We start from the raw sequence: 56,497 nt of genomic DNA on the forward strand, positions 1-56,497 counted from the left end.
TCCGAGCCTAAGCCGTATGCGCGCAGAGTTCCATAGACGGGACTGGCAGTAGGGGCCAGCCTCCGGGGACTCTTGAGGGGGCTCACATGCTTAACCGGCGGAGCATTGGCGTACCGCAACTCAAGGCGCGGCGGGCCCCGGAGCCTCCGCCCAACCCCCCGCCCGCGTTCGGCTGGACTCAGGTCGGCACCTTCTCCCCGGTGGTGATCCCCTGCCCGTCCACCAGGGATGACAGTGACCAGCGGTGAGCACCCCGCAGGGGGCCCGTTGATCACTGAGGGGGACGTGTTGACCCTCAAACCCCGGGACTACTGCTACGGGTCGGAGCCAGTTACCTTCAAGGTCACCTTTGTTCCGAAGGGCGCTAACCTGCCGGGCCTGGAATGGGTGCAGTTGCATGGCATGATGTTGCACCCTGACGGTTCACCCTGGCAGGAGAAAGCGTTTCTGGTGCGGGTGCAAGCCGTACGAGAGAACCCCGGTATCCGGCTTGAGCCGGACGTGAGAGAAACAGGAATGCTTGATGGCTGATCTTCCCCGGGCAGGTGACGTATTCCGCATAACCAAAGCCTGCTCTGTTCAGTTCCTCCAACCATTCCGGTTCCGGGTCATCCGTGTGCTCGATTGGCACACCTATGATGGGTGGATGTGGCTTGACGGGTATCAGTTGAACCCCGCTGGTGACGCAGTCAACCGGCGCTCAATCTTCGTCATGACTCGCGGCCTGGTGAAGGTCACCCCACCCGTAGTCGTCCAAGCCACCAAGCCCCGCCGACCGGTGCAGCGTTCGCCGCAGCGCGTCCCCTGAGCGCACGCCCCCCGGGTGCGGAGCTGTCCCCCCGTGCAGCTTCCGCCCGGGACGGGCCCGTTTAAACGCAGCAACGCATAGCGCCGTTGGCCCGAGACAACGGGGCAGGGTTGTCTACCGTCAACCCATGGAGCGGGCAGGGCATGAACCGGAGCTAGTCGGCGCGGCGGAAATCCGCGCCATGCTCGGTGGCGTGTCCCGGCAGCGCGTAAGCGTGGTCACCAACTCCCGGAGCTTCCCAGAGCCGTACCAATCTTTGGTCATGGGGAAGGTGTGGAGGCGAACCGATGTGGACGCCTGGATTGCTCAGAACCGCCCGGGGCTAGCCAGGGAATAGCAAAGGGGCCCCGGAGGGCCCCTGATTGCTTCTCAGCCGGCTACGCGGCCACTCCCCCACCCGAGGGCCGGCGCACGGCCCGGAACACGAAATCTTTCGTGCAACCCAACCGGAGGGCGATAGCCGCGAGGGTCATTCCCTCCGCCCGTAGGGCGGCAATCTGCCTGTCCAGTTCGGTGGCATCCACGTTCATCCGCTTAGCCACCACATCCCACCGGATGCGGCTAGCCGCAGCTACACCCGCAACCGTCGTGATGCCCCGCTCCGCACACAGCTCGACCACCAGGGCGAAAGCCTGGTCACGGCCGGAGGTGTTCGGGGTGGCCCGAGAGAACCGGCGGGCGGCCCGCTCAATGGGGGTGCTACCGCCCCACACTCCGTACTCTTCATCCTCACTGCGGGCAACACAGCTGACCGCGAGCGGGCAACCGGCGCACGCCTCCACGGCCTCACCCTCCCGCGCTGGATCAAAGAACAGCTCAGGGTCCGTGTAGCACGTCATGTCCGTTTCCCCCTCTTAACCTTCCCTGCTGACTTACAGACCTTAGCATGAAGAGTTTTCGCAGGTCAACGCGCTGTGTTTGTCCGGTATCACGCTCCGCGGCCCCGTTTACACGGTCTGTCAGGCGCCGGCGGCAGGGGACACAGCAAAGGGGCCCCCGCAGGGGCCCCCGGTCTAGCTGCCGTTGCCGTACTTCGCTCGATACTCGTCTAGTAGGGCTTGCAGAAGGTTCGCCATAATCTTGCCCGCAAACGGGACGCGGCCCGCCTCCACGTCTTCGGCAACCTCCGCCCGGTACGCGTCAATCTTCTGTTGAGTGAATTCCTCAAGCGTCACCGGCTCAACCGATCTTCTGCCACACGCCGCACCGGGCAGTCTGGAAGTCCTGACCCTTCTTGAGGGTCACCCGGGGCAGCCCACCCGTGGGGGTGGCGTTCTGGATGATGTCCGCCCCGTTGGTGCCGCTCTTGAGAATCGCCCAGTAGCACAGGGCATCCCCGGCAACCTTCTCAACGGTCCGGTAGGTGCCGGCGGGCACGTCCGCACCAACCGTCCAGGTCCCGTCCTCAATCGTCGGGATGGTCGGCTTAGCCGGCTTGGCGGGCGCGGCCGGGCTCGCGGGGGCGGCGGCGGAGCTGGTCGACGCGGCCGGCTTCCCGTCGAGGTTCGTCACGGCAACAGCGGGGGCTTTCTGCTCCGCCTCCGTCTTGGCAGTGCTGCCAGCGCCACAGGCAAGCGCGGACAGGGCGGCAACAGCGGCAGTAACGGCAATCAGGGTGCGACGCACTGAAACTCCTAACAGAGGGGTTCGCCCGTTGTCCCGGGCCGTTGCAGACTAGCATTGTCTCCTGCCAACCCTGCAACCCTGCCAAAACCGTTTAAACGCAACGGGATAGGGCCCGCCATCGGGCACCAAAAAGGGGGCCCCCTCCGGGGCCCCCTGGTCTATCTGGTCAACGGTCAGATTTCATGCGCCATCATCTGCCGGGCGTACTCATCCCCGTTGTACACGGTGGCAGCCCTCCATTCGACGGGCTCCCCCACGGCGTCACAGGCCGCTAGGACAATCGCGTTAGCCTGCCCGAGGGCAGCCACCGGGCCCTGATCCTGCACCGTCACCGTGACCCACACACGGGGGCCGTCAACCCGCATAGCAACTTCATGGGTCGCAAGCCTGCCGCCCACGGCGTCAAGCTTCACCGTGTCGGCATCCTGCCCGTCAAGGGTCGCAGCCTGCACCGTTACCACAAACTCAACAGCCATCCCGTTACCTCCATGTCGTTTACACGCGCTCAGGTCCCCCAAGGGGAACGGGGCCCCCGGAGGGGCCCCGTAATTCCTACCACCTTACCCCGATCCGCTTTGCGTCAGCCAAGTTGTTGGAGAGGCAATGCCCGTGCGTGTTCCGGGTAATCCAAGCCTTCCGGCTACTGCCGTCCAGGGCCCAAATCCACCACCCATGGTTAATCTCCTGCACCCGGAAACCCTGGACTTCGGCCAGCTTCACAATTTCGGCCGGGCTCTTTGGTGCCTTCACCTTTGCCACTGTTTCCCCCTGCTGACTCGTTCCCTGCTGACAGGATCAATTCAAACACGGGGAAGGTTAGAGCACAAGTACAGACCCAACCATGGTGACGGAAAAAGGGGGCCCGGTTCCCCGGGCCCCCTCCCCCCCCTCTGGTTACTTCTTAGCGGCAGCCTTTCGGCCGGCAGCCTTGGCAGCCGGCGGCGCGGCCGGCGGGGCCTGGTCCCGGTTGCGGTACGCCTCCACCACCTCAACGGGGATGCGGCCACGCTCCGACACCTTGTGACCGTTCTTCGTCGCCCAATCCCGGATGGCCTGGTTTTCCTCGCGGGTGTTCCGGTTGGCCGCACCAGCAGCACCCCGGATAGCCCGGGTAACCCCGCCATGCCCACCGACGCGGCCGGTACGGGTGCCAGCGGCCACGTACGCCCGGAGGGCTTCCCGGAGGCTACCGGCGTTCTCGTCGGAAAGGTCGATGCTGTAAGCCACACCGTCAAGGGCGAATTCAACCGTCTGGTTGGCCGCTCCGCCGTCCAGGTCGTCAATAAGGGTGGTGATTACCTGACGCGCCATGTCTCTACTCTCCTAGTTTCCGGCCGCTACGTCGGCCATCCGCAACCACTGGGCCCGCTTCTCGTCCGTCTTCGCGTCCCTAGCAAGCTGCAAGTACGTTTCCCGGCTAGCCAGGCTCGTACGCACCTTGCGGGTACGGGTCACCTTGACAGGCTGACCATCCGGCACAGTCTCAATCACCGGCGTCTGACCCTCAGGGGCCGGGGACACGGGGGCGTTGTCGTCCGGGGCAAAATCCTCCGGGGTGGCCTCATCAAAGAAACCGAATCCCTCGGACGCCTCGTCCGCTTCCGCTTCCGCCTCCATGGCCTTCATCTCCGCCGCCCGTTGCGCCATCTGGTCGACTAGGCCAGCGATGATGATGAACATGTGAACGGACAACGGGATGCACATTACAGGGATAGCGCGGACAACTTCAACCGGGACGCTCTCAGGAACGGCATTCGCCCACAGGCTGTAGGAGAATCCCGCGAGTCCGACAAGCCACGGGTACCACGCCCCGCGCTGGCCGTGCCGGAGGAACGCCGCGAGAGTGCAGAGGGTCACAAACCCTTCAACGATGCTCGGGTAAATCCAGGACTTGTCCCCGTACCCGGCAATCTCCCCGATGGTGTGGAGCTTCCCGAAACTCAACGTGAACGCTCCGGCTGCAATCAGCAGCGTTCCCAGTCCAACAATCCACCTAAGAGCCTTCACGGCCGTTCCCCTTCGTCGTTCCCTGCTGACTACCCAACCATACAGACCCAACCTTGAAAGCGCAAATTTAGCGACCGTTGGCCCGGGAAATTTGCTGCCGAATCTTGCGGGTGGTCTGCTCCGCCTTGCGGGCCCGCTTAATCGCGGCCTGGTCGGTGCCCTTAAAGGTGTGCGCCATGGGTGATGAACCTCCGTTGTTCCGTGCGGTTGGTGTGTACAGACCTTATCTTGACCCAACAGGACGGGGGCCCCGAAGGGCCCCCGTTTAAACCGTCAGGATAGGCCGGCAGTGTGGCGCGCGTAGCTGCGGGCGAACGCCGCTTTCCACTCGTCGTACTCCATCAGGGGGCCAATCCCCCACCGGAGGTAATCCCGGTAAAGCTGCCAGAGGCGTTCCTCCGTGAACGCGGCTTCAACCGGGGCCAGGTCCACGGGCCCGCTCATCGGGCGGCAGCCAGGTTGCGAACCATGTCAGCAACCAGCTCCGCGCCAACGGTGGCGACGGTGGTCCCGAGGAACGTCGCAAGCACCGGGGCCCACCCCTCGGACATGGCCTGACGGCGCGCGTCCTCAGCGGCCCGGTGGACGGCTTCCATTACGTCCGCCCCGTCAAGGATGTTGCCGTAAATGGCAGCGGTAATCCGCGCCCGCAGGTCGGGAGTCATGTCCTGCGTAAAGGTCGCCATTTCAAGCCCTTTCGTTGCCGTTCCTTGCTGACCCCTAAAGCATACAGACCAAACCTTGTTGTGTATAGCTCGGGATAGGGCGCCAGATGTGACCCACGCCACAGGCCGCGGTGACCATTGTTCGGGCAGCACAAAGGGGGCCCCGAAGGGCCCCCCGTCTGATCCGGCTACTAGCTGCGGTGCGGGTCGGGAATGTCAATGACCTGGTAATCGAGCACCCACGCCGCCCCATAGTTCGGGTCCTGAATGACGGAAGACAGGGCGGACGAGCCAGCGTGAGCGCGGAACGCGTCGTCAGTGTTGTACGCGTCAGCGGGCAGGTTCCGCGTGTAGCGGTCGAACGTCACGGAGGCCGTGCGGCCATCCTTGCCGGTGAAAGCGATCTTTACGCCCCGGAGAGTCAACATCTTGTTTTCCCTTTCGCTGCCCCGTCTTGCTGACAGGATCAGATTAACAGACCAAACCTTGAAGCACAAAAGGGGGCCCCCGTAGGGGCCCCCTCGTTGCCTAGTTGGGCAAAACCGAACAGCGCAACACCCGCCCGGAAGAATTTAGCTCCCAATAGGTGTGACCGCGTACCTCGGTGCCGCACCGATGACACATGTCTTGCTGCCCCATCGTGACCAGCCGGTCAAGCATCGTGGGGTTGATCGTAGAAACGTAGATGCCGTCACCGTCAGGGCCGACTCCGGCCGCGTATGTACCGCTCTCCATCGCTTCCCCTCCGGGCAACCGGTCGCTAGACACGCTCACAGCCTCTCAGACGAACCAGCAAACAGGGAGGGGCCCCCGGAGGGGCCCCCTGGTCAATCAGCCTTCCGTCATCTGCGTTCCCGCCGGGCAGTACGGCAGCCCCTTGGCAATCCACTTAGCCGACGTGCGGACCGCGTACCCCTCACAGGTGCACCCCTCAGCCTTGCAGGACAGCCGCAGCATCCGAGTCGTCTGCGTAGCCGGCCCCGAGGAAATCCGGCCCCGAGGGGCCGCAGGCACGCCGGGGTCAGCGGCGGGCACCTCCGGCTCAGGCTCCCCGGTCCGCATCCGCGTAGCGGCCGACAGGGCCCCGTGCGGGTAGTCCCCGAGGGTTTCCGCCAGGGCCACCATTTCCGCCGCGAGAGTTTCGGACGGGTTGAGGGTCAAAAGGCTTCCCTCAAACCCGAACTTCGTAGCCACGTCGGCAAACTTGTCTTTGTGGCCGGACACGCAATCGTCGGCAGCGTGAATCAGCTCATGCAACAGGACGGCCAACACCTTGGAGGTTTCGGCAACCTCCGGCGAAATGAAGAGGTGGTTTACGCCGTCATCCGACGCACGCCCCGCCCAACACTGCCCGAGGATGTTCTTAGACTCGGCTTTGGTGCCGAACCCGAACCCAACCGAAACGTGCAACTTCTCCGGGAGGGGCATTCCGACCTCAACGAACCGGGGGCGGAACACGTCAACCGCCCGACGCAACCAGGCTTCGCGGGTCATCTCCGGGGCGGTGTTCTCAGTCATTGTCGTTCCCTTTCCGTGGGGCCGTTGTTCCTTGCTGACAGGAACCATTCTGCCTCACGTTTAAACGCTACGTCAAACCATACAGACTAAATCTTGTGTGACCGGGGCCACACTATGCAAGGTTGGGTCTGTACGGTAGGTTCATCCACGGTGGAGAAGGTTTCCGGCCCACAGCTTGCGGCGGGGAATGTTTGACCCCAAAACGAAGGTGGGGCCCCCGGAAAACCGGGGACCCCGTGGAACCTTCCAGGTGTCAGCAAGGAACGTAGCCAGCAAGGGAAAAACTGGCTGCGTGCGGTTCCGACGCCAGATTAGCACGTCAGTTGACCGATCGGTCAGACCACACTACGCGTGAGATTCCTGCCGCTCTGATCAGCTTTGTGCACCCTTCGCAGGGTTCATCGGTGACGTACAGCGTTGACCCTAGGCAACCATCCCGGCCCGCGTACAAGATCGCATTGCCCTCAGCGTGTACCGCTACGCAGGAACCGGGCCCCGTGTCGTACGAGCTTCCCGGCTCGACGCTGGACAGTCCCCGGGGGCACTCCCCCCGGAGGCAGCTCGGGCCACCAGGGGGAGCACCGTTGTAGCCGGTGGACACGATCCGGTTGTCACGGACGACTACCGCGCCAACCTGGCGGCGGGAGCAATCCGCCCTCAGGGCGACCGTGCCAGCGATAGCTAGGAAATAGTCATCCCAGCCAAGCCGGATCAGGGGATCAACTCGGCAACCATGCTGAACTGGAAACCGAGGATGGCCCCGCTGGCGTTGTCGTAACGGCCCTGGCTGCCGTCATACGCACTCTTGACGATTCGGTACGGCAGCTCACCGTAGAACCGCACACACTCGGCGTGGCACTTCTCCATAATGTCCGCGTAACTGTCACCAGTGATAATCAGGTTGAGTTTCATGCAACCACCTCCCTATAGATCCATGTTTGAATTCCTGCCCGTCGTGCCATGTCGGCTGTCATGGAGGCACCACGGGAGCCATTGCGGATGAACGCAAGGCACAGATCAGCGCCAAGGTTCACCATGCGTGCGTTCCGTATGTAGCCGGCCCGTTTGCCGTGGGCTTTCCAGTCGGCAGGGTGGCGCTCGATAGTCCAGCGGAGGTCTAGCGCGAATAGCTCCGCCATGTAGTCCGCCCCGGTGGGGCAGACCCCGGATACCAGCGTCACGGCCTGGCCGTCATGCCCGGTCCAATCCAGGGAGTCCCGAACATCCAGCAACGCATTCCCAATGACCCGAGAGTCTTGCCAGTCACGGGAACCCGTAATGAGAACCCGCCTCAATCGCAATCCCCGTTGTCATCGTCGTAATCGACCGGGATCGGGATCAGTACCGGAACGTTGTTGCGGTACTCAGTGCGGTACACAGTCGGCTTACTCACCGGCTGCCGGGGGGTCTGCACCCGAGGGGCCGCAGGGGCGGGCCGGGGAACCGACACACGCGGCGCGGCAGGGGCCGGGCGGGGGGCCGGCGGAGCGGCACAAGCCGGAGTCTCGTCACAGGCCGCAATCCCAACGGAAACCGCAACCAGCAGGGCCATAGCGGCTGTCAAGCCAAGTACGCCTTTGGGATCACGCAAAGGGCACCCCCGGGATGTCCTGGACGGACAGCGGGGCAATGCGCCGGAGGTGGGTCAACACCTCGGTTGCAAACTCCCTGATCTCTGCGTCCGCCTGGACGTGGTACCGCTTGCCGAGAACATCCCGCCAGCACCGAAGGTTGCCGGTGACCACAAAGTCAACCGGGGTGGCGTTCGGCAGGAACGCCCGCGCGGCTTCCCGGGATTCCTTCCGGTTGTAGCCCCGGGCCATCAGATACGACACGGCGTCTTCGTAGTAGGTTAGCGAATCCGCGTAGTGCATCATCAGGGCCGAATACGGCCCGGAAGCCGGAACGGCTGCCAGCGCCGGAGGGATAACCGGGTTGGGGTGACTCTTCACCTGATCCACGTAGCGCTGAGACTCAACGGAGAAGCTGAGGAATCGGTGCCGCTCCAACTCCAACAGTAGGGCCCGAGAAACATCGGTCACGTAGAACGTGACGGAGGCGTGTTCTAGGACGCTGAAATGTCCCTCATCCAAAATGTGGGCGAGGTAGCCGGCGGTAGTGGCCGTGTCGGGGTTCTTCCGCTCCCACGCTTTGTAGCAGGCTCGCCCGCAGAATTCCCCCAAGTGGTCCATGTCTTCGACGTCAAACTCTGCGCTTGCTTCCGTGAAGAATCGGGTATCGGGGATGACTTCGCTAATCGCATTCCAGTCAATCAGGGTGTGAGCAATAGGGGTTACGCGCATGCAAAAACCTCCCGGGTTTGGGATGGGGAGAAAGGGGCGGCAGAACGGGGGCCGGGCCACTCAGGGAACGTCCGACCCCCGCCGCTCTAACCGTACAGACCTTAACATCGACCAACAGGGCCGCGGGCTACCAGGCGCCTACGGTTAGTTACTTAATGGGGCATGCGCCGGTAGCGCATTCCTCGTCCACGCTGTCAGCGACAGAGGTAGGGGCGGTGATCTCCGCCCACTGATCCTCAGTAAGCCGCTCGTACGGGGCCTGAGGGCGGCTGCCATCGATCATCAGGGTTGTTCCCTTGATACGGGGCAGCCAACGGGCCAACTCTGCGGCCACCTCGTTTACACGCTCCGGCGTAGGGGCCGGAGGGGTGAAGCCACCCGCAGCTAGCGCGGCGGCCTGGTGGGGCTCCGCCGCAACGTTGACCGTGAACGACACGGCGTTATCCGCGTAGTGCTCCTGGTAGAACGCCTGGAAAGCCAGCATGTCCCGGAGTCCGATCTCATCCGCCGACTGCACCAGCTCGTCAGGGTCCATGCCCAACGCGTCGACCTCAGCGACCAGGCTCTCAATCGTCGGGAACTCAACAACCCAAGTGTTCGCGGCGGCCTGGTCCCGCTCGACGACATGGCCGGCGGCAGCAAGCCGCATCACGGTTGCCCACTGGTCTGCGTCGACCTCGGAGAAGCGAACCCGGCGGATGAACCTACGGGCGTACACGGGGTGGATGCCCTCCGTACGTCCAGCAAGCTTGGCGATCGTGCCCGTGGGTGCCACCGTTGTAACCTTCACCGGCTCAGGGATGCGCAGAGCAAACGCATACTCGCGGGCTTCCGCCCGGACAGTGCGGTACAGCTTCCGCAACAGGTCGGCAGTCCAGACCTTTTCGGGGACCTCGGTAAAGGGGACACCCATCTTGGCGAAAAAGCCCTGTACGCCAAAATGCCCCACGCCGATACGCCGCTCACTCTCCATCACTTCGCGCTGTCGCGGGTCGTTCATGTCCCCGTAGGTGGCCCGAATCAAAAAGCGGGTCATGAGCTTATGGGCCGTCATCATGGCGTCCCAATCCGCCTCATGCGGGCCCGTGTTGAACGCGTCCAGGTTCACATGCCCCAACACACACGCGCCCCGATCGGGCAGGGCGATTTCCCCGCAAGGATTCGTAGCGACTACCCGGTTAACCTCCCCTTCGTTGCTCAGGGAGCTATTCCAGTAGCCAGGCTCCCCGTTGGTGAGCATGCCGGTAACAACGGCTTGGTGTACCCGGTTGGCGTGCGCCCTCTTCCCGGTAGCCGGCGCACCGTGGGCAATCTGGTTGAGGTGGCTTACGAAATGCTTGTCAATCTCGACAGACACGTTCGTAGTCCAGTGCTTACTAGGGTCGCTCTTGGCGTCAATGAACTTCATAACGTACGGGTCAGCCCAATGAACCATAGACATTCGGGCGGAACGCCGGTTGCCACCGGCAACAACGCACGCCCCGATTTCGTGGTCAATCTCCATAGCCTCAAGCGGGGTGAGGTGACCGACCCCCCTGTCAACGCCGTTGAGGATTCGGCAGATGTTTTCCATCATTCGGGCGAACGGCAGGGGGCCGGAAGCGGTGCCCCCAAACGTGCGGAGGGGTGCACCCTCGGGACGCACCCGGGACACGTCATAGACCCTGTTGGCGTGCCGTACCGCCTCGTCCGTCATGGCAGTGTCCAGCAAGTCCACCAGGGCGGCAGCCCAACCCTCCCGGGAGTCTTCTACCGGGTAGGCACCCGCCCACTCATGCGAATACTCCGAAGACAGCAAGCCGGCGGCTTGCATCTTGGCGTAATCCTGGTGCGCCGGGTCGCACACAATGTGGGTGCGGAGCTGCCGACGAGGGGCCCCGTAGCCGGTCAGGTAGTGGGTGCTGTAGTTGCTGCCCACTCCCCCGCCCTCCATGAGGCGAGAGAATGAAAAATGGTAGTGGTCGGACAGCTTTTCCGACCAGCCGACAACATGGCAGTTGTAAAGGTACTGCCGACCAGGAACGCCACTGGCCCACAGGTGCCGACCAGCGGGCAGAATGCGGAAGTTGTAAATAACGTCCCGCAACTCTGCCGACTCGGCGTGAACCTCGGGGGTCCACTTCTCGGGCGGACCGTAGACAAGCCCTAGGTTGCCCTCAACGACGCGGTTAACCGTGTCCGCCCACGTTTCCCTACTGCCGTCCGGCTTAGTCCGGCTGTAGGTTCTGGCAAAAACAGTCTCGCCCGTGGGGCCCCAATTCGGCTCAGTCAACAAGTGCTCCTTTCATGGGCGGGCCCACCCCCGGAGGGGTGGACCCGACACCGTTTAAACACGCTCGGGATGGGGTGGGGGTTAGTTGGCGAGCCAGCCGAGAACGACCAGCACCAGCCAGGTAACGGCCCACACCTTAAGGAATGCCAGCCCGAAGACGAACGCGATAACGGCAGCGATCACAGCGGCAAGCGCCAGGTTGAGGAACAGGGCGAACAGGACAACGGCAACGATGGTCAGGTAAGAAACGCCGGTGAAGTCGATACGCATTAAAAGAACCTCCAAGGGGTGCTAAACCATACAGACTAAACTTACTTGCCAGCAGAAATGACGGCTGCCGCCCGCGCGTTACTGAATGCCTTGCGGCCACCGGGCCCGTTGTGGTTCCGGTCCCGTCGTTCCCGTGCGGTGTTCATCTCGACAGTCAACTCACGGGTTGCGGAACTGTATGCCTCACGGGCACTCTTGCCGTTCTTTCGGCCCACGGCGTCAGCGATTGCATCCCAATCAACCCCGCCGTCCGCGTTCGGCTGCCCTAGGTGCCGCTCACAGATGATCCGCGCTTGCCAATCCTTGAGGCGTTCCCATGCGCCCTTAATGTCAAGGGCCGTGTCCAGGGCTTCCGCCGTCCGGTATTCGGCTTGACTGTCGTCGTTCGTCGGACCAGCCGGCCAATCCTCGTAGGAGAAGAAGAACGGCAGGAACAGCCGCACATACTCGGGATCGTAGTAATACTGGTCGTTTTCGTGGATGCGGATTACCCGATCAGCTCGGGCATGCACAGCGGCAACGTTCATCAAACGTCGCTCAATCAAACCCGACTGTCCCTCAGTGTGCAGAATCAGGTATTCGCGTGCCCGCTCCACCACTTCCAGGGACAGCAGGCCGTACGCCTCATCCTCCGGCAGCCCGTACGCGTAGTGGGCATCCTTGGCGACCCGCTCAACAATCGGCAGAACCTTAACAATCTCATCCATGCGGTTAGTCACGTCAGATCCTCCATTTCCAGCGCCGGCCAGGAACACAAAACCCTGCCGTCCGGCTTCTTAAGGGCTGCCTCCCCGAATTCGTCCAGGCTCACTAACTCACCCTCCGTCGTGACCAGGGGGTCACGATTGATGGTCACCCGAACTTGTTTGCCCTCAAGGGCTTTCATGCCCTGCCAGTCAATTACCGCCAACGCTGACCGTCCACCATGAAGGAATAATCAGACGCGACCATGACAACCTCGGGGTACACCCGGGCTCGCTTCTTGTTGCCTCGCTCAACCCGCAGGATGCCGAAAGCGTGATGCCAGGAATTCTTACCGCCCTTGAGGTAAGTCGCCTGCCGGTGATCCATGGCGTGCCCCACCTCCATTCCCATAACCTCTAGCGACTGGTGGTTAGAGGTCAGGGGGCCGGCTACCAGCCCGGCCCGGTGGGTGTGCCCGCAGACAACCGACTTGCCAAGCTGTCGGGCCTGCAACAGGGCAGTGTTACCGGGGATGCTCGACAAGCTCCCCCAATCCCCGTGGGTGAGCAACCAGCCCGGGGCAAGCTCGTAGTAGTCCCGGTGGTAGGTCACTCCGAACCCGTCGAAATCTAGGGCGTTCTCAATGTTCAGGACGTGGCCCCGGATGGTGAGTCCGGCAAGCTCCGGTAGGTAACGCTCAATCGCGTTCTCTAACCTGTCGTCGTGGTTGGCCCGGGACAGATGAAACGGTCCGTCATAACCCTTGCGGATGTAGGCGAGCCAATCGCGGGTGGCCCGAAAGCCACCCTCAAGCCCTCCGGTGAATTGCCCCCGCAATCCTCGGACCCAACGGCCTAGCTCGGAAGAGTCGGTGAGGTCCCCAACGTGGGCAACGGCGTCAGGCTGGTAATCCCAAATGAACTCAGCCAACTTCTTTGTCAGGATCGGGTCGTGTAGCGGAAACTGTGTATCCGGCAGGATCACGATTCGTTCAGTCACGCGGCAACTCCCTTCGGATGGGCGTCGCCATCAATAAGAACCTTGTAGTAATGGCCTCCGGCAACGTGGTAGACCATCAACCCCTCGGGTTGCATAAAGCCGGGGGCAAGCACAGACCCGAATCGGGTGAGCGTCGTAAGGGCGGTTTGAACGGCGTGAGTAATGACGTTGGCGTTGCCGTGCCACAGCACGGGAACGGTGGTGACCACCTCGGGGCAGGGGCCCGCCTTCGGGAACACCTTGCGGTATTCCTCGCCATCCTCAAGGCTGCCGTCAAACCAGCGGGCAACGTTGAACAAGGCGAAAGCCTTGTCAGGGGCCCCGTAGCCGCGTTGGATTCCCTTGCCCCACCATTCCCCGTAGTGCCGGCCCGGACCGAGCTTAGAAAGCTCTACAGCGTGCGCGTCGACCCACGCGGAAAAGCCGTGGTTGTCGGCACCAGGGGCAAGCCAGCGGTTGCGGCTTCCGGCCCGGATGCGGAACTCATGCCGGGGCATTCCGTCCTCACCTAGCGGCGACTCGTAATCGCCCACCGTGTAAACGCCGGGGGGGTTGTCAACCCCGGTGCCGAACGCAACCCGCTCAATGTCGATCAGCCCGTTAGTACCGTCGACCTTTTCGGTTATGACGGCCTGCCGGTGAAGACGGGGGATCTTCGGGAACGAGGGAAAGTCACTCAATTAGTCACCTCCGGGCTAGTCGTGGCGCGACCCACGTACAGGTAAAGGTCTAGGTCATCGGGGAAATCCTTATCCCGCATGCTGAGGAACCGATAGCCGGCGGTGTAGAACGTGTCAGGGTCGGCCATCATTTCCTCAATGTGGCCGGCGAGGATGGCGCTAATACGCCCCGGGGTTGCCTCTTTGGGGTGCTTGCCGTCAAGGGCGACCATCCACCCCTGTTCGATAAACAGGGCGGACAGCTTGCGAATCGGAAGGGCCATTTCCACGCTGTCAACGACGATGGCCGGCGGTTCCGGCTCGACAGTGACCGGAACGTCTACCGTGTTGCGGCGGAACGGGTTACGCATTAGCGGACTCCTGTCGCTTGAAGGCTTCCGCCATGCGGGCAAGCCGAATGTCAACCATTGCCGCGTAAACGGCTAGGTCTTGCGCCTCTTCCCGCGCCATGTCGATTAGGGCGGTAGCCGTCATGTCCTCAAAAAGCTGCCGGCCACCTCGGGCGTACTGATCGGCACCCACCCCGAGGATTCGCGTCTGTGCGGCCTGGACGAAGTTGCCGACGTACGCGGCCAGGTCGTCAGGGCTCATACCCTCCGGGACCAGGGGCAGCAACGTGGGCACAAGGGGAGGGGCGGCGGCCTCAAGCTCCCAATCCTCATACCAGCCGTAGCCGTAATTGCCGGGAACCGAAACCATGTAGCCCTTGTCGCCATCTTCGGTCAGCTCTGCGATAGTGCCAACGTCGCCGACCTTATGGCCGTTAACCGGCCACTTGAGAATCCGTACGGTATCGCCAACCTTGAACCTCACAGCTTGACTCCAATCTTGGCAACCAGGGCGTCCGGGCCCTCAGCCTTGACAAAGGAATTGACATCATGCCCGGGGGGCATCATCACGACTCGGGCGTTAGTGATTTTCGCTGCCAGCTTTTCGGCGGACTCCGCACCGACGTTATGCCCCTTGCATTCCTGCAACCCCTCATCAGCACAGGGGCGGCAGTTGACTTTCTTTTTAAGCGGGTCGTTGTCGGAGAGGATGTAAACGGCCTCATAGCCTTTGAAGCACCGGCCCCACCAATCGGACCAGCCGTTAACCCCGGGGATCGCTACGGCCGGCAGTCCGGCCTGGTGGGCGATCATCGCGTCAAATTCGCCCTCAGTGATGCACACGAACGGTTCCCGCCGGTCAAGGTCGGGGGTGTTGTAGAGGCGTGGCATTTCACCGGGAACGCTTTTGTACTTCGGGCCCATGATGGGCAGGTATTCGGCCGATTCAGGGTCGCTCGGGTCGTGCTCCGGGTTGGGGTCGGGCAGGGCCCGGAATCTCAGGGTGACAACCCCGGATCGGGTGATGTACGGAACGCACAACATCCCCGTGTATTGCTCATGCCCCGGTAAGGGGTTTGCGACGTACCCGAGTCTGAAAGATTGACCGCTGGCCCCGGACAGGGCCCGACTCTTCAAATACTCCACGGCGGCGCTTCCCGCCTCCGTTTTGAGTGTCTGGTAATACGTCTCCATAGCTTCGCCCATAAAGCTCTTGGATGAATTGCTTGGCACTAGGGAAGTCATTTGCGTCTCCCTTCCAGAGGACTAATCCGTATGCGTCCTCATTGATGCCGCAAGAGAAGCACTTAAAGCGGCCAATGGTCGTGTTCACGGACGCTGACGGGTTCCGGTCGGCCTCTTGGAAGGGGCAGCGCATACGCCGCCATCCGCCGCTAGAGGGCACGGAAGATGCGCCGTAGTGCTCAAGGATTCTGTCAATCGGGGGCTTTTCTTCGTCGCTCATTCCGTGCCCCCTTTCTGTATGTACAGACCTTATCATCAGCCAACAGCTAGGCCCGTCGTCGTCGTGTTACTCTGCGCTTCTTTGGTGGTCTGCCGGGGGCAATGACCACCCGCCCGAGGGCGATTACCGCCGGGGGTTGGTGGAGATAGTCGGCTAGGGCTTGCGCCCGTTCAGCGGACTTGAGCCGGCCCACCAGCCGGGTATTGCAATAGGGGCAGAGGATGCCCCGAACGGGGCCCGCCTGTTTGATCCTGTGCTCATGGTCAAGGTGGAAGGTTTCTTCCGTCCCGTCATCCTTGACGCGGGGCTTGCGCTTGCAGATGGCACAGCACTCCCCTTGTTGGGCCCAAATCAGGGCCCACTCTTCAAGGGTGATGCCGTACGTGTTCGCTATCCAGTCCGCCCGGCCCTGTTTCTTGCGGCATTCCTCGGAGTCGTATTTCCGTTGGTTGCCGGTCAACTCACCTGAGCAGACGACACAGCTACGCACCCGGGGCCGGCGCTGCCGGCGCAAGGTCGGCTAGCCGCATACGGCTCGGGTCGTACTCAAGGGGAATGTTCCAATTGGCGTTAGCCGCGTTCTTGCCGGTCCGGTTCTTAACCGGGGTGACGAACAGGCGAGAGGAATCCTCGTTGCGGTGAAGCGTGAGGATCATTTCCGGCACCTTGGAAATCTTGCCCCTGAGTCCCGACAGGGGAACGGGTTTGGTTCCGTCGTCGTACTCCCCCGTTACGTGGTGAAGGGCGATAATCGCTGCGCCAGTCTCGCGGCCTAGTTCGTGCAAGTAGTCGCACGACGCCTCTAAAGCCTGGTATCCCTCCCCCTCCGATTCCATGTTGCTGATGTTGTCCACGACGATAAAGTGCGGCCACTCCCCGTAGGTCATGGCGTACGCCTTCAAGTCGGCTTCCAGCGAATCCAGCTCGATCCGCCCGGCGAAGTCCATCCGCACATCGGAACGCTTTTCAAGCAACGTGTCCATGTGCGCCGTGTTGTCATGCTCCACGGCGGTTTCAATCTCATGAGTCTTCCAGCCGGTAACCATTGCCCCGGCTCTCAAATACATTGTGAAGGCGTCCGTATCGGCAGACGCGTAATAGCCGGGACACGCGGACTTGAGGGCCACCGTTAGGGCAGCTACGGACTTACCGACGCCGGGGGCTGCGGCAATCAAGGTGAGCTGTCCACGCCGGAAATGGATTCCCTCGGCAGACAGGCTCTTAAAGACGGTGGGGAGGGGTTCACCCGCGCTCCCCCGGGACAGCTTGGCTCTAGTTAGCGTCAGCAAGGGCACCCCGCATGCGTGCATCCTTGACGACACGGTGAATGGTGCGCCAGTGTCGCCCGAGCTTCGCGGCAATCGCTGTCATGGGCACGCCCCGGGCGACCAGGGCGAGCACTTCCGCCCGCTCGTCTTCCGTCACATTCGGGTTTCGCTTCCGCCTTCCGCACTGTAGGCGGTTTTCCCTGCTGGTGAGGTAACGAAGATTGGAACGTCGGTTGTTCTCGCGGTCCCCGTCGATGTGGTCAACCTCAAACCCGGCGGGCTTTTCCCCGTAGAACGCGGCAGCCACCAATACATGCGCGTATCGGGCGTGCGCCCGCCCGTCGCTGTAGGGCCAGAATTGGACGTATCCACTCGCAGGGTTCCGCGCACCGCGCAGAATCCGACCGGTGTTCGAGTTGCGGACACGTCCGTGAGACGAAACATCGTAGTTCGGAAACTCGCCTACCGGCTTCCAATCCTCCATTAACGCCCCTCCCCATCAAAAAGGGCCGGCGGTCATCGTTGCCACCGGCCCTACGTTTACAGACCAAACCTTGCGGATCAAAAAAAGGGGGTTACTTCATCCACTCCGGCGGGCACTGGCCCGGGGTTCCCTTGGGGGCCGGGCACATCCACGCCTTCCAGGTCTTGCCGCTGGCCGGCGGGGCAGTCTTGAAAGCCTTGACGCCGTGCGGGCAGCTCGGTGCTACCGCGCCCGGAGGCGGACCAGCAGGGGCGGCAGCCGGCGCGGCAGGGGCCGCAGGGGCGTAGCCGGTAGCGGGCACCGTGGAGGGGTGTGCAACCGGGGTGGCACCCAACCCACCCCCGAGGGTGAACGCAGCCTTGAGGGCAGCGTCAAAGGTGCCAATCTCCGCCGTGACGCCGGACGCCTCAAGACTCTTCATCTTGTCGAACACGTCGGCGGCCGTGCTGCCCTTCACGACGATCAGCGGCGAGTCGTAACCACCGTGCGGCTTGAACGAGATAACGAAATCATCGCGGGTATCAGTCAAGGGGTGTACCTCCTATTGGTTGTTGGTCAGGCAGCGTCGAGAATCGCGGCGGCAGCCCGCAGCGTGCCAACCTCGTTGTTCATCCGAACCCGCTTAGCACTGAGCTTGGCGATTTCGTCGCCAATGCCGGAAGCATCCTGCTCAAGCTTCTTGGCGGTGGCCCGCAGAGCGTCACCCCGCTTAGCGTCAAGCCGCTTGAGGTTGGGGGCCAGGCAGCCCTTAGAGGTGAGGTCGCCATCGAACACGACTCGCACAGACTCACCGTTTACCGGCTGGTCAACCAGAACGGTTCCCCGCTTGCCGATACGCTCCGGCGCGTAATACCCCGAGCCGGCGGTGTACTCCACCCGCTCATCCTTCATGAAACGCTGAGGGGTAGAAATCGTGTTGACGTCGGCGGACACAACTTCAAGGTTCTCCGGGAAATGACCCTGCTCGTACTGCGTCACATCCCAGAAAACGCGGATGTTGTTAGCGCTGTCCAGCTTGCGAACGGTGCCGATCATGCCCTTCATGCTGGTATCACGGGTGTCGGGGTGCTTCGCGGTGTAGCGCACCCGGTCACCGACCTTGAACGTCGGCACCCGGTCAAGCTCCCGGCGGGTGTAGACACCACGGCCCCGGGTCGGAATCTCCACCGTGTACGGGTTGAGCGAACCGGAGTTGACCTCAACGACAATGCCAATGTCACCGATACGGTGCCGGTTGTCGGCAACCGCGTTGTCACGAATCTTTACCTTGTCACCAACGTTAAGCGCGTTGAACGTCATAGCGTTTAAACCTCCTGAGGGATGGGGGATGGTGCGTATTCGCTGGCAGGGTTGCCAACGGCGGTGCAGTGTTCGGCTACGCCGCAGGTGCGGCAGCCATCACCGGGGTTAGGCAGGAACACTCCTGCCTGAATGCCGTTTTCCAGGTTGTGAAACTGCCTGGTGACCCATTCGTGGGTGAACCGTGTTAGGTCGACAGGGGCAACAGGTGCGTTGTTCTTGCACATGTAGAAGTCACCCCACGTCGGCAGGAACCCGAATAGCTCCTGTATGGCAATCCGGTACACCCCTAGCTGTAGGGGCCAGTCCGGCAGCTTGGTTCCCGTCTTCCAGTCCCGAGGGCCAACCTCGCCCGTTCCGTACTGCCACAGGCAGTCAATGAACCCGACGACTTCCACGCCATCCAGGTCTAGCCGGAACTCAGTTTCAAGGGCCGGCAAACCGTCCTGGTCGGTCCATACGCGGCCCGGATCAGCTAGGGCATAGTCCATGTACCCCTGGACTTGTTCAGCGCCTCTGACGCGCCTACGGGCTATGTCGTCTTCCGCCCGTGTCCGACCCCCGGTCATCCACCGGGAAAGGTCGGGCTCTCGCTCCATGTCGGCGGCAATCAGCCGGTCATACTCCGCCGTGTAGAAGTCGATGATGTCCCCGGGGAAGTCTTGCCGGAAATTCTTCTCCCACATCTCGGCAGCGCTGTGAAACGCGGTCCCCATGTGGAACCAGGCTGCCGGGCGACCGGGGGCCCGTGCGACCTTCTCTAACCGGTACTGCTCACCGCATTTGCTGAACGTCGACAACTGACTAACGCTCCGGTGGGTTACCGTTTCGCTCACCTCCCTAACCGTACAGACCAAACCATCAGGGCAAGTGTAACGGGCCCCAACAGGGCCCGGTTTTAGTGGACTATCAGCCGTGGGCGGTGCGTAGCTCCCAGAACAGCGAACGCATCTGCGTATAGCCGCTCAGGTTGAAGCCGTACGGCTCACAGCGAATGATGTTGGTTTTGCTCAGGATGGCCGTAGCAGCGGCGTAGTCGTCGGACTCACACGCGGTCGAATGAATCGCCTCATAGCCGGTGCCCGTGTAGAAGTGCATACGAACAACGGTCATCACGTCCGGGACATCAACAAGAATGTCCATGTCTCGGAGGTGGTCGGTAATCCCCTCGTCTAGCAGGTCGAACGCACGCGCCAACAGCTCAGGATGATTGCGAACCATCATGTTGGTATCCACTTTTGGCCTTGCTCCCTTTTTTTGTTACTAACCCGGGAGTTTCAAACAGCCCTCAGAGTCGGGGGCTGAACGGGGATCACCGGGTGACGGGCCGATCTTAACGGGGCCTTAAGTGTGTTCACGAACCGGCAACAAGTGACCTAGATCACCTAGCCGGCGGGTAACGGTTGTCTGACCTGCAACGCTGCCCGGCTTATGCGGCCTGGTCCGTCCGATTTTGAGACTTCCAATACCGGACAGTGGCAGCGTTAACACCCAACGAGTCCGCAACTTCCCGGCTCGACAGACCGTTACCGACCAGTACCATGGCCTGCTCCCGGGGCGATTTCCCGCCCATTTCCTGAGCGGCGCTTACCTCAGCGACCTTCGCGGCCAACCGATCGGCCATGATCTGCCGGTCCGTACGGTCAGCATCGTTGTTGAGCGCCTTAACCGTCGTGGCGTACCGCAGCGCGTTAAGCGCCTTCCGGTCGTGGTGGCTCAATCCGCCGAACACCCCAAACTCATGCTTCCACCCCTCAGCCTGGCAGGCTTTGAAACGGGACAGGGGGCATTCCTCACAACCAAACTTCGCGGCCTCAATGTCCGCCGGTTCGTCGCTCATCCAGCGGTCAGGGTTGGTGTCACAGGCAGAGGTCACGCGGGGGCTCCTAAAGCTTACAGACCAAACCTTGAAGGGCTAACTTAAGGGGTTCGATCCCTGCTCAGATGTGCCGTCCGGGCCGGGCCGTTCCCCTCGTTCGTTCTGTACAGACCTTAGCATCCCCCAACAGGCACGCCAAACCGTGTAAACGCTGCGGACAAGCAGAAAGGGCCCCGGAGGGCCCCTGTCTGTCTTGCTGTCCGAATTATTGGTTACACCCGCAGTTCCGCTCCCTCGTCAACCCGGATCAGGCTCTCTCCGTCCTCGGGTCGGCGGCGGGAGTAGTAGAAACCGCCGGACTTCGGGCTAGCCGGGTTGGGCGGCTGGTCGGGGTTGTAGCAGACAACTACGTCCGCTTCTTTGAGGTCTGCCAGCCACAGATTGAGGGAACGTTGCTTCACGGGCAGAAGCACGTCCCCACGCTCAAGCCGACCCAACAGCCGCAGCATTTGATTGGGTGGGGCGTGGTCGTGCTCTTTCTTTACCCGCCACGGGATCAGATCCTTAAAACCCGGCGTCTTCTTCGTGAGGTTAGCCTTACGAAGACGCATGTAGACGGCCTGCTCACTCACCCCGTAAAACAGGGCGATTTTCGCGTACGTCCACCCGTTGAACCGGAGCTTGGCTAGCTCTGTGTTGCTGGGGAGGATCTGCGGCGCAGCCATGATCCATGTGTCCTTTCCATGGGCACATCGGAATGTGTCAAGGTTTAGTGTGCCCTAGTGTCCGTTTGCTTGTAAACCCGGTACCGACCTAAGCAACGACCGTACACTAAACCTAGCCGTTTGGATGATCGACACTCAGTGAGCTAGGCAACCCTAACGGACGTTTCCGCAGGTCAGAGGGGTTGCGCCCGGTTCCGCGGCCTCAGAAAGTGGCCCGGGTCACGTTAAGCCAGGGCTGAAAGAGGTTGCCATACCCACGGGTAGGGGCCCCCGCGCCGTAGCGTCAGGGGCCCCGTCATGCCTGCTAGAACAGGGTTTCAGGCAGCGCGTACCCGAGAGGCACCCCCGCTACGCCCCCGGCCCGTTCGTGAAGGTCGTTGGGCAGGTAGACGGCCACCTGCACCCCGTCTTCAATCGTGAGGGCTACGGCCTGATCGTAACGCTCCGGCCGCTCAAACAGCCCGAACCGATAGCCGGGGCTGTACTCCGCCGTACCTCGCCGGTCCCCGGGGCGTAGCTTGCCGTCCAGGATGCGGCGAGCCTCCACCCGTACGCCGGATTCCAGCAGTAGCCGGCGGCGCTCATCCCGGTCGGACTCTTCCCAAAGCTGCCGGTACGTCTTCCCCGTCTCCCGGAACACAACCTTTTCCGCGTGCACCGGGAGCGCAGACAGCGCGGTTACCTTTTCCTCAAGCGCCGCAATCTGAGCGCCGTAGATAGCCCGCACAGCCTCACCCTTACCGGCGGAACGGTTGATGAGGTCCGTCAAGGCTTCCGACGCAGCCTGCAACTCGTCCCGGTGGTCTTCTTTGGGCATCGTGACAGGGGTCAAGACTTTCAGGTCCCCAACGTTAGCCATCAACAACTTTTCGACAATGCGCTCAAGCGTAGGGGCATCCATCGCTTTGGCTTTGCACCGTTCCTCCTTGCTCTGCCGCTTGTTCACCCCCCACGAACTACGGCAGTTGTAATACTTGTACCGCTCGCTTTGGGCCCGGAAATTCAGCCCCTCACCACACAGCGGGCAATGCCCAGTGTCCAACAGTAGGGACGCACCCGACGAACGCTGCCCCATGTGCGACGCTCCCGCTTGCTCAAGAATGATTTGCAGCTTGGCGAAATCCTCGCGGTTCATCCTCGGATTAGCCCGCTTAATCGGCATGCCGTCCGGCCCCAACACGGGCTTTCCCTCATAGGTGGTTTCGCCTAGCAGCACCCGGGACGTGAGCATGTGTTTGATGTTTTGCGCGTTCCATAGAAGCGGCAGCGTCAACCGCTGGCCGGACTCGACGTGATCCCCCACCTTTACCGCCCACTCACCGTGAACGGGAAACAGCCGAACTAGCTGAGGGTCGCCGCCCTCATCCGGGGCAATCTTCAAACCCTTGCCGGCAATCTCGTCGTACTCTCCGATTTCCTCCACCTTCCCAGCAACCGGGGCGACGCAGAGACGACCTAGCATCGTATGCCGGTAATCGCGGGGGGACAGGATCTCTTGCTTGTTCAGGTACGCCGCAATGCTTTGCTTGCTCTGCTTCCGCATGGCCCGACTAATGATGTCTTCCATGACCGGGATGGTGTCGGGGTTGTCCGCCAACACCCACCCGTTGCCCTCACGTACAGGGATCAGGTGATACGGGTACATGCCCCCGGACCATCGGCCAGCTTGCCGAAGGTACGCCTTACTTTCCCGGATTCGCTCGGTGATCGCTTGAGCTTCCATCTGCGCAGCGAACGCAAGAATGGTGACGATCAGGTGCGGGATCGGGTCAAGGGGCCCGGCCCGCATGTCCAGGGCCATCGACCCACCACCGGGGCCGTTGACGAAGATCAGGACCTTCCGGTGAGTGGTGGCCCACTGGGCGAGGGTGTGAAGGTCAGCCATCGACCGCACGGCCCGGTCTAGCCGGGACCACACCAACCCGTCAAAGTCGTTTACACGGTCCGGCCGCAGCCACGCCCCGAGCTTGGGACGGCTGAACGGCGACAGCTTGATAGCCGACACGTCCAGGTCTTTGGCCCACCCGACGATCGTCCCGCCCCGGTTGCGGGCCTCCGCTTCGATGTTCCCCTCTTGCCGCTCCGGGCTGGTGGTGGGGTCCGCCTCCCCTCGGTGGCGAGACAGTCGGACAGCCCCGACTAGCCTCATACCCTGCGCAAACGTTCCGTTGCTGACACTCATGGGCGAGGATCTTACGGGTTTGAACATCCCCCAAACAACGCGACGGCATTTGTGAGGTAGAGATGACTCGGGTCCAGCCCGGCGTCGTCGACCGCGCGGCGCAGCAGGCGTCCGGCCGGGCCGACGAAGGGCAGCCCCTTCTGGTCCTCCATGTCGCCGGGTTGCTCGCCGACCAGCACCACCCGGGCGCTCTCGTCGCCCCGGCCGAAGACCGTCTGCGAGGCGTCCCGGTACAGCTCACAGCCGCGGCAGCCACCGGCCGCGGTGCGCAGGTCGTCGATGGTGTCGGCGTCGGGCGGGATGAACCGCTGGGCGCCCGGAGCGCTCCCGGTCTGCTCGGCCATGCCGACTGTTATATACCCGTTGGTTGCCCGGTGCCGGGTACGTCCTCGGCGCGGTGCCGCGACACGAGGAGCCGCACCCGCGTCAGTACCCGTTACCGCCGCCATCCCCACCAGAAGCGATGGCGATCAGCACGATAATGATGATGATGATCGCCACCGCGACCGCGATCCAGACTCCCTTACGTGCCCCACCTGAAGCCATGACCCCACCTCCGGCGCCCCGCATACCCGCCTCACCCGCCCCGAATCCCCGCGATCCTGCACTTTCTGCCCGGACAACTGCCGTGTTGATCGACATAAAGGCGACAGAAAGATCGCGGGGGGCGGAGGGCGGGGCGGGCTAGGTCTGGAAGCCCTGGGGTGGGGTGGGGTTCTGGGCTTCGGCCAGGGCTGCCGCCAGGGGGGCCAGATCCTCGGTGGTCAGTGGGCTGACGCAGATGCGCACCGCGGGAGGCGCGGCGATCCGGTAGAGGGCGCCGGGCGCCACCGCCCAGCCGGCATCGCGCAGCGCGGTGACCACGCTTGTCTCGTCCGCCACGGGCAGCCAGACGTTGATGCCGCTGCGGCCGTGCGCGGTCAGACCGTGCGCGGCCAGTGCGGCCAGCAGCCCCGCACGCCGCTGCTCGTAGCTCAGCGCCGCCCGCCGCACCTGCTCGGTGACCGCCGGATCCTGCCAGAGGGCGAGCACCAGCCGCTGCAACACGGTGGAGACCCAGCCGGCGCCGACCCGGGTGCGGCCGGTCACCCGGGCCACCGTGGTCTCGTCGCCGACCAGCACCGCGAGCCGCAGGTCCGGGCCGAACGGCTTGCTCACCGAGCGCACGAAGGCCCAGCTCGACGTCGCCCCAGCCAGCGGGTGCAGGGGTACGCGGGCCAACTCCGCGGCGTGGTCGTCCTCGATCAACAGCAGGTCCCGACGGCCGGCGAGCAGCGCTCGCAGCGCGCCGGCGCGGGCGGCGGAGACGGCGGCGCCGGTCGGGTTCTGCGCCCGGCTGGTGACCACCAGCGCCCGCGCCCCGGCGGCCAGTGCGGCGGCCACCCCGGCCACCAGAGGACCCTCGTCGTCCAGCGGTACGCCGATCGGGCGCAGCCCCAGCGCGGCGACCAGGTCGAGCAGGTTGGCCCAGCCCGGGTCCTCCACCGCCACCGCGTCACCGGGGCGCAGGTGTGCGCCGAGCAGCCGTTCGATGCCGTCCAACGCGCCGCCGGTGAGGGTGAGCTCCCCGGTCGGTACGCCGTCGGCGCCCAGCCGGAGGCGAGCCTCCTCGGCAAGTTCCGGCAGCACCCCGGCGTCGGAGTAGCCGATCGACGGACCGTTGTCGGCGGCGAGGGCCGCCAGGTGCGGGCCGAGCGGGGGGAGCAGCCGGGGGTCGGGTTCGCCTCGGGACAGGTCACGGGCGCCGGGCAACGGCGGAGGACGCAGCGCCGAGCGCCGGGCGGCCACCGGGGGACGCGGACGCACCCGGGTGCCGTGCCGCCCGGCGGTGGCGAGCAGGCCGCGCTGGCGCAGATCCTGGTACGCGCGGGCGACGGTGGCGGGACTGACGCCCAACTCGGCGGCGAGCACCCGCACGGGCGGCAGGGCGGCACCCGGCGGTAGGGCATCCGTACGGATGCCGGACTCGATGCTGGCCGAAATCTCGACGGCCGTCGTACCGGTGAGCTGATAGTGTGCTGACACAAACAAGAGATTGTACTAGAACAAAGGGGCGAGCGCATGTACCCACCCACCGCCCGGACCACACCCCACCGTTCCCGCGACAAGATGAGCTACGACCGGGCCGCCGCCCACGCGGTGCTCGACGAGGCGTACCACTGCGCGTTCGGCTTCGCCGTCGACGGCCAGCCGCGGGTGCTGCCCACCCTGCACGTCCGCATCGGCGACACGCTCTACCTGCACGGCTCCACCGGCAGCCGTCCGCTGCTCGCGGCCCGGGGTGACGGGCTGGAGGTGTGCGTCACGGTGACAGTGCTCGACGGCCTGGTCTACGCCCGCTCCCAGTTCCACCACAGCGCCAACTACCGCTCGGTCGTCGCGCTCGGCACCGCCCGACTGGTCACCGACGAGCGGGAGAAGCTCGCCATGCTCACCGCGCTTGTGGAAAAGGTCGGCACGGGACGCAGCACCGCCACCCGCCCGCCCAGCCGTCGCGAGTTGGCCGAGACCGCCGTGCTGGCGCTGCCCCTGCACGAGGTGTCCGTCCGGACCCGCAGCGGCGGGGTCCGCGAGGACGAGGCCGACCTGGACCTGCCGCACTGGGCCGGCGTGCTGCCGCTGCGGATGACCGCCGGGCAACCCGAGCCGGACGCCGGGGTCACCGCACCACTGCCGGCGTACCTGCGGACGGCCCGCACGCCCTGGCACGACCCCGTGCCGCTGCGCGGCGAGCACGTCCGGCTGGAGCCACTGGAGTTGGCGCACACCGACGAGTTGCACGCCGCCACGGCGGACGCGGAGGTCTGGCGGCACCTCAGCGTCGCGCCGCCCACCGCGCCCGCCGATACCGCCGAGGTGATCAACACCGCCCTGGCCGCCCAGCACCACGGCGAGCGGGTGGCCTGGGTGCAGCGCTGCGCGGCGACCGGGGCCGTGGTCGGCAGCACGTCCTACTACGAGATCGACCCCCAGCGGCGGTCGGTGGGGATCGGGCACACCTTCCTCGGCCGGCCCTGGTGGCGTACCGGGATCAACACCGAGGCGAAGTTACTGCTGCTCAGCCGGGCCTTCGACGACCTGGGCGCGGTCCGGGTCGTCTGGCACACCGACATCCGCAACGTCCGCTCCCAGGCGGCCATCGAACGGCTCGGCGCCACCCGGGAAGGGGTGCTGCGGATGCACCGGCAACGCCCGGACGGCTCCTGGCGGGACACCGTGCAGTACGCGATGACCGTCGACGAGTGGCCGAACGCACAGGCCAGGCTGCGAGAAAAACTTCTGCGGACGGCACCGGTGGCGTGATGATGGCGGGCGTGCTGGGGATCACCGACATCTGGACGTACGTGCTGGGCACCGTGGCCATCATCCTGCTGCCCGGGCCGAACTCACTCTTCGTGCTCTCCACCGCGGCCAAACGGGGCGTCGCCGTCGGCTACCGGGCCGCCGGTGGGGTGTTCGTCGGCGACGGGGTGCTGATGGTCCTCTCCGCCGCCGGAGTGGCGTCGCTGCTCAAGGCGTACCCCCCGCTGTTCTTGGTGATCAAGTACGCCGGCGCCGCGTACCTCGGTTATGTCGGGTTGACCATGCTGCTCGGCGCCGTGCGGCGCTGGCGCGACCGCAACGACCCGAGCACGCCGCGGCTCATCGACGCCGCGGAGCCGGCGGCGCTGCGCAGCCCGTTCCGCAAGGCGCTGGTGATCAGCCTGCTGAACCCGAAGGCGATCCTGTTCTTCATCTCGTTCTTCATCCAGTTCGTCGACCCCGGCTACGCCTGGCCGGCGTTGTCGTTCCTGCTGCTCGGGCTGATCGCCCAGGTGACGAGCGCGCTCTACCTCACCGCGTTGATCTTCGCGGGCACCTTCCTCGCCACACAGTTCCGCCAACGCCGCCGACTGGCCGCCGGCGGCACCACCGCCGTGGCAGCCCTCTTCCTGGCCTTCAGCCTCAAACTAGCCACCGCCAGCGCCGGCTGACCCCCCAGCGCCCGGCCCCGCGCTGGCCCGCCCCGCGTTGGCCGGCCCCGCGCTGGCCCGCCCCGCGCCGGCCGGCCCCGCGTTGATCATGGGGTTATAGCCACTCGCCCCGGCGTGTCGGGACTATAACCCCATGATCAACCGCGGGGGGCGGGGGTGGGGGTGGGTGGGTGGGTGGGTTAGGTTCCGTCGCCGCCGGAGCCTCCTCCTCCTACGCCGGCGCCGCCGGCGGTGCCGCCCAGGCCGTAGCCGGACTGGACCGGCTCGTCGGGGTGGCGACTGACGTGGGCGGACCCGGCGATCTGCGCGGACCAGTCGGCCTGGGCGGCAGCGGCGGCGTGCCTGTTGATCGCCTGGCGGATCCAGCCGTCGACGGTGGCGACCCAGTCCCGCCGGTCGGTGTCCGTGTGCCAGATCCGGAACCGGCTGATGCTCTGGTGGGTGATGCCGGCCAGCGCCAGTCGGCGATCCATCCAGAGGATCGCCTCCAGACCCGCCGAGTTGGTCACGAAGATCACCTCCAGCTCGGTGATCGGGCCGGCGTAGAGGGGTCCCACCCAGTAGCCCCAGCGCTGGTGCAGCGGCAGGGTGTGCTCGACCCCGGGCAACCCGCCCTCCTGCAAGCCGGACTGGCGGATCAGGAAACCGAGCGTGTCCAGCGCCGCCAGCACGTGCTGCTGGGTGGGGAGCGGATGCACGAAGACCGGCACCATGGCCCCCTGGTCGAGATCGGGATCGAGGGACACCTCGGTGCGCAGACCCATCCGCAGGCTCAGCAGCGGCACCCCGCCGAAGATGGTCACCGGGGTCTCCCACGGCAGCGGCAGCGCGAAGTCGACAGCCCGCCGTCGACCGGCCGGCACGACGAAGCGGCCGGCGATCGGTAGTTGGTGGAACTGCACGAGACGCCGGGGAGCCGCCGGGTCGTCCGGTTCGACGGTGGTGACCAGGCCGAGCCGGATGTGCCGCACCAGTACGTCCTCGGGGCCGGCCGCGAGGGTCACCCGCCCGGGCAGGCGCAGGCCCGGGCGGGTGCTCGGGTTGGGCAGCGTGGTCTGCACGGAGAGGCCGGTCCGGCCGGACTCCCGGGACACGCCTGTCAGCCGCACCGCGGGCCTCCTTCCGGACGGGGTCCCCGTCCGGAAGGAGGCCCCACCCGGCGCGCCTACCCGGTCGAGCTGACGTCAAGCCCGCCCGCGCCGAGCAGCGTCACCGCGCGGACCCGGCCACACCGACATCAGCGCGACCAGGCCCGGCACGTCAGCGGCAACCGCCGCCCCGGCGAGAGCACGTCAGCGGCAACCGCCGCCCCGGCAAGAGCACGTCAACGCAACCGCCGCCCCGGAGCACGTCAGCGCAACCGCCGCCCGCGCGGCACCGTGTCGGTCTCGTCGTCGAACTCCCCGATGACCTCCTCCAGGAGGTCCTCCAGGGCCACGAAACCGATCGGCCGGGCCGGGCCACCGCCGTTGCGTACCAGCGCGAGCTGCGACTGTCGGGCCCGCATCGCCCCCACCGCCTCGGTCACCGAGGACGTCGCGGGCAGGGTGAACGCGGGCGTCATCAGCTCCCCGGCGGTGGCGACCCGGCCGGTGGTGACCACCCGCACCGCCTCCCGGACGTGCACCAGGCCGCAGACGTCGCCCGCCTCGTCCAGCACCGCCAGTCGGGATCGACCGCTGTCCCGGCTGACCTGTTCGATCCGTTCGGCCGGGTCGTCCCGACGGACGGTGACCATGGTGGCGAACGGTTCCATCACCTGCGCCACGGAGGTGCCCTGCAACTCCAGCATGCTGGTCAACAACTGGTGTTGCTCGGCGCCGAGCAGCCCGTGCTCGCGGGACTGTTCCAGCAGGATCCTCAGCTCGTCCGGGCCGTGCACCTGGGCGAGTTGGTCCTGCTGGTTCACCCCGACCAGCCGCAGGATCGCGTTGGCCAGGGCGTTGAGCGCGGAGAGCACCGGCCGGGACACCCGGGCGAAGGCACGGAACGGCAGCGCGAGCAGCGTCGCCGAACGCTCCGCGTCGGTGATCGCCCACGACTTCGGTGCCATCTCCCCCACCACCAGGTGCAGGAAGGTGACCACCCCGAGGGCGAAGACCAGGGCGATCAGGTGACTGGCCGCGTCCGGCAGGCCCACCGCGTGCAGCAGCGGGCTGAGCAGGTGCTCGATCGCCGGCTCGGCCAGCGCGCCGAGACCCAGGGTGCACAGCGTGATGCCGAGCTGCGCGCCGGCCAGCATCAGCGACAGCTCGCGGACGCCGTCCAGGGCGGCGCGTGCCGCCCGACCGCCGTTCGCCGCGGCCTGTTCCAGGCGGTACCGCTTGCTCGCCACCAGGGCGAACTCGGCGGCCACGAAGAACCCGTTCAGCGCCAGCAGGATCACCGAGCTGAACAGCGCGATCCCGGGGCTCACGCGCTCACCCCCGGCTTGGTCAACTGCAACCGCACCGAGTCGGCCACGTGCCGGTCCACGGCCAGCACCTCGACCAGGGCCCGGGGCTCCGTCTCGTGGTCCTCACCGTCGGCGCCCTCGGGTAGCAGGCTGATCTCCAGCCGGTCACCGACCTCCGGCACCCGGCCCAGCTCCCGCATCACCAAGCCGGACAGGGTGTCGTACTCCGGGGCCTCGGGCAGCGCGATGCCGGTGCTGTCGGCGACCTCGTCGATCCGCCAGCGGGCCGGCACCACCCACGACCCGTCGTCCTGCCGGGCCGGCGCGCGGTCCGGCGGGTCGTCTTCGTCCCGGATCGGGCCGACCAGTTCCTCGGCGATATCCTCCAGGGTGATCACCCCGGCGAAGCCGCCGTACTCGTCGACCACGCACGCCATCTGCCGGTGCCCGGACCGCAGCCGGTCCAGCACCGTGGGCAGGGCCAACGTCTCCGGTACGAGCAGCGGCGGCCCGGCCACCGCGCTCACCGGGGTGGTGGCCCGCTCCGCCGGGGGTACGCCGAGCACGTCGGCGATGCCGACCACGCCGAGCAGGTCGTCGACGCCCTCCGCACCGCGCACCGGGAAGCGGGAGTGGCCGGTGTCCAGCAGCTCGACCACCCGGCTGACCGGCTCGTGCGCCCGTACGGTGTGCACGTCGACCCGGGGCACCATGGCCTCACCGGCGGTCAGCTCGCGGAAGTCCAGACCTCGGTCGAGCAGCGTGGACATCTCGGCGTCGAGGCTGCCCTCCTCGCGGGACTCGGCGATGATCTGTTCCAGGTCCGCCGGGGTGGCGCCGCTGGGCAGCTCCTCGATCGGCTCGATGCCGAACCGGCGCAGCAGCCGCACCGATGCCCGGTCGAAGAGCCGGATCACCGGCCCCGCGACGGCCAGGTAGAGCAGGGTGGATCGGCTCAGCGCCCGGGCCAGTTGCTCGGCTCGGGCGATGGCCAGGTTCTTCGGGGCCAGCTCACCGAGCACCATCTGCACGACGGTGGCGATGACCAGGGCCAACGCCACCGACAGCGGCAGGCTGACCGCTTCGCTGACGCCGGCCACGCCGAGCAGGTCGGCGAGACCACCGCCGAGGTACGGCTCGGCGACGTAGCCGACCAGCAGGGCGGTGACGGTGATGCCGAGTTGGGCGCCGGAGAGCACGAAGGAGAGCCGGCTGGTGACGGTCAGGGCCCGGGCGGCGGCCTGGTCGCCGTCGTCGGCGAGCTGGCGCAGCTTGCCCCGGTCCACGGCGACGTAGCCGAACTCCTGCGCCACGAAGTAACCGGTGGCGGCAGTGAGAAGAATGATCAGAAGAAGGCCGACGACGATCAGCACGGGTCGCTCAGGGCTCCCGGGGTCGTCGGGACGGGGAGATGCCGGGCACGACCCGGCTGGCTACTGCTGCCCTCCTGGGCAGAGGAGTCGATCATGCCGCTATTTTATCCGCGCTGGCTGGGACTCCGCTGGGGGTGGGCCGAAGGGGCAGCAACGTCCGGTTCGCCCCCGTCACGCCGCTCCGGTCGACCCGCCACCCGAGCCGTGTTCGGCCAGCTCGTCGGCGTCGAGCAGACTCCGGTCCAGCCGCCCCGACCGGTACGCGGCCCGCCCGATCATCTGCGCCGAGACCGGCGCGGTCGCCAACTGGAAGACCGCCACCAGCGCGACCATGCCCAGATCCGCCGGAGACCGCAGGCGCAACGCGATGCCCAACAGCAGCAGGAGCACCCCGAGCACCTGCGGTTTGGTGGCCGCGTGCATCCGGGACAACGCGTCCGGGAAACGCAGCACGCCGATCCCGGCGGCCAGGCCGAGCAGCGCGCCGGCCACCAGACAGGCGGCACCGAGCCAGTCCGCGATCGTCGCGATCACTGCTGCTCCCGAACGGCGAAGCGGACGAGTGACACCGAGCCCACGAAGCCGAGCAGGGAGAGCACCACCAGCACGGGCAGTGTGGTGGCATGCCCGTTGACCGCCGCCTCGGCGCCCACCGCGCCGACCATGGTGGCGAGCAGCATGTCCGCCGCGATCACCCGGTCCACAAGTGACGGACCACGGTAGAGGCGGGCCAGCGCGAGAAGCGCGGTCACCGACAGCAGGACGGTAAGGACGACGGCCAGGAACGTGGTCACGGGCTGGTACCCCTCTCGGATTCGTCGGTCTCGACGCGGCGCAGTTCGGCGTCGGAGCCCACCGCGCGGATGACACGCCGTTCGACGGTGCGGGTGCGTTCCCGGGCCACGTCCAGGTCCGCCGGCCCGTGGGTGTCGAGCACGTGCAGGTAGAGCGTCCCGGAGTCCCGGTCCACCTCCAGGATCAGCGTGCCCGGCACCAGCGAGACCGCCTCGGCGGTGAGCGCCAGGTTCAGGTCGGTGGGCACCCGCAGCCGGACCGCGATGATGGCCCCGCGCGGCCGGTAGCCGGGCTGCACGGCGATCCGGGCGACGTGCAGGCTCGCGCTGACCAACTCCACGGCGAACCGCGCCGCGAACACCAGCAGCCCCCGGAACCGCAGCCGACCGCCGTAACTGACCGCCGGCAGCGGGAAGAAGGCCAGCACCGCGCCGCCCACCAGCACACCGCCTGCCGCGTTGGCCCAGTTGACGTCGCCCCAGAGCAGGTTCCAGACCACCACCAACCACCCGAGTGCCGCCGTCTGGTCCCGCCAGCGCCCGAGCCGGCCGCGCCCCGACGCCGGCGGCCCGGGGGCGTCGCGGGCCGACTCGGAGGGGCCGGTCACGGCACGCCGTTCGGCAGCACGGCATCGACGTACGGGGTACGCAGGCGCAGGTCGGCAGCCGCGTCGGCGGTGACGTCGAAGAGCGGACCGGCCAGCACGGTCAGCGCCAGCCCGAAGGCGACCAGGGCCACCGTGGCCCCGACCATCAGCTTCGGCAACCGGACGGCCGGCTCGCTGGTGGCCAGTCGCGGCGCGCGCCAGAAGGCGATGTTCCACACCCGCGACGCCACGTAGAGGGTGAGCAGGCTGGTCAGCGTGCCCGCCGCGACCAGCGCCCAGGGCAACGGACCGCCGGCCGCCACCCCGGCCTGGAGCAGGCCGAGCTTGCCGAGGAAACCGGAGAACGGCGGCACCCCGGCGAGGTTCATGGCCGGGACGAAGAACAGGACACCGAGCAGCGGCGCCACCCGGGCCAGCCCGCCGATGCGGCGCAGGTCGGTGCTGCCGGCGCGCTCCTCGACCAGCCCGGCGACGAGGAACAACGTGGTCTGGATGGTGATGTGGTGCACCACGTAGAAGATCGCGCCGGAGAGGCCGGCGGCGGTGCTCAACGCCACCCCGAAGATCATGTAGCCGATGTGGCTGACCAGGGTGAACGAGAAGAGCCGCTTCAGATCGGACTGGGCCACCGCGCCGAGGATGCCGATCACCATGGTCAGCCCGGCGACGACCATGAGCAGCACGTCGGCGTGCCCACCGGGAAACAGCAACGTCTCGGTGCGGATGATCGCGTAGACGCCCACCTTGGTGAGCAGACCCGCGAAGACGGCGGTGACCGGGGCCGGTGCGGTGGGATAGCTGTCCGGCAGCCAGGCCGACAGCGGGAAGACCGCCGCCTTGATCGCGAAGGCCAGGAGCAACATCAGCTCCAGTGTCAGTCGTACGCCGTCGGGCAGGTCGTCGAGGCGCCGGGCGAGCTGCGCCAGGTTGAGCGTGCCGGTGGCCGCGTACACCAGACCCACCGCCGTCAGGAAGATCATCGAGGAGAGGATGCTGACCACCACGTACGTCGACCCGGTCCGGATCCGGGCCTCGGAGCCGCCCAGGGTGATCAGCACGAAGCTGGCGGCCAACAGGATCTCGAAACCGACGAAGAGGTTGAACAGATCACCCGCCAGGAACGCGTTGGTGACGCCCGCGGTGAGCACCAGGTACGTCGGGTGGAAGATGACCACCGGTGAGCTCTCCCCGGTCTCGCTGCGCCCCTGGCCGATCGAGTACAGCAGCACGCAGAGGGTGACCGCCGACGAGACCACGAGCATCAGCGCGGCAAGCTGGTCGGCGACCAGCACGATCCCGAACGGTGCCGGCCACGCCCCGACCGCCACCACCACCGGCCCGTGCCGGTACGCCTGCACCAACAGCAGCACCGCCACGGTGAGGGTGCCACCCAGGCAGAGCACGCTGACCACCCGCTGCAGGCGGGGCCGCGCGGCCAGCAGCAGGGTCAGCGCCGCACCGAGCAGCGGCACCACCACCGGCAGCGGCACCAGGGTGCTCATCACGCCTCCTCCCCGCGGCGCAGTCGGCGGCGGGCGGGCTCGGGATCGACCTGCTCCGGGTCGTCACCCGGCCCCTCCCCGCCGAGGTCGGCGGTGCCCACCTCGTCGCGCACCGCCCGGCGGATGATCTGCCGGTCCTCCAGGTCGTCGGGCACCTCGTCGTCGCCGGTCAGATACCAACTCCGGTACGCCACCGCGAGCAGGAACGCACTCAGCCCGAAAGTGATCACGATGGCGGTCAACACCATCGCCTGCGGCAGCGGATCACTCATCCGCTCGATCGGGCCGGTCCCGACGATCGGCGCCGCACCGGGCCGCCCGCCCAGCAGGATCAGCAGATTCACCCCGTTGCCGAGCAGGATCACCCCGAGCAGGATCCGGGTCAGGCTGCGCTCCAACAGCAGGATCACCCCGCACCCGACGAGCACCGCGACGGCCAGCACCAGCACCAGCGTCGGTCCCGCGCCGGTCGCCGTCATGCCCTTTCACCCTTGTCGACGGCCAGGCCGCCGGTGGCCGTCCCGGTGGCCTCGATGTGCCGGTCCACCTCGGCGCCGAGGCTGCGCAGGATGTCCAACACCAGCCCGATCACGACCAGGTACACGCCGATGTCGAAGAAGAGCGACGTGACCAGGTGGGCGTCACCGACCAACGGCAGGGACCCGTCGACCTTGGCGCTCTCCAGCACCGACCCGCCGACCAGCAGACCCACCACGCCGCTGCCCACCGCCACGGCCAGTCCGGCGCCCAGGATCACTCCGGCGCCGATCGGGGCCGCCTCGGTCAACTCGTACCGGCCGCCGGCCAGATAGCGGACCACCAGGGCGAGACCCGCCACCAGACCGCCGGCGAAACCGCCCCCCGGCGCGTTGTGCCCGGAGAAGAGCAGGAACAGGGAGAACAGCACGACGGTGTGGAAGATCAGCCGGATGACCACCTCCAACACGATCGAACGGCGTTCCTCGTGGAGAGTGGGGCCGCCCCGCAGCCACACCGGCCGACCGGGTCGGTTCACCCGCGCATCCGACTCGGGCCGACGCGGTCGCGGCCCGGTGCGGGACCGCTCGAAGATCAGGCTGGCCACCCCGGTCGCGGCCACCACCAGGACCGCCAGTTCGCCCATCGTGTCCCAGGCCCGAATGTCGACAAGTGTCACGTTGACCACGTTGCGGCCGTACCCGTGGGCCACCGCCAGATCCGGAAAGGCGGCGGAGATGTCCGGTGCCCGGCGGGCACCGGCGGCGGTCAGGGCCAGCCCGGCGGCCACCACGCCCACCGCCACCCCGACCGCCCGGCGGGTCCACCGGCTGCGGCGCAGCGGGCGGGCCGAGAACCGCTGCGGCAGGCGACGCAGCACCAGCACGAAGACCGCGATCGTCGCGGTCTCCACCAGGAACTGGGTGAGCGCCAGGTCGGGTGCCCCGTACAGGACGAACAGCATCGCGGTGCCGTAGCCGGTCATCCCCACCAACAGCATCGCGGTCAACCGACGGCGGGTGCCGACCGCCAACACCGCGGCCACCGCGATCACCAGCACCACCACCGGTTGGAGCAGGTTGTCCCAGAGTGGGAGCCGAGCCCGCCACGGGCCGGCGGAGAGCATCGCCGCACCGGGCACCAGCACGAGGGCGACCAGGATGACGCCCAGATACTGCGGCAGGGAGCCGCGCTGCGTCGTACCGGTGACCTCGATGGCCAGTCGGTCGAACCGGCCCACGACCCACTCGTACCCCTGGTTGCCACCCACCGGCGAACGCAGCCGGGCCAGCACCGGGGTGAGCGGCCCGCGCACGGCGAAGAGCAGGCCACCTCCGGCGAGCGCCAGCGCGGACAGGCCGAGCGCCGGGGTCGGCCCGGACCACAGCGCCAGGTGCGCGTCGACCCCACCGAGCAGATCGGCGTACGGGCGCAGCAGGTCGTCCAGCACACTCGCGGCCGGGCCGGCGAGCAGACCGAACCCGGCCAACACCGCCGGCGGCACCAGCAGCGACGCGGCGATCGGGTCCGGTCGGGTCGGTGCCACACCCGGGCGGTCGGCGAACGCTCCCCAGAGGAAACGTGCGCTGTACGCGACAGTGAGCACCGTCCCGGCGACCAGACCGGTGAGCAGCACCGGCTGGTCGGTGAACGCCCCGAACACCGCCTCCTTCGCGACGAAGCCGACAAGCGGCGGCACACCCGCCATCGACGCCGCGGCCAGCACCGCGACCACGAACAGCGGTGTCGACCAGTGCCGCAGCCCGGACAACTCGCCCAGGTCACGAGTGCCAGCGCCATGATCGATGATGCCGACGACCAGGAACAACGCCGCCTTGAACAGGGCGTGCGCCAGGAGCATCGCGGTGCCGGCCAGCGCGGCGTCCGGGGTACCGGAGCCGGTCACCGCGACCAGCAGGCCGAGCTGACTGACCGTCCCGTACGCCAGCAACAGCTTCAGATCGGTCTGCCGCAGCGCGGCCCAACCGCCGAGCAGCATGGTCGCCACGCCGGCGATCTGCACCACCGGCCGCCACGGCCCGACCGTGGCGAGCACCGGCGCGAGCAGTCCGACCAGGTAGACGCCGGCCTTGACCATGGCGGCGGCGTGCAGGTACGCGCTGACCGGCGTCGGCGCCGCCATCGCGACCGGCAGCCAGGAACTGAACGGCAGCACCGCCGACTTGGACAGCGCACCGGCCAGGATCAACAGCACGGCGACCGCGAGGTACGCACCGCCGGGCGGTGGCTGGGCGGCGATCGCCGACCAGCGGTAGGTGCCGGCGTGCTCGCCCAGCATGATGAACCCGACGAGCATGGCGAGCCCGCCCAGCGTCGTGACGGTCAACGCCTGCGCCGCCGCCCACCGACTGGCACGCCGCTCGGTGCTGTGCCCGATCAGCAGGTACGAGAGGATCGTGGTCAGTTCCCAGCCGACGTAGAGCAGTAGCAGATCGTCGGCGAAGACCAGGACGAGCATCGCGCCGGCGAAGGCGACCAGCACACCGACGTAGCGTGCCAGTCCGCTCGACCCGGCGCTGAAGTAGTGGGCGCTGTAGACCAGCACCAGCGCGCCGACACCCCCGATCAGCAGCGTCATCAGCCAGGACAGCGTGGTGAGCCGGAACGCGAGGTCGAGGCCCAACTGCCGGATCCACGGGTACGTCTCGACCACCGCCCCGCCGTCTCCGACGGCCGGGGTGTGGGCCAACGCCCAGCAGAACGCGGCGGCCGGTGCCAGCGCCAACGGGTAACACGCGCGTCGACCCCACCACCGGACGAGCAGGGGTGCGACGAGGGCCCCCACGAGGTGAAGGACGAGCAGTACCAGCACCTGCGCTCCTGATCGAGGTGGCCAGCGCCCGTGCAGCGGTGGCGCCCAGCGCCTGTTTCACACAGGCCGGCCAGTCCTGGTGAAACAGGCCCTAGCAGCGATCAGACGTCAGTTCGTCGCCCGCCGTGCGGTTTTGCCGGAATTCACCCACAGAGCCCGAAACGCGGCCCTCGTCCGCGGGGTCAGCGGTGTAGGGCGTTGTTGCGGGGGTGGGGGCTGTCGGGGGTGGGGCGGTCGTGGCCCAGCTCGGCGAGGAGGTCGACGCGGCCGAGTTGGCGTGCGACCCGGTCGACCACCCGCTCGGCGGCGGCCAGCGACCGCACCGAGAGCAACCGACCCCGACTCTCGCGGCGCAGCACGAAATAGTGGACGGCGACGCGTACCTGGCCACGATCGGCGGCGCTGGCCTGGGCGGTGCACAGGACCAACTCCCGCAGGCAGTGGGCGAGGCGTTCGGCGAGCTCAAGCTCGGGGCCGTGCAGGCCCGCACGGAGGGCCGCAAGGTGGCTGTCGACCTTGCGAATCAGCACGTCGGTGCCGGGTTCGATGGTGTGCTGCTCGCCGGCCATCAAATCCCCTCACCCCGGTTCGCGTTGGCAGTGAAGTTACTTTATGTTGCTCCTTAGAAGCAAGCAGTTAAGTCAGACTTAACGTATTAACCGCACGTTCCATGCTTTTTACTTTTGTCCGGCACATTCCACTGTCGGACGGTCGTCGTTGTCGTACGGGCGGGGCAGGATGGACCGGTGACCGGGGCAGACGCAGACACCGGCGCGGTGCTCGCCGGCTTCGGCCCGGCCACCCGCGCCTGGTTCGAGGCCGCCTTCGCCGCACCCACCGCCGCCCAGACCGGCGCCTGGCGGTCGGTCGCCGCCGGCCGCAGCGCCCTGGTGGTCGCACCCACCGGTTCCGGCAAGACGCTCGCGGCCTTCCTCTGGTCACTGGACCGGCTGGCCCGCGAGCCCGCGCCGGCCGAGGCACGCCAACGGTGCCGAGTGCTCTACGTCAGCCCCCTCAAGGCCCTCGCCGTCGACGTGGAGCGCAACCTGCGCGCCCCGCTCGCCGGCATCCGGCAGGCGGCCACCCGGCTGGGTGTCGCACCCCCCGACATCACCGTCGGCATGCGCACCGGCGACACGCCGGCCGACGAGCGGCGCGCCTTCGCCCGCACCCCACCGGACATCCTCATCACCACGCCCGAGTCGCTGTTCCTGCTGCTCACGTCCGCCGCCCGCGACTCTCTGCGCGGCATCCAGACGGTGATCGTCGACGAGGTGCACGCGGTGGCCGGCAGCAAACGCGGCGCCCACCTCGCCCTCTCCCTCGAACGCCTCGACCAGCTGCTGCCCGCACCGGCCCAGCGCATCGGCCTCTCCGCCACCGTCCGGCCGATCGACGCCTGCGCGCAGTTCCTCGGCGGCGCCCGCCCGGTCGACGTGGTGCAGCCGGCCACCCCGAAGACCATCGAGGTCAGCGTGCAGGTCCCGGTGGAGGACATGACCCGCCTGGACGAGCAGGAGCAGCCACCGGAGGACGACCTGGGCGGCCCCGGGCCACGCCGCGCGTCGATCTGGCCGGCCGTGGAGGAGCGGGTCTTCACCCTCATCGGGCAGCACCGCTCGACGATCGTCTTCACCAACTCCCGCCGCAGCGCCGAGCGCCTCTGCGCCCGACTCAACGAGCTGGCCGCCGAAGCGCTGACCGCCGAGGCAGGGGCCTCCGGAGCGGCGGTCGCCGGAGCAGGTGCCTCCGCCTCGGCCGAGGGCGCGATCGGCGTACCCGAGGGGTTGTCGGCGGGTGACGACCCGGCGGCCGACGACGGCCCGGTGCCCGGCGCGCAGCGGTGGGGTGGTCCCGCCGGTCCGCTGCGCAACCGGCCGCCGGCCGAGATGCTGGCTCAGTCCGGCGCGGCCACCGGCGCGGCGCCGGTGATCGCCCGCGCCCACCACGGCAGCGTCTCCCGGGAGGAGCGCAAGCACATCGAGGAGGCGCTCAAGTCCGGCCAGCTCCCGGCCGTGGTGGCCACCTCCAGCCTGGAGCTGGGCATCGACATGGGCGCGGTCGACCTGGTGGTGCAGATCGAGGCGCCGCCGAGCGTGGCCGCCGGGCTGCAACGGGTCGGCCGGGCCGGGCACCAGGTGGGTGCGGTCTCCCGTGGGGTGGTCTTCCCCAAGCACCGTGGCGACCTGCTCTCCTGCGCGGTGGTCGCCGAGCGGATGACCGACGGCGCGATCGAGGAGTTGCACTACCCGCGCAACCCACTGGACGTGCTGGCCCAGCAGATCGTCGCGATGGTGGCGCTGGAGCCGTGGCCGCTCGGCGACCTGGCCGTGCTGGTCCGGCGGGCCGCGCCGTTCGCCGAGCTGCCCGACTCGGCGTTGCACGCCGTGCTGGACATGCTCTCCGGCCGTTACCCGTCCACCGCGTTCGCCGAGCTGCGTCCCCGGTTGGTCTGGGACCGGGCCACCGACCTGCTCACCGGTCGTCCCGGCGCGCAGCGGCTGGCGGTGACAAGCGGCGGCACGATTCCCGACCGGGGGCTGTTCGGGGTCTTCCTGGCCGGCGCGGAACGGGCCGCCCGGGTCGGCGAGCTGGACGAGGAGATGGTCTACGAGTCCCGCGTCGGTGACGTGTTCCTGCTCGGTTCGTCCTCGTGGCGCATCGAGGAGATCACGCCCGACCGGGTGCTGGTCTCGCCCGCCCCGGGGCAGGCCGCGCGGATGCCGTTCTGGAAGGGCGACCAGTTGGGCCGGCCGGTGGAGCTGGGCCGCGCCATCGGTGCCCGGGTGCGCACCCTGCTGCGGCAGAGCGACGAGGCGGCGCTTGCCGCCTTGCGCGACGGCGGGCTGGACGACTGGGCCGCCGGCAACCTGATGGCCTACCTGCGCGAGCAGCGGGAGGCCACCCGGTCGCTGCCCGACGACCGCACCATCGTGGTCGAGCGGTTCCGCGACGAGCTGGGTGACTGGCGGCTCGCCGTGCACAGCGTCCTCGGTGCCCGGGTCAACGGGCCGTGGGCCCTGGCGGTGGGCCGCCGGCTGGCCGAACGCTACGGGGTGGACGCCCAGGTGATGCCCTCCGACGACGGCATCGTGGTGCGCCTTCCGGACACCGCCGACGAGCCGCCCGGCGCCGACGTGGTGGTCTTCGAGCCGGACGAGATCACCCACCTGGTGGAGGAGTCGGTCGGCACCTCGGCCCTCTTCGCCGCCCGCTTCCGCGAGTGCGCCGCCCGGTCACTGCTGCTGCCCCGCCGTGACCCGCGCCGCCGCCAGCCGCTGTGGCAGCAGCGGCAACGCGCCGCGCAACTGCTCGACGTGGCCCGCGAGTACGCGGACTTCCCGGTCACCCTGGAGGCCGCCCGGGAGTGCCTCCAGGACGTCTTCGACCAGCCGGCGCTGGCCGGGTTGATGCGTGACCTGGCCAGCCGGAAGGTGCGGCTGGTCGAGGTGGAGACCAGCGCGCCGTCGCCGTTCGCGCGGTCGCTGCTCTTCGGCTACGTCGGCGCGTTCCTCTACGAGGGGGACGCCCCGCTCGCCGAGCGGCGCGCCGCCGCGCTCGCCCTGGATTCCACGCTGCTCGGCGAGCTGCTCGGCCGGGTCGACCTGCGCGAGTTGCTCGACCCCGCCGTGCTCGCCGAGACCGATCGGCAGCTGCGGTGGCTGACCGAGCAGCGCCGCCCCCGCGATGCCGAGGACGTCGTCGAGTTGCTGCGGGTGCTCGGTGACCTGAGCGACGCCGAGTTGACCGAGCGGGGTGTGCCGGAGACCTGGCTGACCGAGCTGGAGGCCACCCGCCGGGTGCTGCGGGTCCGGATCGCCGGCGAGCAACGCTGGGTGGGCGTCGAGGACGCCGCCCGGCTGCGCGACGCCCTCGGCGTGGCGTTGCCGGTGGGGGTGGCCGAGGCGTATCTCGCCCCGGTGGCCGATCCGCTCGGCGACCTGGTGGCCCGCTACGCCCGCACGCACGGCCCGTTCGCCGCGGCCAGCTGCGCGGCCCGCTTCGGGCTGGGCGTGTTCGTGGTCGAGCAGGCGCTGCGCCGGCTCGGCGCCACCGGGCGGGTGGTCTCCGGGGAGTTCACCCCCGATTCGGCCGGCGCCCAGTGGTGCGACGCCGAGGTGCTGCGGATGCTGCGCCGCCGCTCGCTCGCGGCGCTGCGCCGGGAGATCGAGCCGGTGCCACCGCGCGCGCTTGCCACGTTCTTGCCCCGCTGGCAGCAGGTCGGTTCGTCCGCCCGAGGGGTGGAGGCGCTCGCCGCGACCGTGGAGCAGTTGCAGGGCGCGGCGGTGCCGGCGTCCGCCCTGGAGCGGCTGGTGCTGCCCGGCCGGGTCGCCGACTACTCCCCCGCCCAACTCGACGAGCTGTGCGCCAGCGGGGAGGTGCTCTGGGCCGGGTCGGGGGCGATCTCCGGGGGCGACGGCTGGGTCACCCTGGCCTACGCGGACGCCGCGCCGCTGCTGCTCCCGCCACCGGACGAGGCGTTGACCCGCACCCCGCTGCACGACGCGGTGCTCGACGCGCTCGGTGACGGGCAGGCGCTGTTCTTCCGGCCGCTGGCCGACCGCGTCGGCGCGACCGACGACGCCGCCCTGACCGGGGTGATCTGGGACCTGGTCTGGGCGGGGCACCTGACCAACGACACCCTCGCCCCGTTGCGCGCGGTGCTCGGCGCCGGCGGGGCACACCGCTCGCGGCCGTCCGCGCCGCGCACCCGCTACCGGCGTCCCGGTCGGGTGGCGCTGCCCACCCGGGGTGGCCCGCCGACCGTCGCCGGTCGCTGGTCGCGCCTGCCCGAGCGGGACGTCGACCCGACCCGCCGCGCCGCCGCGCTCGCCGACGTGCTGTTGGAGCGGCACGGGGTGGTCACCCGGGGCGCGGTGATGGCCGAGCAGGTGGTCGGCGGTTTCTCGGCGGTCTACCCGGTGCTGTCGGCGCTGGAGGAGCGCGGTGCCGCCCGCCGGGGCTACTTCGTCGAGGGGTTGGGAGCGGCGCAGTTCGCGGTGCCCGGTGCGGTGGACCGGCTGCGCGCACTGGCCGAGCCAATGGACGGCACCCGGGGTCGGGGCGCACCGGCCACCGTGCTCGCCGCCACCGACCCGGCCAACCCGTACGGCGCGGCTCTGCCCTGGCCGGAACGGGTTGTCGACTCCGGCGACGGGGCCGCCCCGGCGACCGGGCACCGGGCCGGCCGCAAGGCCGGTGCGCTGGTGGTGCAGGTCGGCGGTGACCTCGTGCTGTACGTGGAACGCGGCGGTCGGACACTGCTGTCCTTCAGCGACGACACCGACACGCTCGCGGCGGCCGGCAAGGCGCTCGCCGACGCCGTCCACTCCGGCGCGTTGGGTGCGTTGTCGGTGGAGCGGGCCGACGGCGAGGCGGTGCACTCCTCGCCGCTGCGCGACGCGCTGACCGCCGCCGGCTTCCGGGCCACCCCCCGTGGCCTACGCCTGCGCGGCTGACCCGCCACCCACTCGCCGTTGAGGAGGGGTCCAGCTCTCGCCCGGCCGGCCGGGCAATGCTTGTCGGGCGATGCCGCGGAGACCGTGATGTCGCTGAGTCATCAAGATGACTCACCGGCATCACGCTCAGCAGAACGACATGCCCCCGGCCGCGTCGAGGTCGGGCTCGGTGCTCAACGCAGGCCGTTGAGCACCTTCTCGTAGCGCGGGCGGTCGGCGACCGGCGTCTTCGCCTCCAGGTAGTTGAGCACCACGGCGCCCCGGCGGTACGACTGGCCGCCCCAGGTCTCCGCGATGTCACCGGCGCTCGTCTCGTCCGGGAAGACGTACACCGTGACGGCGCCGGTGGCGATCAACTCGGAACAACCCAGGCCGAGCCCGTCCGGCCCGCAGTCGACCGAGCGGTCCAACGGGCGCGGCACCTTCAGGCCGGCGGCCCGGAACGCTTCGACGACCTGCTTCGCCCCGGGCGCCCCGGCCGGACGTTGGGGTAGCACCACCGGCGGTGGACTGGCCGGTCGGCGCTGCGTGGGCCCCTGCGGGGCGACGGAGGGTGCGGCCGGCGGGGGTGCCGCACTGCCGGTGCCGGGCGGGGCCACCGAGGGCGTCGGCGCGCTCGGCGCAATGGCGGCCGTCGGGGCCACGGCGGGCGACGCGGCCGACGCGGACGAGGCGGTGGGGGCCGCGCTCGACGGGTCGGCTTCGTCACCGCCGCAGCCGGCGGTGAGGGCGACGGCGGCCAGCAGGACCGCGACAGCGGGCAGGCTCCGAGGGGTCACCAGGGCAGTCTGCCCGGCACCGCTCGACGGCGGGAGTGGCCGGTCGGTCAGCGCGCTGTCCCATATCCGCCAGCCACCGGTGGAGGACCGTATCCCGCCGCACGACGAACTGGTCCTGGAACGGCGCACCGACGCCGAGGATTAGCCTGCGGGCATGCCCGCCACGCCCTGGATCTCGCTGACCACCGATTACGGCCTCACCGACGGCTTCGTGGCCGCCTGCCACGGGGTGATCGCCCGACTCGCACCGGCCGTCCGGGTCATCGACGTGACCCACCTGGTGCCACCGGCGGACGTCCGGCGGGGCGCTGCCGTGCTGGCGCAGACGGTGCCGTACCTGCCCGTGGGTGTGCACGTGGCGGTGGTCGACCCGGGGGTGGGTACCGCCCGGCGAGGAGTCGCACTGGCCACCCCGGGTGGGCTGCTGGTCGGTCCGGACAACGGGCTGCTGCCGGACGCCGCCGACGCTCTCGGCGGGGTGACCGCCGCGGTGCTGCTGACCGAGCCGCGCTGGCTGGCCGACCGGGTGTCCGCCACGTTCCACGGGCGGGACGTCTTCGCGCCGGTGGCGGCCCGGCTGGCGCTCGGCGCGCCCCTGGTCGAGGCGGGGCCGCCGGTCGACCCGGACGACCTGGTCCGGCTGCCGGCACCGACGCTGACCTCCGACGACGACGGCTTCACCGCCGAGGTGTCGACCGTGGACCATTTCGGCAACGTCCAGCTGGCCGCACCGGCGCACCTGCTCGACCCGTTGCCGGCGGCGCTGCGGGTGGGGCCGCCCGGTCCGGAGCCGACCCGGCCGGCCGTCCGGGGCCGGACGTTCGGCGACGCCCCCGCTGCTGGCCTGGTGGTGTACGTCGACTCGGCCGGTCTGGTGGCGATCGCCATCAATGGCGGGCGGGCGGTGGACCTCCTCCGGGTGGCCCCGGGAGACGTCCTACGGGTTTCCCGCTGATATTCGACTGTGGAATGCTGCCCCGGTGGGTGAACAAGTGGTTCCCGTGGGCTGTCCCTGCTGTGCATCCCGGACCGGCGGGGGGACCTGCCCGGTCTGTTTCTGGACCGACGACGGCCAGACCGACGCCGACGCCGACACGGTCCGGGGTGGCCCCAACGGCGATCTGAGCCTCTCGCACGCCCGACTCAACTACGCCGTCTACGGTGCCAGCCACCCGCGCTACCAGGACATGGTGCGCCCGGCCCGCCCCGACGAGCGCCCCTGAGGACGCCCGGCGGGGCGGGTACGGGTCAGCAGACCGGCACGACGCCTCCGTACACCGTCGAGATGTACGCGTGGCTGACGTACTGGCCGGTGGCCAGCCGGTCCCACCGGGTGGTGGTGCCGTAGGGCCCGGCCACGGACTGGCCGGTGACGTAGCACTGGATCGGCACGTTGGCGAACCGGGCGGCGAGGCCACGGCTCGGGTACGACGTGCTGGCCCCGGTGCGGATGGTGAGCGGCCCGTCACCGACGACGCCGCGCAGCCCGCCACCGGTCCACAGGTAGGCGACGTCCACCCAGGCGTTGGTGGTCAACTGGAGACCGTCCCAGAAGGTGCCGTCGGCCAGGTCGATGGCGGCCGGGTTGAGCACGGTCCTCCCGAACTGGTCCCGCCCGCCGTTGAAGCCGGACTGGTAGGCGGCCTGCGCCTCGGGTAGACCCTGCCCCAGGATCTTCCAGTTCTCGCGCACCGCCGCCGGGTTCCAGTAGTCGTCGCGGGTGTTCCACGGGCCGACGTCCCAGACCGGGGCGTACTCGCAGCGGGAGCCGGTGGTGGTGCAGACCCGCACGGAGTAGTCGCCCGAGTTGAGCGGGGACAGGCTGCGCCGCGACGGTAGCGCCACGAAGTGGTCCCGGGGCTGCACGGTGCGGCCGTTGGCGGTCTGCTGGCCGACCAGGCCGATGCGGGTGGCGTACACCCGGTAGGTGAGGCCCGGCGTGGCCTCGGCGACGGCGGCGGCGGTGGCGGCGGTGAGCTGGACGGCGCGTACCGTCGCGGTGGCACCGCCGGTGGGCGCGGTGAGCACCACGCGGCTCTGCACCCGGCTCACCGGCCTGTCGAAGGTCGCGCCGGCCGTGGCGGACCGCCACTCGGTCCAGCCGCTGGCCCGCCAACCACGGACCTGGGCCTCGACTGTGGCGCCCGTCGGCACGTCGGCACTGACCTGGGCGCGGACCTGGTTGGCCGGCCGGCTGAGGGTCCGCGGAGCGCTCAGCAGCAGCCCCTCCGCGGCCGCGCTGTGCGGACTGCGCGGGCTGCGTCCGGCGGACCGGGCCTCGCGCAGCCGCAGCCCGGCGGCGGTACGCCGGACGTTGACGTCGTCGCGGTCGACGACGGACAGGTCGACGTTCCACCGCTCGCCGCCCGGTGCGGCGGCGGTGGAAGTGGGCAGGATTCCGGCGGCGGAGGCGGCCGGGACGGGGTTGGTGATGGGTAGGAGCGTGGCGATGAGGGCGAGGGTGACGGAGGCGACGAGGAAGAGGGATCGAGTACGACAATGCAGCCGTGACATAGGCATTCTCCTCAGAACTCCCTGACCCTCGCATGTCCGGAGATCAGGAGGAACCTGTGTACAAATAGCGACACATGCGAATCCTGCTCGAATGAGGGAGAATGGCGGGGTGCCCGAAGGCGACACCGTCTGGAACACCGCGCGTGTGCTGCACCGCGCGCTCGCCGGCGCGCGGATCACCACGAGTGACTTCCGGGTGCCGCAGTTGGCGACCACCGACCTCAGTGGCTGGACCGTCCGCGAGTCGGCCAGCCGGGGCAAGCACCTGCTGCTGCGCCTCGCCACCCCGGACGACGCGCCCTGGACCCTGCACTCGCACCTGCGGATGGACGGCGCCTGGCGGGCGTACGCGCCGGGGGAACGCTGGACCGGCCGGCCCGCGCACCTGATCCGGGTGGTGCTGCGCAGCCCCGGCGCGGTCGCGGTGGGCTACCACCTGCACGAGATGACCCTGGTGCCGACCGCCGAGGAGGACCAGGTGGTCGGGCACCTCGGCCCCGACCTGCTCGGGCCGGACTGGGACCCGGCCGAGGCGGTCCGCCGACTCGCCGAGCACCCGGAGCAGACCATCGGCGAGGCGTTGCTCGACCAGCGCAACCTGGCCGGGGTGGGCAACCTCTACAAGTGCGAGGTGCTGTTCCTGCGCGGTGTGTCGCCGTGGACGCCGGTCGGCCAGGTGCCCGACCTGCCCGGCCTGGTGAGCCTGGCGCAGCGGCTGCTCGCCGCCAACCGCGGCCGGTGGACGCAGAGCAGCACCGGTTCGCTACACCGGGGCCAGACCAGCTACGTGTACGGGCGCCGCGCCCAGCCCTGCCGCCGCTGCGGCACCGCCATCCGCAAGGAGGAGCTGGGTGACCGGGTCACCTACTGGTGCCCGGTCTGTCAGCCCGCCCAGATACGGACGATTGGGTAATTCCTATCTGGCCGTCGGAGTCGCATGCTGCGATTGAGTGCTCACCGATCGTCAGCAGAGCGCCGAGGCAGCCACGCCGGGGTGGCGACCCTCGCGCTCCGACCCGGGGAGAGTCATGGCGCTGTTCCGCAGACTCCGCTCCACCTTCTTCGAACGGGCCCCCCGTGCCACCGACGGCCAGGTCAACGGCCGGACGGCGGCCGTGCCGGCCGCGCGTACCGCCGTGGAGACCGCCCCGGCGCCGAGCCTGGACCCGGCCGTGGTGCCCCGCTGGTTCGGCCCGGTGCCGAACTTCGCCCACAGCCCCCGCCCGACGCGCGACGCCGACGGGCGGGTGGTGCCCGGGACCGGACTGCGCAAGTTCGTGGACCCACTGCCCATTCCGGGCCAGTGGGCCGGCAGCGACCTCGGCGGCCACCTACCGGTGGCCGTACCGGACACGATCAGCTATCCGGGTTGCGACTACTACGAGATCGGCGTGCAGGAGTACGCGCAGCGGCTGCACCGGGATCTCCCCGCCACCCGGCTGCGCGGCTACCGGCAGCTCAATCCGGGCACCGACCCGACGGGCCACAACACGGTGGCACCCCCGGGGCGGCCCTGGCACCTCGGTCCGATGGTCCTCGCCCGTCGGGGCCGACCGGTCCGGGTGAAGTTCATCAACCAACTCCCCACCGGCCGGGCCGGTGAGTTGTTCCTGCCGGTCGACGACACGATCGAGGGGGCTGGCCTCGGCCCGCTGGACGGGCCCGCCCCGTTCCCGCAGAACCGCGCGGTGCTGCACCTGGCCGGGGCACAGACCGGCTGGACCAGCGCCGGCAACCCGGGGCAGTGGATCACTCCGGCCGGGGAGATCACCCCGTACCCGAACGGTGTGGGGGTGACCCCCGTGCCGGACATGCCGGCGCCGGGTGCCGGTGCCACCACCCTGTACTACCCGAACGAGCAGAGCGGCCGGCTGCTGTGGTGGCACGACAACACCCTCGGCCTGGCCCGACTCACCGTCTACGGCGGGCAACTCGCCCTCTACCTGCTCACCGACCCGGCCGAGGACCAGCTCGTCGCCGACGGGGTGCTGCCGGGCGACCAACTGCCGCTGGTGATCGAGGACAAGACGTTCGTGCCGGACGACGCCCAACTCGCCGCCGAGGACCCGACCTGGGACCGGGACCGCTGGGGTGCCCGGGGAAGCCTCTGGCACCCACACGTCTACCAGCCGCGGCAGAACCCGTACCGGTCCGACGGGCGCAACCCCACCGGCCGGTGGGACTACGGCCCCTGGTCGCGCGACCCCGCCCCGGACGACACCCGTACCGACGGCTGGGTCGCCAACCCGCACCACGACCCGGTCGACGCGCCGGACGAACCGCCGTCGCGCCCCGGCGTGCCGCACCCGTCCGCCGTCCCCGAGGCGTACGGCGACACCCCGCTCGTCAACGGCGTCGCCTACCCGTACCTGGAGGTGGCGCCGCGCGCGTACCGGTTCCGGATCCTCAACGCCTGCCTGGACCGCAGCCTCAACCTCCAGCTCTACCGGGCCTGCTCCGACGCGGCCATGTGGGCGGCCGACGGCACGCTCGCCGACGCCGAAGCCGGGGAGGTGCCGATGGTGCCCGCCGTGCGGGCGGCGGACCGGCCGACGGGGTGGCCCACCGACGGGCGCGACGGCGGTGTGCCGGACCCCCGCGCCGCCGGCCCGGAGTTCGTCCAGATCGGCAACGAGGCCGGGCTGCTGCCCGCCCCGGTGGTGCTGCCGAACCGACCGGTCGGCTACCGCTACGACCGGCTCGACCCGACCGTGCTCAACGTCGACGGGCACACCCTGCTGCTCGCCCCGGGTGAGCGGGCCGATGTGCTTGTCGACTTCGCCGCCGTGCCGCCGGGCAGCACGCTGATCCTGTACAACGACGCCCCGGCGCCGCTGCCCGGCTTCGACCCCCGCTACGACCAGCACACCGACGCCCCGGACCGGACGGCCGAGGGTGGGCCGCCGGGCACCGAACCGGGGTACGGCCCGAACACCCGCACCCTGCTCCAGTTCCGGGTCACCGGGACGCCCGCCCCGCCGTACGACCTGGGTCGGCTGCGCGACCGGCTGCCCGGGGCGTACGCGGCCAGTCAACGCCCGCCGATCGTGCCGCAACCGGCGTACGATCCGGCGTTCGGCACCCGCACCGCGTCGACGACCACCGTTCCGGTGCACGCCACCTCGGTGACGATCACACCGACGGCCGGCGCGGACCCGGTGACACTGCCGATCGCGGTCAAGGCCGCACAGCGGGTCTTCGAGCCCGACCACGGCCGACTGACCGGCCGACTCGGCGTCGGGCACCCGCACGCCGGGCCGCTCGACCCGCCGGCCCTGCCCCTCGGTCCGACCGACCCGGTCACCGAGGTGCTCTTCGCCACCGACCCCACCGTGCCGGTGGGCAGCGCGACCGACGGCACCCAGCTCTGGCGGATCAGCGGCGACGTGCGGCAGACCGAACCGCTGCACTTCGGGGCCTGCGACGTGCAGGTGGTCAACCGGGTCGGTTGGGACGGCACGCTGCGGTTCCCGCACCCCACCGAGTTGGGGTGGAAGCAGATCGTCCGGGTCAACCCCCGCGAGGACGTGGTGGTGGCGCTGCGCCCGGTCGCCCCGACGCTGCCGTTCAAGCTGGGCGACAGCGTCCGGCTGCTCGACCCGGGCCGGCCGGCCGGGGCCCGGACCGGGTCGACCCCGATCAGCCCGGTGGACGGGCGACCCGCCACCGTGGTCAACCACCTGGTGAACCTCGGCTGGGAGTACCGCTGGCACAGCCAACTCGCCGGCCACCGCGACGGCGGGATGACCCGACCACTGGTGCTGCGGGTGACGCCGAAGGCACCGACCGGGCTGACCGCCACACCGGTGCCGGGCTCGGCCACCGCACTACCCGCGATCGGGCTGGCCTGGACCAGCAACGGCGGCCGGCCACGGGCCACCAGTCACCTGCTGCAACGGGCCACCGACGCGACATTCGACGGCGAGGTCACCACGATCACCGTCGCGGCGGCCGCCACCCGGTACACGGACGCGTCAGTAACCCCCGGCGTGACCTACCACTACCGGATCCGGGCGGAGAACGCGGTCAGCTACTCGTCCTGGTCGAACGGCGCACCCGCCGCGGTGCACCTGGCCGCGCCGAGCGGACTGGTCGCCACACTGCCGCCCGCCGCGCCGCTGCGGGTGGCCCTGCGCTGGACGAACCGCTCGTTCGCCACCGGCATCGACGTGCAGCGGGCCACCAACCCGACGTTCACCAGCGGGCCGGGCACCACGGCGATCGGTGCCGGCGACAACCACCTGGACGTCACGATCGCGCCGGACACCACCTACTACTACCGGGTACGGACCACGTATCTGGGTGCCGCCTCGGCCTGGTCGACTGTCGCCACGGTGACCTCCCCGCCCGCGCCGGGCACCCCGAACGAGGTGCGCGCCACCGCCAGCACACCGGGGCCGGACACCGCGACGGTGATCCTGGCCTGGGCGGCGAGCACCCCCGCCGGCCCAGGGTCCGGGTTCATCGTGCAGCGGGCGCTGGACCCGGCGTTCGACCGGGAGGTGGCCACCTTCACCGTTACCGGGCGTGGCTTCAGCAACACGGGACTGGCCCGGGGCGTGACCTACCACTACCGGATCCGGTCGTTCAACGTCGTGGGCAGTTCGCCGTACACCGGCCCGGTCCTGGTCACGACGCCACCGTGACCGGCCGGTGGGCGCGGTGCGGGGTCGCTCAGCGGGTCGGCGCGCGCAGCGGGGTGCCGACGGTACGCAGCTCGGCCAGGGCCCCGGCCACCCCGTGCAACAGGTCGGTCGCCTCGGTGAGCCGGTCCGCGGCCGGGTGGGTGGGCTCCGGTCGGGCGTCCTCGGCGAGATAACCGGCGGCGGCCACCACCAGCCGTTCGTAGGCCGCGACGCCACCCTCCAACTGGGCGGTCAGCACGCCGTGCGCGTCGGCCAGCGGTGGGCGGGCGTCGGCCGGCGCCAGCCGCAACGCCCGTTCGACGCTGGCCACCCGGGCGGCCAGGTCACGCAGCGACCGGTCGGCGGCGGCGGCCTCCAGCACCGCCGGCTCGGCCAGCCCGGTGAGCCGGGGGGCCATGCCGGCCAGGGTGAGCGCCGCCCGGTCCAGTCGGGCCCACTGCTCGCCCGCACTGGTGCCGCGCAGGGCGATCCGGGAACGGACCCGGCGAACCTCGGCGAGCACCCCCGGCCCGACCGGCAGCCGCTCGACGGCGGCGATCAGCCGGGCTCGGGACCGGGCTGCCGCCTCCGCGGGGTCGAGCGCGGGCGGTGCCGGCTGGGCGGCCAGGGCGCGCACGTCGATCCAGCGCCAGGCGGCGAGCGCCACCGCACTGCCCGCGGCGCCGGCCCAGGCCGCGTCCGGCAGACCAAGGCCGGCGTACGGGGTCAGCACCGCCGCCGCGCCGCCGAGCCCACCGGCCAGCACACTCCACCGTCGGGCGGACCGGCGAAGCCGACCCAGTTTGCGGAAGTACCGCGTCCGCTCGTCTGCCACCCTGACCTCCTCGGTCCGGTCGTTCAGCCGGCGGCGGTCGGGTCGCCGGTGCCCCGCTCACGAGCCATGCTGGCGCGCAGCTCGTCCAGGCGGGCGGCGGCCGTCGGGTCGGTGGCCGGGCCGGCCTTCTCGGCCTGCGGCACGGCCGGTCGTTGCCCGGCGCCGCCGAGCTGCTCCCCCGCCATGCTGGACCGGATCTGCTCCAGCCGGGCCGAGCCGGCCGAGTCGATCGTCGCCTTCTGGATCTCCAACATCCGACCCTCGACGGAGTTGCCCGCCAGCTCGGCGCGACCCATCGCGTTGGCGTAGCGCCGTTCGATGCGGTCGCGCACCTCGTCCAGCGACGGGGTGTTGGTGGGCGCGGTCAACGACGACATCGACTCCAGCGAGCGGGCCACCGTCTCCTGCATCTTGGCCTGCTCCAGCTGGCTGAGCAGCTTGGTGCGCTCGGCGAGCTTCTGCTGGAGGATCATCGAGTTGTTCTCGACCGCGCGGCGGGCCTGGGCGGCGGCACCCAGCGCCTGGTCGTGCAGGGTCTTCAGGTCTTCGGTGGCCTGCTCGGCGGAGACCAACTGGGTGGCCAGGGTCTGCGCCGACTGCTCGAACCGCGCCGCCTCTGCCTCGTCACCCTTGGCCCGGGCCTGGTCGGACAGCACCAGGGCCTGCCGGGCGTTGCCCTGCAACCGCTCGACCTCGGTCATCTGCCGGGACAGCTTCATCTCCAGCTGACGCTGGTTGCCGATCACCGCGGCGGCCTGCTGGACCAGCGCCTGGTGCTGCCGCTGGGCATCCTCGATGGCCTGCTGGATCTGCACCTTGGGATCGGCATGCTCGTCGATCTTCGCACCGAAGAGTGCCATCAGGTAGTTCCAACCCTTGACGAACGGGCTCGCCATCTCCGCGGTATCCCCTCAGTAGCGTCGCTCCACCACGGCCGGCCGGGCCCGATGGGCCAACCGACCACCACCGCCGGTCTCCATCGTCCCAGCCGGACGCCAACGAGGCATCCGTACCGGGCGGTCGACAGCACCGGCAGCTCCTGTGGGCCACCCTACGCGGCCGGAGCCAGCCCACCCATGGTCAACCGGACCACGGTCTCAGGCGGCGCAGACCACGTCCCGGTCGCGCTCGGTCGGGCGGACGCGGGTGCTGCGCAGCGTGGCCTTGAGCGGCGAGTCCTGACGGACCGAGACGGCGACCTTGCCATCGGAGGTGACCTGACGGACACCCCGGCCGGTGCTCTTGGCCGCGGCCTCGGCCGACTCGTCCTGCATCGAGACGAGGACCTCGGGCATCTGCTCGGCGAGCGCCACGGTGTCGCTCACCTCACGCAGAAGCTCGGACAGTCGGGCACCGAGGGCGTCGCAGATCGCGGCGAGCAGCTCGCTGGACGGCTCCTTGTGCCCCCGCTCGATCTCGGAGAGGTAGCCGAGGCTGACGTTGGCGGCGGTGGAGACCTCACGCAGCGTGCGCTGCTGGCCCTGCCGGCGCGCCCGCAGTGCGTCACCGATCACCCGGCGTAGCAGGATCATCGCACCTCCCCCTGAGGGATACCTCGCGCCCGGCGCTGGGCGGCCGGCCGCGGCGGACCGCGCCGACCCCGAAACGTCGGAGCCTTCCCGCAACCGTACCCGTTACGAGCCCCGCCGACATCCCGCCCCGCCCGTCGGATCGCCGAGACGGACTCACTTCGCGCGGCACCGACCGCTCCCAGCCGCCCCGAATGCCCCGGATGTCCCCCGGCCAACTCGCGGGCAGCGCGGCTCGCGCGGTGTCGGCGGCGTGGATCGGATCTCCCGGCTAACTCGCGGGCAGCGCGGCGTGCGCGGTGTCGGCGGCGTGGATTTGGTCGGCGAGCAGCCGCAGCGCCTCGACCACCGCCGCGGCGCGGACGTGGTCCCGACCGCCGTCCAGGTCGAGCTGTCGGACCTCGGCGCCGTTCGGGCCGGCGACCGCGACGTAGACCAGGCCGACGGGTTTGCCGTCCTGCGGTTCCGGGCCGGCGACGCCGGTGGTGGCCACTGCCCAGTCCGCGCCGCAGCGCTGGCGGCCACCCGCGGCGAGTGCCGCCGCCACGTCCGGGTCCACCGGCCCCCGCTCGGACAGCAGGTCGGCGGGGACGCCGGCCAGGGTGCCCTTCAACTCGGTGGCGTAGACCACGAGGCCGCCCCGGTAGATCCCGCTGACCCCGGCGATGTCCACGATCGATGCGGCCAACAGCCCACCGGTGAGTGATTCGACGGTGGCCAGGGTCTCGTGCCGCTGGGCGAGTCGGTGCACGACTCCGGCTGCCGCACTACCCGCCTCGGCATCGTCCGCCACACCATCCGCCGGCCGTTCCAGACCCGTGTCCCGCTGCATCAACCCATCCTCCCCCAACCCCCCTTCCCCAACCCCACCCACCCAATCGCGTTGATCATGGGGTTATAGCCGCGACACGCCGCTCCGAATGGCAATAACCTCATGATCAACGAAGCGGGGCGGGGGTGGGGGGTGGGGGGTCAGCGGGGGCGGCGGAGGCGGAGGGCTTGGGCTATGTAGTCGAAGCCGGTGGCGACCGTGACCAGGACGGCGGCGGCCATGATCCACGGGCCGACGGCGGCGAGGGCGGCCGGCATCGGCCAGAGGTACCAGGCGATGGCGAGGATCTGGAGCGCGGTCTTGACCTTGCCGCCTCGGCTGGCGGCGATCACGCCGTGCCGGATCACCCAGAACCGCAGCCCGGTGATGCCCAGCTCGCGGACGAGGATCAGCGCGGTCACCCACCAGGGCAGCCGGTCATACCAGGACAGCAGCACCAGCGCGGCCCCGGTGAGGGCCTTGTCGGCGATCGGGTCGGCCACCTTGCCGACCGAGGTGACAAGCCCGAACCGGCGGGCGATCCAGCCGTCCACCAGGTCGGTCGCCGACGCCACCGCGAAGATCAGGCACGCCGCCATCCGCCAGCCGGAGTGGGTCATCCCGGACATGACCACCGAGGCGGCGAAGACCGGCACCAGCGCCAGCCGCAGGGCGGTCAGCGCGTTGGCCGCGTTGACGACGGGCACCACGGCGACCACCCGGGCCGGAGTCGACTCCGTCGCCCCGGTCACCGCCGCACTCCGCTCGGGCCGCCGTGGCGTTCCCGGCACCGCACCACTGGGCTCCCCCGCTCCGCCTGGGCCCACCGTCACCGTGCCGCGCCGGGCGCCGCCGAGATCATCTCATCCGGCACCGCCAGCAGGTCGACCCCTTCGGTGCCGGTCACCGTCGCGCGTACCAGATCACCCGGTCGCAACGCGGCGAGGTCGACCCCACCCTCGGCCGGGGCGACCAGGGTGGTGGAACCGTCCACCTCCGGCGCCTGGTGCGCCGCCCGACCCTCCACCAGGCCGTCCGCGATCGAGTCGACGAGCACCTCGACAGTCGAGCCGAGCCGGTCCTCGGCCCGCTGCGAGCACAGCTCGTCGGCGAGCGCGCTGAGCCGGTCGTAGCGCCGCTTGATCGTCGCGGCGGAGACCTTGCCGGGCAGGCCGGCGGCCTCGGTGCCGTCCTCGTCGCTGTAGTCGAACATCCCGATCGCGTCCAGCCGGGCCTCGGTCAGGAACCGGACCAGCTCGTCGACGTCGGCGCGGGTCTCGCCGGGGAAACCGACGATGAAGTTGCTCCGGGCGCCCGCGTCCGGGGCCAACGCGCGGGCACCGGCGAGCAGCTCCAGGAACCGGTCGGTGGAGCCGAAACGCCGCATCCGGCGCAGCACCGGCTCGCTGGAGTGCTGGAACGACAGGTCGAAGTACGCGGCCACGCCCGGGGTGTTGGCGATGGCCTCGACCAGGCCGGGTCGGGTCTCGGCCGGCTGGAGGTAGCTGGCCCGCACCCGGACGATGCCGGTCACCGCGGCGAGCTGCGGCAGCAGCTTCTCCAAAGCCCGGGGATCGCCGAGGTCCTTGCCGTACGAGGTGGAGTTCTCACTGACCAGCACCAACTCCCGGACACCGGTCTTGGCCAGCCACTCCGCCTCGGCGAGCAGCTCGTCCGGCGTACGCGAGACGAACGCCCCACGGAAGGCGGGGATGGCACAGAACGCGCAGCGCCTGTCGCAACCGCTGGCCAGCTTCAGCGAGGCCACCGGGCCGGTGTCCAGTCGGCGGCGCAGCACCTGGCGCAGGTGTGCGGGGGTGTGCTCGTCGGTGTCGACGACGGTGCGGCTCACCGTGCCGTGCCCGGGCAGCGACACCTTGCTGTCGCGGCGCTGCACCGGGGTCAACGGCAGCAGCTCACGCCGGTCCCGGGGGGTGTGCGCGGTGATCTGCTCACCGGCGACGACGGCGTTCAGCCGGGCGGCGATGTCCGGGTAGTCGTCGAAACTCAGCACCGCCTGCGCCTCGGGCAGACTGTCGGCCAACTCACGGCCGTACCGCTCGGCCATGCAGCCGGCCGCGACCACCTTGGCGCCGGTCCCGGCGGCGGCGAGCAGCGTCTGGATGGAATCCTGCTTGGCCTTCTCCACGAAACCGCAGGTGTTGACGACCACCACGTCGGCGCCCTCGCCGTCGGTGGTCACCTGCCAGCCGTCGGCGTGCAGCCGCGCGGCCAGCTCCTCCGAGTCGACCTCGTTGCGGGCGCAGCCCAGGGTGAGCAGGGCGACGCGACGGCCCTCGGTGTGGTCAGAAGGAGAAGGAGAGGTGGCAGACACCATCCGAGGGTACCGGGCCGGCCGGGGAAGCCCACGCACGCGGGGCTTCGGCGACGGCCGGGCACGCGCGGGACGCCGCATCGGTGTGCTCGGTTTCCGGCGGCGGTCAGCGCGCCACGGCGCCGATGCGGGTCAGCGCATCGAGCAGGAACACCTCGGTGCCGGCCAGGCCGGTGGAGCAGAAGACCGAGATCTGGTCCGCGGTGGTCCGGCCGGGGACCGCGCCGGCCAGGATGCCACCCAGGTCCCGC

Annotated in this window: 60 protein-coding genes and 3 pseudogenes (1 of these 63 running past the window's edge); 9 read left to right on the forward strand and 54 right to left on the reverse strand. The window is 68.8% G+C overall.

Translation table 11 applies throughout. The features are described 5' to 3' along the window. Positions 1-234 precede the first annotated feature (234 nt). Positions 235-531, forward strand: coding sequence for a hypothetical protein (locus AB0B57_RS22385; protein ID WP_357072914.1), 297 nt, complete (start codon positions 235-237; stop codon positions 529-531). Continuing rightward, positions 524-808, forward strand: a complete 285-nt coding sequence (locus tag AB0B57_RS22390) for a hypothetical protein (protein ID WP_357072917.1) — start codon at positions 524-526, stop codon at positions 806-808. Before AB0B57_RS22385 ends, AB0B57_RS22390 begins: the two co-directional genes overlap by 8 nt. 377 nt (positions 809-1,185) lie before the next feature. On the opposite strand, the gene AB0B57_RS22395 is transcribed toward AB0B57_RS22390, so the two are convergent. From AB0B57_RS22395 to AB0B57_RS22565, 35 genes and pseudogenes are all read right to left on the reverse strand, one after another. Beyond that, positions 1,186-1,647: a WhiB family transcriptional regulator gene (locus tag AB0B57_RS22395; RefSeq protein ID WP_357072920.1), complete on the reverse strand. Its 462-nt coding sequence runs from the start codon at positions 1,645-1,647 to the stop codon at positions 1,186-1,188. A 174-nt stretch (positions 1,648-1,821) separates the two neighbouring features. Next, complete coding sequence (locus tag AB0B57_RS22400; RefSeq protein WP_357072923.1) at positions 1,822-1,983, reverse strand: hypothetical protein; 162 nt, start codon at positions 1,981-1,983, stop codon at positions 1,822-1,824. Positions 1,984-1,987: 4 nt separating this feature from the next. Then, entirely contained in the window at positions 1,988-2,434 is a 447-nt protein-coding gene (locus tag AB0B57_RS22405; RefSeq protein ID WP_357072926.1) for a hypothetical protein, read from the reverse strand. A 173-nt stretch (positions 2,435-2,607) separates the two neighbouring features. Further along, the gene (locus AB0B57_RS22410; RefSeq protein WP_357072929.1) at positions 2,608-2,910 is read right to left on the reverse strand and encodes a hypothetical protein; all 303 of its coding nucleotides are present in this window, start codon (positions 2,908-2,910) and stop codon (positions 2,608-2,610) included. 487 nt (positions 2,911-3,397) lie between these two features. Continuing rightward, positions 3,398-3,745, reverse strand: a pseudogene (locus tag AB0B57_RS22415) (Lsr2 family protein); the annotation flags it as partial. Positions 3,746-3,757: 12 nt separating this feature from the next. Next, positions 3,758-4,441: a DUF2637 domain-containing protein gene (locus tag AB0B57_RS22420; RefSeq protein WP_357072932.1), complete on the reverse strand. Its 684-nt coding sequence runs from the start codon at positions 4,439-4,441 to the stop codon at positions 3,758-3,760. A 440-nt stretch (positions 4,442-4,881) separates the two neighbouring features. Continuing rightward, positions 4,882-5,127: a hypothetical protein gene (locus tag AB0B57_RS22425; RefSeq protein ID WP_357072935.1), complete on the reverse strand. Its 246-nt coding sequence runs from the start codon at positions 5,125-5,127 to the stop codon at positions 4,882-4,884. 170 nt (positions 5,128-5,297) lie between these two features. Then, the gene (locus AB0B57_RS22430; protein ID WP_357072938.1) at positions 5,298-5,534 is read right to left on the reverse strand and encodes a hypothetical protein; all 237 of its coding nucleotides are present in this window, start codon (positions 5,532-5,534) and stop codon (positions 5,298-5,300) included. 403 nt (positions 5,535-5,937) lie between these two features. Beyond that, positions 5,938-6,624 carry a hypothetical protein gene (locus AB0B57_RS22435; RefSeq protein WP_357072941.1) on the reverse strand — a complete coding sequence of 229 codons (687 nt, stop codon included), beginning with the start codon at positions 6,622-6,624 and terminating at the stop codon, positions 5,938-5,940. 319 nt (positions 6,625-6,943) lie between these two features. Next, positions 6,944-7,339, reverse strand: a complete 396-nt coding sequence (locus AB0B57_RS22440; protein WP_357073265.1) for a deaminase — start codon at positions 7,337-7,339, stop codon at positions 6,944-6,946. Beyond that, a complete protein-coding gene (locus AB0B57_RS22445) occupies positions 7,336-7,536 on the reverse strand; it encodes a hypothetical protein (protein WP_357072944.1) in 201 nt (66 codons plus the stop codon). Before AB0B57_RS22445 ends, AB0B57_RS22440 begins: the two co-directional genes overlap by 4 nt. Next, entirely contained in the window at positions 7,533-7,925 is a 393-nt protein-coding gene (locus tag AB0B57_RS22450) for an SLOG family protein (protein WP_357072947.1), read from the reverse strand. Before AB0B57_RS22450 ends, AB0B57_RS22445 begins: the two co-directional genes overlap by 4 nt. Positions 7,926-8,207: 282 nt before the next feature. Beyond that, complete coding sequence (gene thyX, locus AB0B57_RS22455) at positions 8,208-8,927, reverse strand: FAD-dependent thymidylate synthase (RefSeq protein WP_357072950.1); 720 nt, start codon at positions 8,925-8,927, stop codon at positions 8,208-8,210. Between the two features lie 148 nt (positions 8,928-9,075). Beyond that, the gene (gene nrdJ, locus AB0B57_RS22460; RefSeq protein ID WP_357072953.1) at positions 9,076-11,199 is read right to left on the reverse strand and encodes a ribonucleoside-triphosphate reductase, adenosylcobalamin-dependent; all 2,124 of its coding nucleotides are present in this window, start codon (positions 11,197-11,199) and stop codon (positions 9,076-9,078) included. A gap of 81 nt (positions 11,200-11,280) precedes the next feature. Continuing rightward, on the reverse strand, positions 11,281-11,469 hold the full coding sequence (locus AB0B57_RS22465) for a hypothetical protein (protein WP_357072956.1): 189 nt from the start codon (positions 11,467-11,469) through the stop codon (positions 11,281-11,283). A 41-nt stretch (positions 11,470-11,510) separates the two neighbouring features. Further along, positions 11,511-12,188, reverse strand: a complete 678-nt coding sequence (locus AB0B57_RS22470; RefSeq protein WP_357072959.1) for a hypothetical protein — start codon at positions 12,186-12,188, stop codon at positions 11,511-11,513. Further along, positions 12,185-12,379 (reverse strand): hypothetical protein, encoded by a 195-nt coding sequence (locus tag AB0B57_RS22475; RefSeq protein WP_357072962.1) that lies wholly within the window; start codon positions 12,377-12,379, stop codon positions 12,185-12,187. The genes AB0B57_RS22470 and AB0B57_RS22475 overlap by 4 nt, the downstream gene beginning before the upstream one ends. Next, complete coding sequence (locus AB0B57_RS22480) at positions 12,370-13,152, reverse strand: hypothetical protein (RefSeq protein ID WP_357072965.1); 783 nt, start codon at positions 13,150-13,152, stop codon at positions 12,370-12,372. Before AB0B57_RS22480 ends, AB0B57_RS22475 begins: the two co-directional genes overlap by 10 nt. Next, positions 13,149-13,832, reverse strand: a complete 684-nt coding sequence (locus AB0B57_RS22485) for an RNA ligase family protein (RefSeq protein ID WP_357072968.1) — start codon at positions 13,830-13,832, stop codon at positions 13,149-13,151. The genes AB0B57_RS22480 and AB0B57_RS22485 overlap by 4 nt, the downstream gene beginning before the upstream one ends. Beyond that, a complete protein-coding gene (locus AB0B57_RS22490) occupies positions 13,829-14,182 on the reverse strand; it encodes a hypothetical protein (RefSeq protein WP_357072971.1) in 354 nt (117 codons plus the stop codon). Before AB0B57_RS22490 ends, AB0B57_RS22485 begins: the two co-directional genes overlap by 4 nt. Then, entirely contained in the window at positions 14,175-14,645 is a 471-nt protein-coding gene (locus tag AB0B57_RS22495; RefSeq protein WP_357072974.1) for a hypothetical protein, read from the reverse strand. The genes AB0B57_RS22490 and AB0B57_RS22495 overlap by 8 nt, the downstream gene beginning before the upstream one ends. Further along, a complete protein-coding gene (locus tag AB0B57_RS22500) occupies positions 14,642-15,406 on the reverse strand; it encodes a toprim domain-containing protein (protein WP_357072977.1) in 765 nt (254 codons plus the stop codon). The genes AB0B57_RS22495 and AB0B57_RS22500 overlap by 4 nt, the downstream gene beginning before the upstream one ends. 34 nt (positions 15,407-15,440) lie before the next feature. Beyond that, positions 15,441-15,662, reverse strand: a pseudogene (locus AB0B57_RS22505) (hypothetical protein); the annotation flags it as partial. Between the two features lie 10 nt (positions 15,663-15,672). Beyond that, the gene (locus AB0B57_RS22510) at positions 15,673-16,116 is read right to left on the reverse strand and encodes an endonuclease domain-containing protein (RefSeq protein WP_357072980.1); all 444 of its coding nucleotides are present in this window, start codon (positions 16,114-16,116) and stop codon (positions 15,673-15,675) included. Then, positions 16,109-16,936: a DnaB-like helicase C-terminal domain-containing protein gene (locus tag AB0B57_RS22515; protein ID WP_357073267.1), complete on the reverse strand. Its 828-nt coding sequence runs from the start codon at positions 16,934-16,936 to the stop codon at positions 16,109-16,111. Before AB0B57_RS22515 ends, AB0B57_RS22510 begins: the two co-directional genes overlap by 8 nt. Then, complete coding sequence (locus AB0B57_RS22520; protein WP_357072983.1) at positions 16,899-17,378, reverse strand: HNH endonuclease; 480 nt, start codon at positions 17,376-17,378, stop codon at positions 16,899-16,901. Before AB0B57_RS22520 ends, AB0B57_RS22515 begins: the two co-directional genes overlap by 38 nt. 91 nt (positions 17,379-17,469) lie before the next feature. Next, a complete protein-coding gene (locus tag AB0B57_RS22525) occupies positions 17,470-17,907 on the reverse strand; it encodes a hypothetical protein (RefSeq protein ID WP_357072986.1) in 438 nt (145 codons plus the stop codon). A 26-nt stretch (positions 17,908-17,933) separates the two neighbouring features. Further along, positions 17,934-18,677: a hypothetical protein gene (locus tag AB0B57_RS22530; RefSeq protein ID WP_357072989.1), complete on the reverse strand. Its 744-nt coding sequence runs from the start codon at positions 18,675-18,677 to the stop codon at positions 17,934-17,936. A gap of 5 nt (positions 18,678-18,682) precedes the next feature. Then, positions 18,683-19,513 carry a PD-(D/E)XK nuclease family protein gene (locus AB0B57_RS22535; RefSeq protein WP_357072992.1) on the reverse strand — a complete coding sequence of 277 codons (831 nt, stop codon included), beginning with the start codon at positions 19,511-19,513 and terminating at the stop codon, positions 18,683-18,685. Between the two features lie 73 nt (positions 19,514-19,586). Beyond that, positions 19,587-19,913 (reverse strand): hypothetical protein, encoded by a 327-nt coding sequence (locus AB0B57_RS22540; protein WP_357072995.1) that lies wholly within the window; start codon positions 19,911-19,913, stop codon positions 19,587-19,589. Positions 19,914-20,106: 193 nt separating this feature from the next. Continuing rightward, a complete protein-coding gene (locus tag AB0B57_RS22545) occupies positions 20,107-20,553 on the reverse strand; it encodes a WhiB family transcriptional regulator (RefSeq protein ID WP_357072998.1) in 447 nt (148 codons plus the stop codon). Positions 20,554-20,768: 215 nt separating this feature from the next. Continuing rightward, entirely contained in the window at positions 20,769-21,221 is a 453-nt protein-coding gene (locus tag AB0B57_RS22550) for a hypothetical protein (RefSeq protein WP_357073001.1), read from the reverse strand. 304 nt (positions 21,222-21,525) lie between these two features. Then, positions 21,526-23,403: a recombinase family protein gene (locus AB0B57_RS22555; protein WP_357073004.1), complete on the reverse strand. Its 1,878-nt coding sequence runs from the start codon at positions 23,401-23,403 to the stop codon at positions 21,526-21,528. A 41-nt stretch (positions 23,404-23,444) separates the two neighbouring features. Continuing rightward, a pseudogene (locus AB0B57_RS22560) lies at positions 23,445-23,747 on the reverse strand (uracil-DNA glycosylase family protein); the annotation flags it as partial. 340 nt (positions 23,748-24,087) lie between these two features. Continuing rightward, on the reverse strand, positions 24,088-25,428 hold the full coding sequence (locus AB0B57_RS22565) for an aminotransferase class I/II-fold pyridoxal phosphate-dependent enzyme (protein WP_357073007.1): 1,341 nt from the start codon (positions 25,426-25,428) through the stop codon (positions 24,088-24,090). Positions 25,429-25,464: 36 nt separating this feature from the next. Between AB0B57_RS22565 and AB0B57_RS22570 the strand changes: the two genes are divergently transcribed. Further along, on the forward strand, positions 25,465-26,706 hold the full coding sequence (locus tag AB0B57_RS22570) for a bifunctional pyridoxamine 5'-phosphate oxidase family protein/GNAT family N-acetyltransferase (protein ID WP_357073010.1): 1,242 nt from the start codon (positions 25,465-25,467) through the stop codon (positions 26,704-26,706). Next, complete coding sequence (leuE, locus tag AB0B57_RS22575; RefSeq protein WP_357073013.1) at positions 26,706-27,377, forward strand: leucine efflux protein LeuE; 672 nt, start codon at positions 26,706-26,708, stop codon at positions 27,375-27,377. The genes AB0B57_RS22570 and leuE overlap by 1 nt, the downstream gene beginning before the upstream one ends. A gap of 179 nt (positions 27,378-27,556) precedes the next feature. Here leuE and AB0B57_RS22580 read toward each other — a convergent pair whose 3' ends face one another. The 10 genes from AB0B57_RS22580 to AB0B57_RS22625 form a co-directional block, all read right to left on the reverse strand. Then, positions 27,557-28,486, reverse strand: a complete 930-nt coding sequence (locus tag AB0B57_RS22580; protein ID WP_357073016.1) for a sporulation protein — start codon at positions 28,484-28,486, stop codon at positions 27,557-27,559. A 242-nt stretch (positions 28,487-28,728) separates the two neighbouring features. After that, entirely contained in the window at positions 28,729-29,793 is a 1,065-nt protein-coding gene (locus tag AB0B57_RS22585) for a hemolysin family protein (protein WP_357073019.1), read from the reverse strand. Continuing rightward, positions 29,790-31,145 (reverse strand): hemolysin family protein, encoded by a 1,356-nt coding sequence (locus tag AB0B57_RS22590; protein WP_357073022.1) that lies wholly within the window; start codon positions 31,143-31,145, stop codon positions 29,790-29,792. The genes AB0B57_RS22585 and AB0B57_RS22590 overlap by 4 nt, the downstream gene beginning before the upstream one ends. A gap of 171 nt (positions 31,146-31,316) precedes the next feature. Beyond that, positions 31,317-31,676 carry a monovalent cation/H(+) antiporter subunit G gene (gene mnhG, locus AB0B57_RS22595; protein ID WP_357073270.1) on the reverse strand — a complete coding sequence of 120 codons (360 nt, stop codon included), beginning with the start codon at positions 31,674-31,676 and terminating at the stop codon, positions 31,317-31,319. Further along, positions 31,676-31,939, reverse strand: coding sequence for a monovalent cation/H+ antiporter complex subunit F (locus AB0B57_RS22600; protein WP_357073025.1), 264 nt, complete (start codon positions 31,937-31,939; stop codon positions 31,676-31,678). The genes mnhG and AB0B57_RS22600 overlap by 1 nt, the downstream gene beginning before the upstream one ends. Beyond that, on the reverse strand, positions 31,936-32,547 hold the full coding sequence (locus AB0B57_RS22605; protein WP_357073028.1) for a Na+/H+ antiporter subunit E: 612 nt from the start codon (positions 32,545-32,547) through the stop codon (positions 31,936-31,938). Before AB0B57_RS22605 ends, AB0B57_RS22600 begins: the two co-directional genes overlap by 4 nt. Further along, the gene (locus AB0B57_RS22610) at positions 32,544-34,049 is read right to left on the reverse strand and encodes a Na+/H+ antiporter subunit D (RefSeq protein WP_357073031.1); all 1,506 of its coding nucleotides are present in this window, start codon (positions 34,047-34,049) and stop codon (positions 32,544-32,546) included. The genes AB0B57_RS22605 and AB0B57_RS22610 overlap by 4 nt, the downstream gene beginning before the upstream one ends. Then, positions 34,049-34,528: a Na(+)/H(+) antiporter subunit C gene (locus tag AB0B57_RS22615; RefSeq protein ID WP_357073034.1), complete on the reverse strand. Its 480-nt coding sequence runs from the start codon at positions 34,526-34,528 to the stop codon at positions 34,049-34,051. Before AB0B57_RS22615 ends, AB0B57_RS22610 begins: the two co-directional genes overlap by 1 nt. Next, a complete protein-coding gene (locus AB0B57_RS22620; protein ID WP_357073037.1) occupies positions 34,525-37,359 on the reverse strand; it encodes a Na+/H+ antiporter subunit A in 2,835 nt (944 codons plus the stop codon). Before AB0B57_RS22620 ends, AB0B57_RS22615 begins: the two co-directional genes overlap by 4 nt. Positions 37,360-37,541: 182 nt before the next feature. Then, on the reverse strand, positions 37,542-37,928 hold the full coding sequence (locus AB0B57_RS22625) for a hypothetical protein (RefSeq protein WP_357073040.1): 387 nt from the start codon (positions 37,926-37,928) through the stop codon (positions 37,542-37,544). Positions 37,929-38,105: 177 nt separating this feature from the next. Between AB0B57_RS22625 and AB0B57_RS22630 the strand changes: the two genes are divergently transcribed. After that, positions 38,106-42,818, forward strand: coding sequence for a DEAD/DEAH box helicase (locus AB0B57_RS22630; RefSeq protein WP_357073043.1), 4,713 nt, complete (start codon positions 38,106-38,108; stop codon positions 42,816-42,818). A gap of 173 nt (positions 42,819-42,991) precedes the next feature. Here the strand turns inward: AB0B57_RS22630 and AB0B57_RS22635 are convergent, their stop codons facing one another. Further along, on the reverse strand, positions 42,992-43,597 hold the full coding sequence (locus AB0B57_RS22635) for a hypothetical protein (protein ID WP_357073046.1): 606 nt from the start codon (positions 43,595-43,597) through the stop codon (positions 42,992-42,994). Between the two features lie 154 nt (positions 43,598-43,751). Between AB0B57_RS22635 and AB0B57_RS22640 the strand changes: the two genes are divergently transcribed. Further along, positions 43,752-44,552, forward strand: a complete 801-nt coding sequence (locus AB0B57_RS22640; protein ID WP_357073049.1) for an SAM-dependent chlorinase/fluorinase — start codon at positions 43,752-43,754, stop codon at positions 44,550-44,552. A 25-nt stretch (positions 44,553-44,577) separates the two neighbouring features. Further along, positions 44,578-44,820: a CPCC family cysteine-rich protein gene (locus AB0B57_RS22645; protein ID WP_357073052.1), complete on the forward strand. Its 243-nt coding sequence runs from the start codon at positions 44,578-44,580 to the stop codon at positions 44,818-44,820. 25 nt (positions 44,821-44,845) lie between these two features. On the opposite strand, the gene AB0B57_RS22650 is transcribed toward AB0B57_RS22645, so the two are convergent. Beyond that, positions 44,846-46,111, reverse strand: coding sequence for a hypothetical protein (locus tag AB0B57_RS22650; protein WP_357073054.1), 1,266 nt, complete (start codon positions 46,109-46,111; stop codon positions 44,846-44,848). A 109-nt stretch (positions 46,112-46,220) separates the two neighbouring features. Between AB0B57_RS22650 and AB0B57_RS22655 the strand changes: the two genes are divergently transcribed. Together AB0B57_RS22655 and AB0B57_RS22660 are read left to right on the forward strand one after the other, a co-directional pair. Then, positions 46,221-47,024 carry a DNA-formamidopyrimidine glycosylase family protein gene (locus AB0B57_RS22655; protein ID WP_357073273.1) on the forward strand — a complete coding sequence of 268 codons (804 nt, stop codon included), beginning with the start codon at positions 46,221-46,223 and terminating at the stop codon, positions 47,022-47,024. 115 nt (positions 47,025-47,139) lie between these two features. Continuing rightward, positions 47,140-50,757 (forward strand): hypothetical protein, encoded by a 3,618-nt coding sequence (locus tag AB0B57_RS22660; protein ID WP_357073058.1) that lies wholly within the window; start codon positions 47,140-47,142, stop codon positions 50,755-50,757. A 28-nt stretch (positions 50,758-50,785) separates the two neighbouring features. Here AB0B57_RS22660 and AB0B57_RS22665 read toward each other — a convergent pair whose 3' ends face one another. The 7 genes from AB0B57_RS22665 to AB0B57_RS22695 form a co-directional block, all read right to left on the reverse strand. Then, positions 50,786-51,571, reverse strand: a complete 786-nt coding sequence (locus tag AB0B57_RS22665) for a hypothetical protein (protein WP_357073060.1) — start codon at positions 51,569-51,571, stop codon at positions 50,786-50,788. 23 nt (positions 51,572-51,594) lie between these two features. Beyond that, the gene (locus tag AB0B57_RS22670; RefSeq protein WP_357073063.1) at positions 51,595-52,467 is read right to left on the reverse strand and encodes a PspA/IM30 family protein; all 873 of its coding nucleotides are present in this window, start codon (positions 52,465-52,467) and stop codon (positions 51,595-51,597) included. A gap of 201 nt (positions 52,468-52,668) precedes the next feature. After that, positions 52,669-53,103: a helix-turn-helix transcriptional regulator gene (locus tag AB0B57_RS22675; RefSeq protein ID WP_357073066.1), complete on the reverse strand. Its 435-nt coding sequence runs from the start codon at positions 53,101-53,103 to the stop codon at positions 52,669-52,671. Between the two features lie 268 nt (positions 53,104-53,371). Beyond that, positions 53,372-53,932 (reverse strand): CinA family protein, encoded by a 561-nt coding sequence (locus AB0B57_RS22680; RefSeq protein ID WP_357073069.1) that lies wholly within the window; start codon positions 53,930-53,932, stop codon positions 53,372-53,374. Between the two features lie 140 nt (positions 53,933-54,072). Continuing rightward, entirely contained in the window at positions 54,073-54,663 is a 591-nt protein-coding gene (pgsA, locus tag AB0B57_RS22685) for a CDP-diacylglycerol--glycerol-3-phosphate 3-phosphatidyltransferase (protein WP_357073072.1), read from the reverse strand. 77 nt (positions 54,664-54,740) lie between these two features. Continuing rightward, positions 54,741-56,249 (reverse strand): 30S ribosomal protein S12 methylthiotransferase RimO, encoded by a 1,509-nt coding sequence (gene rimO, locus AB0B57_RS22690; RefSeq protein ID WP_357073075.1) that lies wholly within the window; start codon positions 56,247-56,249, stop codon positions 54,741-54,743. A 103-nt stretch (positions 56,250-56,352) separates the two neighbouring features. Next, positions 56,353-56,497 carry the 3' portion of an ornithine cyclodeaminase family protein gene (locus tag AB0B57_RS22695; protein ID WP_357073078.1) on the reverse strand. 779 nt of this gene lie beyond the right edge of the window, so only the last 145 of its 924 coding nucleotides appear in the window; the start codon falls outside the window, past its right edge — the gene reads right to left on this strand; the stop codon is at positions 56,353-56,355.

Source organism: Micromonospora sp. NPDC049101 (genome assembly GCF_040648675.1).
Lineage (GTDB): Bacteria > Actinomycetota > Actinomycetes > Mycobacteriales > Micromonosporaceae > Micromonospora.

Bases quoted from the DNA above. Each gene is read 5' to 3' on its own strand.
- AB0B57_RS22515 (WP_357073267.1), bottom strand. From the start codon at position 16,936: ATGCACGCATGCGGGGTGCCCTTGCTGACGCTAACTAGAGCCAAGCTG.
- AB0B57_RS22520 (WP_357072983.1), bottom strand. From the start codon at position 17,378: ATGGAGGATTGGAAGCCGGTAGGCGAGTTTCCGAACTACGATGTTTCG.
- AB0B57_RS22425 (WP_357072935.1), bottom strand. From the start codon at position 5,127: ATGGCGACCTTTACGCAGGACATGACTCCCGACCTGCGGGCGCGGATT.
- AB0B57_RS22670 (WP_357073063.1), bottom strand. From the start codon at position 52,467: ATGGCGAGCCCGTTCGTCAAGGGTTGGAACTACCTGATGGCACTCTTC.
- AB0B57_RS22650 (WP_357073054.1), bottom strand. From the start codon at position 46,111: ATGTCACGGCTGCATTGTCGTACTCGATCCCTCTTCCTCGTCGCCTCC.
- AB0B57_RS22410 (WP_357072929.1), bottom strand. From the start codon at position 2,910: ATGGCTGTTGAGTTTGTGGTAACGGTGCAGGCTGCGACCCTTGACGGG.
- AB0B57_RS22465 (WP_357072956.1), bottom strand. From the start codon at position 11,469: ATGCGTATCGACTTCACCGGCGTTTCTTACCTGACCATCGTTGCCGTT.
- AB0B57_RS22555 (WP_357073004.1), bottom strand. From the start codon at position 23,403: ATGAGTGTCAGCAACGGAACGTTTGCGCAGGGTATGAGGCTAGTCGGG.
- AB0B57_RS22675 (WP_357073066.1), bottom strand. From the start codon at position 53,103: ATGATCCTGCTACGCCGGGTGATCGGTGACGCACTGCGGGCGCGCCGG.
- AB0B57_RS22570 (WP_357073010.1), top strand. From the start codon at position 25,465: ATGTACCCACCCACCGCCCGGACCACACCCCACCGTTCCCGCGACAAG.
- AB0B57_RS22680 (WP_357073069.1), bottom strand. From the start codon at position 53,932: ATGCAGCGGGACACGGGTCTGGAACGGCCGGCGGATGGTGTGGCGGAC.
- rimO (WP_357073075.1), bottom strand. From the start codon at position 56,249: ATGGTGTCTGCCACCTCTCCTTCTCCTTCTGACCACACCGAGGGCCGT.
- AB0B57_RS22660 (WP_357073058.1), top strand. From the start codon at position 47,140: ATGGCGCTGTTCCGCAGACTCCGCTCCACCTTCTTCGAACGGGCCCCC.
- AB0B57_RS22445 (WP_357072944.1), bottom strand. From the start codon at position 7,536: ATGAAACTCAACCTGATTATCACTGGTGACAGTTACGCGGACATTATG.
- AB0B57_RS22610 (WP_357073031.1), bottom strand. From the start codon at position 34,049: ATGAGCACCCTGGTGCCGCTGCCGGTGGTGGTGCCGCTGCTCGGTGCG.
- leuE (WP_357073013.1), top strand. From the start codon at position 26,706: ATGATGGCGGGCGTGCTGGGGATCACCGACATCTGGACGTACGTGCTG.
- AB0B57_RS22500 (WP_357072977.1), bottom strand. From the start codon at position 15,406: ATGACTTCCCTAGTGCCAAGCAATTCATCCAAGAGCTTTATGGGCGAA.
- AB0B57_RS22490 (WP_357072971.1), bottom strand. From the start codon at position 14,182: ATGCGTAACCCGTTCCGCCGCAACACGGTAGACGTTCCGGTCACTGTC.
- AB0B57_RS22530 (WP_357072989.1), bottom strand. From the start codon at position 18,677: ATGACGTTCAACGCGCTTAACGTTGGTGACAAGGTAAAGATTCGTGAC.
- thyX (WP_357072950.1), bottom strand. From the start codon at position 8,927: ATGCGCGTAACCCCTATTGCTCACACCCTGATTGACTGGAATGCGATT.
- AB0B57_RS22625 (WP_357073040.1), bottom strand. From the start codon at position 37,928: ATGGCCGGCGAGCAGCACACCATCGAACCCGGCACCGACGTGCTGATT.
- AB0B57_RS22550 (WP_357073001.1), bottom strand. From the start codon at position 21,221: ATGGCTGCGCCGCAGATCCTCCCCAGCAACACAGAGCTAGCCAAGCTC.
- AB0B57_RS22395 (WP_357072920.1), bottom strand. From the start codon at position 1,647: ATGACGTGCTACACGGACCCTGAGCTGTTCTTTGATCCAGCGCGGGAG.
- AB0B57_RS22435 (WP_357072941.1), bottom strand. From the start codon at position 6,624: ATGACTGAGAACACCGCCCCGGAGATGACCCGCGAAGCCTGGTTGCGT.
- AB0B57_RS22640 (WP_357073049.1), top strand. From the start codon at position 43,752: ATGCCCGCCACGCCCTGGATCTCGCTGACCACCGATTACGGCCTCACC.
- AB0B57_RS22615 (WP_357073034.1), bottom strand. From the start codon at position 34,528: ATGACGGCGACCGGCGCGGGACCGACGCTGGTGCTGGTGCTGGCCGTC.
- AB0B57_RS22390 (WP_357072917.1), top strand. From the start codon at position 524: ATGGCTGATCTTCCCCGGGCAGGTGACGTATTCCGCATAACCAAAGCC.
- AB0B57_RS22430 (WP_357072938.1), bottom strand. From the start codon at position 5,534: ATGTTGACTCTCCGGGGCGTAAAGATCGCTTTCACCGGCAAGGATGGC.